Here is a 57,671-nt window from a genome sequence, read left to right as displayed (position 1 = left end):
GTTTACCTCGCTCATTGTTAGTTTTCTAACGGACAATTAAGCAAAATAACTGAGTCTAAATCAGTCTTATTGCCTTCAGTAATTAGCTTTCGTATCAGTTCAATATAATTAAAATTACTCTCGAATAAAACAAAACGTCTATCTAAAGAAGCGGCCGCTAGTCCCACGGTTCCTGAACCAGCAAAGGGATCTAAAACCACATCACCTTTAAAAGAGTAATAGGTAATCACTTTTTCTGCCAATTCTACGGGAAAAGCGGCGGGATGTTTTGAGTTAGTGACTGGGTTAATTTTCCAGACATTAGTGCGTTCATAACCATCGGCAATTTTTGAGGCTTTTACTACTTCTTGATCTGGATGATTACGAATATGCCAATCGATGAGTAAATCCGTGTGTTTACGATAGACTAAAACGTATTCAGTCACCGGCACAGTTTTGTATTGGAGAGGATTGCGATCGGCGGCAAATCTGCGCCCTCTACCAGTTGCCCACCCTGCTCCCTCTGGTTTTAGCCAAATAATATCATCAATAAAATCGTAACCTTCCTCAACAAAAATTCGATGCAAATCAAAGGGGACAGCAATACGTTTAGAAGCTTGATTACGGGAAGCACGACGCAACAGCACGGGAGAAATATTAATGACAAAAAAACGTCCTTCACTCAAAACTCGATGGCATTTTCTGATCACCTGTCGCAGCTTCAATAGATAGGTTTCGTATTCTTCAAATTCCGAATATTCCGGGCGAGCATTAAAATAGGGTGGTGAGGTAAAGATTAAATCAACACTTTCTGCGGGCATTTCCTCCAAAAGTTCACTACAATCACCAAATCCGATCGTATTTCTCAGAGAAGAAAGCTTGTATTCTTTTTTGGTTTTCTTGCGGTTTTCTAATTTAGATTCATCCTGTTTTAACAGACGAGCGATAATAATTTCAGTGCGGGTTGTCCTATCGGCTAAAATTTCGGTGGTGTAGGCATCTATCACCACTTCCCCAACGGTTTTTTTCTGTTCATTACATAGAGGAATTCGCCAAATATGATATCTGTCATCCACTTCTGGTAAACCTAATTTAATCGCATTAACTAAATTTATTTCTCGCAACCAATTAAGGACAATTTCTTTAGCTTCTGCCACCGTGCGAAGCAGATAACCGCGCTTTTCCGATACCAGTTCTTTTTCCATGTCATTACTCTAGTTTTCTCTAGAATTCTAGCTGATCATTATCCAAAAAACTAGGAGAGTCTCAAGATAGAAATTGGCCACCCTTTAAAAATTCCACATTTCTAAGACTTTTCCCGTAATTGTTTGATTTAACCAGAAAGTATTGTGACTGAGGGAGTGAAGATTATTTGCTGTTACTTTCCAGCTTGCTTGGGGATGAAAAAGAATTGCTTCTGCGGGATTACCGGGGTTGAGAGATGCCGGTTTTTGTTGTAAACAATGACAGGGATTGAGACTAAGCGCTTGCCACAATTGTAAAGCTGATAATTGCCCAGTTATTACTAATTTTTCCCAGAGTAGCGGTAAAGCTAATTCTAACCCGATCGCGCCGGGGGGTGCTTCTGCAAAAGAGACGGTTTTTTCTTCGTAGGTATAGGGACGATGATCGATCGCGATTGCATCGATAATTCCCTCCTTAATTGCCGCAATTAACGCCTTGCGATCGCTTTCGTTGCCCAAGGGTGGAGCGAGGTGTAAACTGGGATGATAGCTGGCGATCGATCCTGTATTTAAGAGCAGATGCAACCACGTCACACTAGCGGTTATCGGCAATCCCCGCATTTTTGCCTCGCGAATTAATTCCACTCCTCGACGGGTAGAAATTCGCATTAGGTGAACAGGTGTATTAATTTCGCCGACGATTTCTAAAATTGTGGCTAAAGCAGTGGTTTCGGAAATAGCAGGATCCCCCGGTAAACCGAAGCGAATCGAGGTTTCTCCCTCACGCATGACTCCATTACCCTTTAATTGCTGATTTACGGGGGAAAGGGCGATATTTTTACCGAAGGGTTTTAGGTATTCCAATAAGCGCCGCAACAGTCCCAAATCTTCCAGACTGCGATTATCGGTAAAACCCACCGCTACAGGCATTAAATCGGCTAATTCCGTCATTTTTTGCCCTTGCCTTCCTAGGGTGAGACTTGCCCAAAAATGCAGACGAGTCGATTTTGAGTCAAAAAACCCTTGACTTTTTTGCTGTAATGTGCTAATAAGTGCGGGGTGATCGAGGGGGGGGAGAGTATTGGGGAGAATTGCCAACCGGGTGCAGCCTCCGGCCGTGGCAGCTTGGATCAGAGATGCAAGGGTTTCTCTGTCCTCGTGGCCGGGTTCCCCAGAATGACTGTAGAGATCGACTAATCCGGGAGCAAAAATACAGTTTTGACCGGAAATATAGTTACTATTTTCTCTTGGGGGAAGCTGAGATTCGATCGCTTTAATTACCCCCTCCTCAATCCAGACATCGGCAATGCGATCGGTTTGTGTCAGGGGGTCAAGGACTCTAACCTGTTCTATGATCGTCGAGGATTGGCTATTCACGCAGACTAATTAAAACGTCATTTTTTCCTCTGGCAGTATATCACGTTAAGTAAAAAGTAAAAAGTAAAAAGTAAAAAAGTTGAGTTCTCGGTTAGGTTAAGGGACGATAAGTTAGAATATTGATCAGCTACGGTTTTAATCTTTATTTTAATTGGCTGGCCTACCCTAGGAAGAATTGATAGCCGAATCATGCAGTTAGAACTTTTCGATTTTAATAATTTAGAAGAATTTAATCGGGGAACCCCGCGATTAGTTTCTTTTCGAGATTTAGTACCAGAAATCACCAGCACCAGTTATCTAACCCATGGCATCTATTATTATCCTGCCAAATTTATTCCCCAAGTGGTGAGATTTTGTCTTGATAATTACACCAAAAAGGATGATTGGATTATCGATCCTTTTGCTGGTTCTGGTACGGTGGGTTTAGAGGCTAAACTTTGTCAAAGAAATGCAGTTTTAACTGACCTGAATTATCTTTTAAACCATATTATACCGATTAAGATCACAGAACACCAAGAACAATTGAGTTACTCAGAGTTAGATAAAAAAATCTTAGAAGTTTTTGCCAGCAAGGATAAATTTATCCCTCAGTGGTCAAATTTAAACTATTGGTATCCAGAGGATATTTTAGCAGTTTTACAGAAACTTTGGGCAGGTCAAAAAAATCTAGAACCTGATTTATATTCCCAGATCATTCAAGCGGTTTTAGTGAAAGTTAGTAAACAGTTTTCCTATGCAGAACATACCAAACCTAAATTATTTCAATCGAAATACAAAAAATCAGATATACAAGAACTATTACAAAGAGATTGGCAAGAGGAATTAAAACGAACGATTAAAGAGATGAGTTTTGAAACTTTAACCAGCGTTAATCAATATATTGCCGTCACTTGGCATAATTGTAATCAGGTGCTTTTTTATGGGGGAGTAGATAGTGCCACTTTTGAGATCGATCAAAATCTAGAGTTAGATTGTTTAATTAGTTCCCCCCCCTATCTGCAAGCACAGGAATATATCAGAACAGCAAAACTAGATTTATATTGGTTAGGATATACAGAAAAAGAAGTGCAAAAAATCTCTAAGCTAGAAATTCCCTACCGACAGGCTACCAGATTAATCGAAACCGAAACCTTAAATCAAGTGAGATCGAGTTTAGAGAAAGAGAATTTACATAAAATACTCGATTCCTATTTTTGTCACACTATCAATGCTTTAGAAAATGCCACCAGAAAATTAAAACAAGCTGGGAAAGCTTGCATTTTTGTGGGTAATCCGAAAGTGGATGGGGTGGAAGTAGAAACTTGGCGAATATTACAGGAATATTTTCAGGAAAATGGCTTTATTTTTGATAGCGTCTTTGAGGATAGAATTAAAACCAGACAATTATTCAAATCTCGCAAGAATAAAAATCCTGATGGCATGAAATCCGAATATTTACTAATTTTAGAGAAAAGGTAACTTTCTATTGCTTATGTAGCCCAAACATCCCCTATTTCATAAATATTTGACCTGTCTGGAATCCTTACCTAATTTTCAGGAAACTATTCAAGATGAAACCTATATATCTGGTCAATTATTGGCTGAAGTAAAGTTAATTATTAAGACAGATCATGCTACCGTTAATTATGTTTGTGAACTTAAAACAAGATTAAATCATGATCTATCTTAATCGGTGATATAATATTTCGTAAGCTTGGGTCAAAGATTACCATGAAATCAAAGACTTTTACTAATGATCGGGGGTTTATTTAGCTTAATTGTTTAGGAATTGATAGCAAGTAATCTTGAATTTATTGATGTGGATGGTAGTAATTACAAAGGCAGAACGCTCGCAATGTTTGATAATATTTGTAAATTTATTGCCGAAAACTTCTCCGATGATCTAGCCACTTGGTTATTGGGTACTCCCCTCTCCTTAACCGTCCTCGACAAACAGGTGCAAATCAATCTCGCTGCCGCCACCAGTATTCTCGCCAGGTTAGCATTAAATCGAGAGACGATTAAAAACATCCTTCGGAGTGAGATTATGAGAGAATCCGTCATCTATCAAGATATTTTAGAGGAAGGAGCATTAACCGCTAAATTAAACTCTATTCCCCGTTTATTGGCTTTAGGGTGAAGTGTAGAACAAATTGCCCAAACTTTAGACTTAGATATTGAACAAGTACCACAAGTCATTGAGGGACAAAATTGAGTGAAAACGGACAGTATTTTCTATCGTCTCTTTGAGACTTTTCCTGAAAGTTTCTTTGATTTGCTCAATCTTCCCCCAGAAACCGTCAATCATTATCAATTTTCCTCCCTAGAAGTTAAACAACTCGCTTTTCGTTTAGATGGGGTCTTTCTTCCTGATAACCTTAATGAACCGATTTACTTTGTTGAGGTACAATTTCAAAAAGATGAACGGTTTTACTCGCGCTTTTTTAGTGAAATATTTCTCTATTTTCATCAAAGTGAGAGTAATAACAATTGGCAAGGGGTGATCATTCATCCTCATCCTGGAATTGAAAATAGTCCCAAATCTCGTTATCAAGAATTCTTTGAGTCAGGACGGGTTAACTGTTATTATCTGAATCAATTAGATGAGGGGGATTCTCTGGGGGTAAAAGTGTTACAATTAATTGTGGAATCGGAACCAAACACCGGGAGCATCTCACCTTTGCAATGAGCATAAATACTTAGTGGAAAAATAGGCTTTTCGAGGGTAATTCTTGTTTTAATTCTCCATGTACGCAGTCTTTAAAAGCCTCTATTTCGTTCCAAGACACGATTAAGAGTGGCTTTTAGGCTAAGTATAATTACTTATCGCGTAAGTGAGATGCTCCCCAAACACCTTAGCCCAAGGAAAAGAACTGATTCAACAAGTTAGACAACAATTTCAGGAGTCTTTAAAAAGAGAGGACATTCTAGAATTAATTGAGACAATTCTCATTTATAAATTACCGAAATTAAACCGTAAGGAGATAGAAGCTATGTTTAGTTTAAGTGATTTAAGAGAAACTAAGGTTTATCAAGAAGCTTTAGAGGAAGGCAAAGAGGAAGGCAAAGAGGAGGGAAAAGAAGAAAAAGCTCGACAAATTGCCCTAAAAATGCTATCTGCTGGCTTTCCTATCCCAGAAATCGCCCAATTTACCGATTTATCCCCCGACGCGATCGAGGAATTACAAAGGCAGAACGCTCGCGATGTTTGATAATATTTGTAAATTTATCGCCGAAAACTTCTCCGATGATCTAGCCACTTGGTTATTGGGTTCTCCCCTCCCCTTAACCGTCCTCGACCCGACGGAATTACAATTAGACCCCATTCGCGCCGATTCTCTGATTTTTTTGCAGTCAGAGGAATTGATTCTCCATACTGAATTTCAAACCGACCCCGACTCCAAGATTCCTTTCCGAATGCTCGATTATCGCATTCGCGTCTATCGTCGTCATCCCCAAAAACCAATGCGTCAAGTGGTAATTTATCTGCGACGTAGTGATTCCCCGCTAGTACAAGAAAATACTTTCCGTCTGGGGGAAACTTTTCATTCTTTTCAAGTCATCCGTCTTTGGGAAGAAAATACGCCGCAATTTTTCCATCATCCCGGTTTATTACCCTTTGCCGTCCTCAGCAATACCGATGATCCCGAACAGGTGTTAAGTCAGGTATCCCGTTCTCTAGAAACTATAGTTATTTCAAATAAGAACGAGACACTAGGCGACACAATAAGTACGAATAATTTCATCAAGGGGTGTCCCCACAGGAGCATACATTCTTGCCCTCTTTAATGCACTAAAATCATGTTCGATATCATTTAAATCAGGAGAGTATTTTGGCAAAAACACGACCTGATGACCTGCTTCCTCTACCAGTTGTTTAATGACTGTCTTCCGATGAATTGGTGCATTATCCATAATTAATACTGATGTTATGGTTAGAGAGGGCAACAAATATAAAGATAACCACCCTTCAAAACCTTCGGCATTCAGGCTTCTCGTAAATACCATCGGTGCAATAAAGTCTTTTTTTCCCTTTCTTCTACCAGCGACAAGGTTCTCTCTTTTTCCTCGTTTTCCTTGTCTATCTCCAAAGACTTTCTTCCCTTTTTTTGACCAAGCATAAAAACAGGCTTGAAATTCTTCAAACCCTGACTCATCAATAAATACAAGGCTTTCACTTCCATATATTTTAATCAATTCTCTCAGCACTCTGTAGTATTTCATTCTTTCTTCTCGGTTTCTTTCTCTATAACGAAGTTCCTTCTTTTTTCTGGTAACTTTCATGTTTTTTAAGGCATAGCAAATGGCACTTGGTCTCACTCCAAATTTCTCGGCTCTGTCTCTTAATCTTGCCTCGGGATTTTCTTGGACATCTTTTGACAGTGCTTTCCAGTCCAGCTTTCTCTGACGGTGTTTTACCTTTGTTGCTTCCAGTTTTTCCCTACCTAGCCATCTATATATCGTCGCTCTTCCTATATTAAATAGAGCGGCGGCTTTGGTTATGCTTCCCCCATTCTCTACATAATCGATTACTTTTTTTCTCAAGTCTAGGCTATAAGACATTTTTCTGTATGGGTTGCTCGTTTCTCTTGATTTTACCTTATTTTTCCCTCGTCTCACACTTATTTGAAATGACTATATCTCCCAAAAACAGGTGCAAAGCAATCTCGCCGCCGCCACCAGTATTCTCGCTGGGTTAGTATTAAATCGAGAGACGATTAAAAAAATCCTTCGGAGTGACATTATGAGAGAATCCGTCATCTATCAAGATATTTTAGAGGAAGGCGAGGAAAAGGGACTACAAAAAGGACGACAAGAAGGATTGCAAGAAGGCAAAGAGGAAAAAGCTCGACAAATTGCTCTAAAAATGCTATCTGCTGGCTTTCCTATCCCAGAAATTGCCCGATTTACTGATTTATCCCCCGACGCGATCGAGGAATTACAAAGGCAGCAGGACAATTAAAGCTTTTAACCGCAAAGGGTGGGGAATTAGGAAAATTTTAACCGTCTCCCCACTCCACACCGATTAACCACGTTTAGCGAGGCGACGCACCACTAAACCCCCCCCTAGTATGCCTAATCCGATAATACTAGAAGGTTCGGGCGTTCTGAATACCTGTACGCGATTGTTGGCCGTATCGGCTACATAGATATTACCACGGCTACCGACAGCGATACCGTAGGGCAGACTGAACTCACCGTTCCCCGTACCGAAGCTACCGAAAGTGGACTGGAAGACACCACTGGGGTTGAATACCTGTACGCGATCGTTGAACGTATCGGTTACATAGATATAACCGCTGCTATCGACAGCGATACCGAAGGGGCTATTGAACTCACCGTTCCCCAAACCTTGGCTACCGAAAGCGAACTGGAAGACACCAGTGGAGTTGAATACCTGTATGCGATTGTTGAACGTATCGGCTACATAGATATTACCACTGCTACCGACAGCGATACCGTAGGGGCTGGAGCTACCAAAAGCGAACTGGAAGACACCAGTGGAGTTGAATACCTGTATGCGATTGTTGAACGTATCGGCTACATAGACATTACCACTGCTACCGACCGCGATAGCGTAGGGGCCTTGGAACTGACCGGTCCCCGTACCATTGGTACCGAAAGCGGACTGGAAGACACCACTAGAGTCGAATACCTGTACCCGATTGTTGTCCGTATCGGCTACATAGACATTACCACCTCTACTGACGGCGATACCGTAGGGGCTTCGGAACTGACCGGTCCCCGTACCGAAGCTACCGAAAGCGGACTGGAAGACACCACTAGAGTTGAATACCTGTACCCGATTGTTATCCGTATCGGCTACATAGATATCACCACTTCTACTGACGGCGATACCACGGGGGCTTTCGAACTCACCGTTCCCCGTACCTTGGCTACCGAAAGCGAAGGAAAAACTGGCCGCAGTGGCACTGGTGGCGACACTAATACATCCGATCGCAGTGGCCGTGACTAGGGAAAAGGATTTCAGCAGAGCCTTTGATAAGCTACGCTTCTCCCGCCCCCCATGATTAATAACTTTAGATAGGGACATAAAACTTCAGAAAATCTGCCCCTAATATACCCTTTCCTCTAGCAATTGTCAAGAAATTTCTGGGAAGATGTGACAAATTTGCCGATATCCATACAATTTAGTCGATGAGTAGAATTGAATTTTGCCTATAATGTATTCTGCGCTACGATTCTCCTCGGCAACAGTTACGGCGAATACAGGATGTGAACACCGGCGACCGAGGGTATCCTAGGAGAAACGGAAAGTAATCCCTGACGATGTTTGATAATATTTGTAAATTTATTGCCGAAAACTTCTCCGATGATCTAGCCACTTGGTTATTGGGTTCTCCCCTCCCCTTAACCGTCCTCGACCCGACGGAATGACAATTAGACCCCATTCGTGCCGATTCTCTGATTTTTTTGCAGTCAGAGCAATTAATTCTCCATACCGAGTTTCAAACCGACCCCGACTCCAAGATTCCTTTCCGAATGCTCGATTATCGCATTCGCGTCTATCGTCGTCATCCCCAAAAACCAATGCGTCAAGTGGTAATTTATCTGCGACGTAGTGATTCCCCGCTAGTGCAAGAAAATACTTTCCGTCTGGGGGAAACCTTTCATTCCTTCCAAGTCATCCGTCTTTGGGAAGAAAATACGCCACAATTTTTCCATCAACCCGGTTTATTACCCTTTGCCGTCCTCAGCAATACCGATGATCCCGAACAGGTGTTAAGTCAGGTGTCCCGTTCTCTAGAAACTAAGCTAAACGGCTTTTACTTCGGATCACCGATATAGACTCCAAAAGGGTTATAGCTGTTGGATCATGCAGGTTAAGCGCCGTTTAGCTTATCTCTCAAAAACAGGTGCAAAGCAATCTCGCCGCCGCTACCAGTATTCTCGCTGGGTTAGTATTAAATCGAGAGACGATTAAAAAAATCCTTCGGAGTGACATTATGAGAGAATCCGTCATCTATCAAGATATTTTAGAGGAAGGCAGAGAGGAAGGCAAAGAGGAAGGTAAAGAAGAAAAAGCCCGACAAATTGCTCTAAAAATGCTATCTGCTGGTTTTCCTATCTCAGAAATTGCCCGATTTACTGATTTATCCCCCGACGCGATCGAAGAATTACAATCGAGAGACGATAAAAAAAATCCTTCGGAGTGACATTATGAGAGAATCAGTCATCTATCAAGATATTTTAGAGGAAGGCAGAGAGGAAGGAGCATTAACCGCTAAATTAAACTCTATTCCCCGTTTATTGGCTTTAGGGTGAAGTGTAGAACAAATTGCCCAAACTTTAGACTTAGATATTGAACAAGTACCACAAGTCATTGAGGGACAAAATTGAGTGAAAACGGACAGTATTTTCTATCGTCTCTTTCAGACTTTTCCTGAAAGTTTCTTTGATTTGCTGAATCTTCCCCCTGAAACCGTCAATCATTATCAATTTTCCTCCCTAGAAGTTAAACAACTCGCTTTTCGTTTAGATGGGGTCTTTCTTCCTGATAACCTTAATGAACCGATTTACTTTGTTGAGGTACAATTTCAAAAAGATGAACGGTTTTACTCGCGCTTTTTTAGTGAAATATTTCTCTATTTTCATCAAAGTGAGAGTAATAACAATTGGCAAGGGGTGATCATTCATCCTCATCCTGGAATTGAAAATAGTCCCAAATCTCGTTATCAAGAATTCTTTGAGTCAGGACGGGTTAACTGTTATTATCTGAATCAATTAGATGAGGGGGATTCTCTGGGGGTAAAAGTGTTACAATTAATTGTGGAATCGGAACCAAACACCTTAGCCCAAGGAAAAGAACTGATTCAACAAGTTAGACAACAATTTCAGGAGTCTTTAAAAAGACAGGACATTCTAGAATTAATTGAGACAATTCTCATTTATAAATTACCGAAATTAAACCGTAAGGAGATAGAAGCTATGTTTAGTTTAAGTGATTTAAGAGAAACTAAGGTTTATCAAGAAGCTTTAGAGGAAGGCAGAGAGGAAGGCAGAGAGGAAGGCAGAGAGGAAGGCAGAGAGGAAGGAGAATTATCGGCTAAAAAAAGCCTAATTTTGCGTCAGCTAAACTTAAAACTAGGTTCTATTCCTTTAAAGGTAGAACAAAAAATTAAACAGTTAAATCCTAATCAATTGGATAATTTAGCTCTTGCTTTATTGGATTTTTCGGATTTAGAAGATTTGCACCAATGGTTAAATTAATAGGATGAAGTACAGTCGTCAACCCAACATATAAGATTAGCTTACTGCTACCCAGTGCCTTCGGCATCGCACTAATAATTTTTGATCATTAATTCTCTACCAGATGCCGCCGCTCCTTGTTTATAATTATTCATGCCATACTGAAGATTCCACTCGATAATATGGGCAAAATCAAAGAGTTTTCGTATCTCTGGACAATCATCGTAGGTAATTAACCATTTAGCCTGACATTGACGCATATTATCGGCAAAACGTTGATGATCGAAGCTGGTATGTAAATTCCCTCTTACGCCGTATAAACGGGATTTTGTGGCACTATAGTAGGGGGGATCGAGGAAGATAAAAACTTCTTTTCCCTCAGCAAATAATAATTCTTCGTAGTCTTGGTTAGTAATTTTTACCGATGATAATAACGGCGCAATTTGCGTTAATCTGGCAATTGATGAATCAGTAAATCTACTGTTAAAAGCCGCTTGGGAATAACCCCCGGAATCGACTGTTCCCGAAAAAGTCATCCGATTTAAGATAAAAAAACGCACCGCTTTCTCAAAGTCGGTTAACTTTAAATCTTCCCTTGTCAAATCTTGAAATAATTCTCGTCCCTTATCATATTTCTGTTTAATTTCTGTTATTTTTGCTACCAAAAACTCAATATTTTCTTGAGCGCATTGCCAGAAACAATATAAATCATAATTTAAGTCATTAATCCAATAGGTTTTTATTTGTTGTCCAAAGAGTTGCTTAACAGCAAAAAATACAGAACCCCCACAAAAAAAAGGTTCTCGATATTCCCTAATATTGACAGGAATTTGCGGCATAATTTGCTTAATTGCCCGGGATTTCCCCCCTGGATAACGCAGAGGACTTTTAATTTTTGACATTTTATTGACTAATTTACTGTCCGCAGTTTGGTTTGGGTGTTGAGGCTATCCGCCGCAAGACCTATTTAGACACTAGAGATGCTCAATAAACTCCTCAACTGTAACTTGGGATTGCTTAAGAATTCCATTTAATTCCACATTTAGGACTCGTATCCTAAGGTTAGCAAAACCACTTCTTCCAATTGGGCAATTATTTCGGGACTCAGTTGTCCCAGTGTGCGGATCAAACGAGTTTTATCCAGCACTCTCATCTGAAAACATAGGGCAACAGAATCTTGGCCGAGTCCACCATTACCTTGTTCTATCAGTAAGCATATAGGCAAAGCAGCGCGACGTTGGTTGGTGGTGAGCGGAATAGCAATGATCGTAGTTGAGAACTGGGAAACAAGGTCATTCTGGAAAATGATGACGGGACGAATGCCCGCTTCTTCAGAACCTTGAGTTGGATTGAGGTCGGCTAACCAGACTTCACCCCGTTTCAGAGGATTAGTGATCATTGGTCTTCTTGATGGAGTATTACTGCATAGTCATTCATACCTTCTTCAGCAAAGGCGCGATCTTCATTAGCAAACTCCGCAAACAGATCGGCCAGTTGCATTGGATCGAGGACAGCCTGATGACGCTGACTGCGAAACTTTAAGAAGGCAATAAAATCAGCTACTTGCTGAAGCTGATTATCAGTCAGTCGATCCAAGTCTTGCTTAAGAGCTTCAGCGCTTACTGGCATAGGAAGAAAAAACATTCCGACTTCCCCATTATAAGAGATCCTGGCCAACAGCCGTCTTCAACAAACCCCCATGAGTCCCTGAGTGCGTAGCGGGGTAGGGAGGACGTTCAGACGTTCGGACGTTATCAGTTACTACTGTCTGATTCACCCGCGCTGCTAGACCCATTACCACCTGAAGTTGCCGAGGGATTTGTTAGATTAGGACTAGGTTTAGGGGTTGTCTGGGAAGCCTTTGGAGGTTGGGGACGTAGCTTGACCACTCCATTCCAACTATGCTTCACAGTTACAGATTGACGATGAGTATCAGAGGATTTTTCTTGGCTCATCGAAAATTTGGGTCTGAAACCCCGTCGTTCTACGACGGCTTTACCGTTAAATATTAGAACATTTACGAAATATATGCTAGAATGTGAGACATGGAAAAAGCCTACTCGTTCCGATTTTACCCCACACCCGAACAAGAGTCGCTATTGCGGCGCACGTTGGGCTGTGTAAGATTAGTTTACAACAAAGCTCTCCACGAACGAACACAAGCATGGTACGAAAGACAAGAAAGAGTAGGCTACGCTCAAACTTCTTCAATGCTAACCGATTGGAAAAAGCAAGAAGAATTAGACTTTCTCAATGAAGTAAGCTGTGTACCTTTACAACAAGGGTTAAGACATTTACAAACAGCTTTTACTAACTTCTTTGCTGGTCGTACTAAGTATCCTAACTTTAAGAAAAAACATCAAGGAGGAAGTGCTGAATTTACTAAATCTGCTTTTAAGTTCAAAGACAAACAAATCTATTTAGCCAAATGCACAGAACCTTTACCTATTCGATGGTCAAGACAAATACCAGAAAGCTGTGAACCAAGCACAGTAACAGTCAGATTACATCCATCTGGACGTTGGCATATCTCAATAAGATTTGATGACCCAACGATTAAGCCATTACCAGTAACAGATAAAGCCATTGGAATTGACTTAGGAATTAGTAGCCTTGTCATTACCAGCGATGGTGACAAAGTATCTAATCCTGAGCATTTTAACAAGCATTATCGGAGACTGCGAAGAGCATCTAAAAGTCTTTCTCGAAAACAGAAAGGGTCAAAAAATCGGGAAAAAGCGAGAATCAAAGTAGCCAAGATTCACGCTCGAATCACCGATAACAGAAAAGACCATTTACACAAGCTAACCACTCAATTAGTTCGTGAAAACCAAACGATTGTTGTTGAGAATTTAGCCGTCAAGAATATGGTCAAAAACCCGAAATTATCTCAGGCAATATCTGATGTAAGCTGGGGAGAAATCACCCGACAATTAGCCTATAAATGCCGTTGGTATGGGAGAAATTACATCGAAATAGATAGATGGTTTCCTAGCTCTAAAAGGTGTAGTAATTGCGGGTATATTGCCCTTGAAAATGCCGTTAAATGTTCGACAGTGGGACTGTCCAATCTGTGGAACACACCATGACCGAGATATTAACGCTAGTAAAAATATTTTGGCCGCAGGGCTTGCGGTGTCAGTCTGTAGAGCGACCATAAGACCAGAACAGAGTAAATCTGTTAAGGCAGGTGCGGAACCCCGCAAGGGAAAGAAGCAGAAACCTAAATCGTGAGGTTTTGGAATCACCGTCCGTTTACGGCGGTGAGGATGTCAAGCTTGTTCCTTTTTTAGTTAAGTTAACTACCGGCGAGGCTCTTCTTGACTGTGTGTGATAATTTTTGATTATGGCATCGTGAAATGCTTATTGGGCAAGACTTTTAGGACTATTTTGCACAATAAACTATCACTATAGACATCGTTTCCACACAGAAACTGGAAAAACCCCGCCGAATCCATCCCAATTATAACGATTAGCACCATACCTACGACGAAACTGATCCCGGCAGTTTTATCTAGACACATCAATTTTCTGCTTTCAATTTCAGAACCTCCTAATATTTGGCTCTTCGTTACCCTTTATGCTAAATCAACATACAAGATGCCAAGATAACATACTTCTAACCCAAAAATTCCGAAAGTTTCTCAAGCCATAGCCTCTCCGTTTTATTAGTTTAAGTTTATTGTTGATTCCCTCGACCACCCCATTCGTTGTCCTTCGCTCGAAATAACTAATTATTTCTCCAAACCAGTTTCGGATTGTTTGACAACTCTTGGTAAAAACACTGGAGGATTTTGCCAACCATTCCGAGATGGATAGCATTCCCTCTGTCGGATTCTCTGAGGTTTCATAAATCTTTCTAAATTCTTCCTTTAATTCCTGCATCTTTTTCAAATTTGTCAAATTTTCTTTGATAGCTTCTAGTTTAATTTTTTGGGGTTCCGTTAAATCTTCTTCATTTTTTAACAGGCTATATTTACTTCGCTTTAAAACTTCTAGCTTGGCTTCTTTTTCTGCTTTCTGTTTTTTATTTTTCTGCGCTTCTACGGCTCTTTTTTCTGCTCTTCTCTGTTCGTCTAACTCTTGATTAATTTGTTTCATGACATGGAATCTATCGGCGACTACCTCGGCCGATGGCATCAATTCTTTCACCAAATTTTTATAGGGCAACCAAAGGTCTATGCTCACTTCTTCAATTTGCTCTAACACCTCTTTTCCCCACCCAGTAAGCGTTTCCCTCAACTCTTCTTGTGTTCGCTTCTCTAGAATAGCTATTAGTTTTCCCGTATCTAAATTTACTAAAACCGCACAGTAATTTTTTTGTCCTTTGACTAGAGCGATTTCATCAATTCCTAGTCTTTTTAATTCCGATAGGTCTGGCTCTGTAATTTCTTCGGCGATGTCCTCTATCATTCTTTGAATCTCTTCTTCCGTTACGTCATTTATTCGACTAACATTTAAAATATCTCCTTCTTTTAATTGTTCGAGTATATTTGCGGCTAGTCTTTTCGTATAGGTTCGTTTCTTGGCGACAAAATCTAACTCTTCGCTAAAGGGTCTCTGACAATTATCGCACTTAAATTGACGACGATTAATTTGTAGGTATACTGGTTGACCTGAGATTGGTAAATCTTTGACTAAATGTCGATGATTTTGGTGGAGTTTATCGCTCTCTAACCCACAACGAGGACAGGTTGCTTTTTGATTTTTCGATTCGATTCGGCAAACTATACCGATATTTTCTAGGTGTAGATAGCCTTGAATACAGGTTCCTTTTAGGTTCAAAAATTTGTCAAGTATCATAAGTAAAATAATCTCGTTTTTGGCTATTATATCAAATCTTAACTCAATTGTCTATCTTTTGGTATTAACCTGTTTGTGCCTTAAGTCTTTCCCTGTATGAATTTCAGCTACTTTTGAGCGTAGGTGCTCTCATCGAATTTTATTTTAAGTTAATTATTTGCATAACAATTCCCGAAGAGCCCCATATCTTTAGGATTCAGGTAGAGGCGATTGATTGACATCCTCACCGCCGTGAACGGACGGTGATTCCCAAACCTCACGATTTAGGTTTCTGTTTCTTTCCCGAAGGATTTTTCGCACCTGCCTTAACAGATTTACTCTGTTCTGGTCTTATAGTCGCGACCCGGACTGACACCGCAAGCCCTGCGGCCAAAATATTTTTACTGGCGTTAATATCTCGGTCATGGTGAGTCCCACAGTCTGGACAGTCCCACTCTCGAACATTTAACGGCATTTTCAAGGGCAATATACCCGCAATTACTACACCTTTTAGAGCTAGGAAACCATCTATCTATTTCGATGTAATTTCTCCCATACCAACGGCATTTATAGGCTAATTGTCGGGTAATTTCTCCCCAGCTTACATCAGATATTGCCTGAGATAATTTCGGGTTTTTGACCATATTCTTGACGGCTAAATTCTCAACAACAATCGTTTGGTTTTCACGAACTAATTGAGTGGTTAGCTTGTGTAAATGGTCTTTTCTGTTATCGGTGATTCGAGCGTGAATCTTGGCTACTTTGATTCTCGCTTTTTCCCGATTTTTTGACCCTTTCTGTTTTCGAGAAAGACTTTTAGATGCTCTTCGCAGTCTCCGATAATGCTTGTTAAAATGCTCAGGATTAGATACTTTGTCACCATCGCTGGTAATGACAAGGCTACTAATTCCTAAGTCAATTCCAATGGCTTTATCTGTTACTGGTAATGGCTTAATCGTTGGGTCATCAAATCTTATTGAGATATGCCAACGTCCAGATGGATGTAATCTGACTGTTACTGTGCTTGGTTCACATCCGTCTGGTATTTGTCTTGACCATCGAATAGGTAAAGGTTCTGTGCATTTAGCTAAATAGATTTGTCTGTCTTTAAATTTAAAAGCAGATTTGGTAAATTCGGCACTTCCTCCCTGATGTTTTTTCTTAAAGTTAGGATACTTAGTACGACCAGCAAAGAAGTTAGTAAAAGCTGTTTGTAAATGTCTTAACCCTTGTTGTAAAGGTACACAGCTTACTTCATTGAGAAAGTCTAATTCTTCTTGCTTTTTCCAATCGGTTAGCATTGAAGAAGTTTGAGCGTAGCCTACTCTTTCTTGTCTTTCGTACCATGCTTGTGTTCGTTCGTGGAGAGCTTTGTTGTAAACTAATCTTACACAGCCCAACGTGCGCCGCAATAGCGACTCTTGTTCGGGTGTGGGGTAAAATCGGAACGAGTAGGCTTTTTCCATGTCTCACATTCTAGCATATATTTCGTAAATGTTCTAATATTTAACAGTAAAGCCGTCGTAGAACGACGGGGTTTCAGACCCAAATTTTCGATGATCAATGCCTCGATATTAGCACCCAGGCCTCTCCGGTATCAATAACGGTTTTGATGACTTCTCTTTGCCCGATTGAGTTAGCAACTACCAGAGGGAGTGTGGCTTCGCGCCGCCAATTTACGACTCCGTATATCATACTAAATCCGGTTATTAAAAACTGATTATTTATTCTCCCCTTTGCATGAGTGCCTCTTGCATGAGTGCCTCTCCTCATAACTAGCCTATGCTCAACGGATTTAGTCTCAAGTATAACTCCCAATCCAACTTGAAAAACCCGCTCCCTTATCTCCACTTCCCGCCCTCCTATACCTTGATTCTTCAACCTCAGCGATCGCCCACCCCCCTTGATTGTAAAGATTTGTTTAGCTTGACCAGAGGTTGATAGTGCATAGGCTAGGATGAATTTTAAATGGATTCAAAATGAATTTAAAATGAATTCAAGATGAGCCAATCTGGTGAACTGTCGTATTTTAATCATGGAGTTGCCATTTTGTGAGTAAGAAATGGTTCGCAGATAACAGTTTGTCGATCGGGCGGACTCCTCTAGTGCGCCTTAATCGAGTCGTTGGCAACACTCACGCCACGGTTCTGGCCAAGATTGAAGGTCGCAATCCGGCCTATTCGGTCAAATGTCGTATTGGTGCGGCCATGATCTGGGATGCGGAACAACGGGGACTATTGGGGCCGGGCAAAGAACTGGTGGAACCCACCAGTGGCAATACAGGCATTGCCCTAGCCTTTGTAGCCGCCGCTAAGGGGATTCCCCTCACCCTGACCATGCCTGAAACCATGAGCTTGGAGCGGCGCAAACTGTTGCTCGCCTATGGAGCCAATCTGGTGTTAACAGAAGGGACTAAGGGAATGACCGGAGCAGTGGCAAAGGCAGAAGAAATTGCCGCGTCTAATCCCGATCGCTATGTGTTGTTGCAACAGTTCCGCAATGCTGCCAATCCCCGCATCCATGAGGAAACCACCGGCCCTGAAATTTGGCAGGACACAGACGGGGCGATCGATATTCTCGTGTCGGGTGTGGGAACGGGCGGAACCATTACGGGAGTTTCGCGCTATGTCAAAAAGACCCGGGGAAAACCGATTTTATCGGTAGCAGTGGAGCCAGAAGCCAGCCCCATACTATCCCAAGCCCGGGCAGGTCAGCCCTTAAAGTCTGGCCCTCACAAAATTCAGGGCATTGGGGCGGGGTTTGTTCCCGAAGTTCTGGATTTATCCCTCGTGGATGGGATTGAAACCGTTTCCAACGAAGAGGCCATTCTTTATGCCCAACGGTTGGCCAAGGAAGAAGGGATTATCTCCGGCATTTCCTGCGGTGCCGCCGTCGCCGTCGCCGCTCGCTTGGCACAACAACCCGAACACCAAGGCAAAACCATTGTCGTGATTTTGCCAGATTCCGGAGAACGGTATTTGAGTTCCATCCTGTTCCAGGGGGTATTTAATGAGCAAGGGTTAGTGGCATGACGAGCGAGCATCCGAGCAGTTCCAGCGCTCTCTCCCAATCGACCCTGTCCTTGGATCTCGATGAGATTATCACTCAATTGTCTAAACCTCGTGGCGAGTCGTTCCACAGTTGGTCTCAATCACGAAGCCATTTCCCCTTGCCCTCCCGTGAGGCCTTATTTCGGATTGTTGATCGACTGCGTGCCGTTCTTTTTCCCTATCACTTTGGCAATCCCGATTTAGGCGAAACATCCAGCCGCTATTTTATCGGTCATACCCTCAATGAAGTCTTGCAACTGCTGCATCACCAGGTTTGTCGCGAACAGTGGTTGCTGGGGTCACAGTTGCACTGGTCGTCAGACCAGATTGAGAAACACGCCCAAGGGACGGTACAAGCCTTTGCCACCCAATTACCCCATCTGAAAGCTCTACTGGAAACCGATATCACCGCGGCCTATCGAGGTGATCCGGCGGCCAGAAATTTAGATGAAGTATTGTTTTGTTACCCCGGGGTAACGGCAATCACTTATCACCGCATTGCCCATGCCCTGTATCGTTTGGACTCGCCCCTGTTGGCGCGGATTATCAGTGAAATTGGCCATTCCTTAACGGGGATTGACATTCACCCCGGCGCCTCGATCGGCAATAGCTTCTTTATCGATCATGGGACGGGGGTGGTGATTGGGGCAACCACGGTGATTGGCGACCGCGTGCGCCTTTACCAAGCGGTCACGCTCGGGGCGAAAAGTTTTCCCCGGGACGAATCGGGCAGTTTAATCAAAGGTCAAGCCCGTCATCCGATTATTGAAGATGATGTGGTGATTTACTCAGGTGCAACGATTCTCGGTCGGGTAACTATCGGTCGGGGCGCAACCATTGGTGGAAATGTTTGGTTAACCCGCAGTGTGCCGCCGGGGGGTTTTGTCTCCCAGGCGCAACTACGACAGGAAATGTTTGATGACGGCTCTGGAATTTGAGGGGCTGTCCTGACTGTGAATGTTCGGCCATAACAGTCGCTTTGTTACTTTTTTTTGAATTGGAGGATTTAACTCAATGACCTATACCCAAGATCATGAATTGCAACTGGCTTTGGGAGATGCTGCCGCTCGGCAGTTAGCCAATGCCACAAAGACCGTTCCTCAGTTATTGACCATTTCACCCCGGTGGTTCGTTCGCCTCTTGCATTGGCTACCCGTTGAAGCGGGGATTTATCGTCTCAATAAAGTCAGGGATGCCTCCCGGGTTGAGGTGGCCTGCTCTGAACGAGATGAGCGGGAGCTGCCCGAAACCTTTGTGGATTACGAAGAGACCCCCCGGGAGTATTTCTTGAGTGCGGTGAATACGGTACTGGATGTTCACACTCGCGTGTCCGATCTCTACAGCAGTCCCCACGATCAGATCCATGAACAATTGCGCCTGACGATCGAAACCCTGAAGGAACGTCAAGAAAATGAGTTGATCAACAACCATGAGTACGGATTGCTCAACAATATTGTTGATTCCCAGAAAGTGCAACCTCGCAATGGTGCGCCCACGCCGGACGATTTGGATGAGTTGCTGGTGAAGGTGTGGAAAGAACCGGCATTTTTCCTCGCCCATCCTAAAGCGATCGCGGCCTTTGGCCGAGAAGCAACCCGACGGGGTGTACCCCCTGCCACGGTGTCATTATTCGGGTCTCAGTTTATTACCTGGCGGGGCGTGCCTTTGATTCCTTCCGATAAGTTGGCTGTGAATGAACAAGGCAAAACCAATATTTTGTTATTGCGGGTAGGAGAAAGCCGTCAAGGGGTGGTCGGTCTCTATCAGCCCAATTTACCCGGTCAACAGGGAGTTGGCTTGTCGGTGCGATTTATGGGGATTAGTCGCAAGGCGATCGCCTCTTACCTGGTCTCCCTCTACTGTTCGTTGGCAGTGTTGACCGACGACGCGGCGGCCGTACTGGAGAACGTTGATGTCAACCAATACCACATCTACGACTATGACTAACCCTGAACTGATCCCTGAAAAGGCGGGGGGGAATCTACCCGCTCTATCCCCGCCCACCACTGCCCCAACTGAGGTCGAGAACATTTCTCTTAACCCCTTATTTCAACCTGACCTTCTTGAGCATCTCGCCCAGACGATAATTCAAGAACTACAACGGCACGACCTTAAGGCCGAGGTGGCGAAGGGGTTGAGTACAGATCGGGATTATCTGGTGCCATCCGCCGCGGCGATTCCCCCAACCCTGGACTTGCCGGCTACCCCCGCAACCTCCCCAGCTGCTGTGGGCGAACGGCCCACAGTTCCCTTGGCTGTACCCTTAGCAACCCCCTCTTTCTACTTCATTGAGGAGTTAGAAACAAAAATCCCCGACCTTCCGGCGGTAGTGGCCAAACCGGGCCAGCTTGTTCAAGTCCCGGGTATCGATCCCCTTTTTGTCCCCCATGCCAGCGGGCGAAGCGTTCAAAGACCTAGCTTCTTTGATGTTCATACCATCCGCCTGGATTTTCCCATCCTGCAAGAACGGGTGAATGGCAAACCACTGATCTGGTTCGACAACGCCGCAACAACTCAAAAGCCCCAAGCAGTCATCGATCGCCTCGTTCATTTCTACAGCCATGAAAATTCCAATGTGCATCGTGCCGCCCATGAATTAGCGGCTCGCTCCACAGATGCTTACGAAGCGGCCAGAGAAACGGTACGCCGTTTTCTCAATGCCTCATCTGCCAACGAAATCATTTTCGTGCGGGGAACAACGGAAGGCATTAATCTGGTGGCAAAAAGCTGGGGACAACAAACCCTACAAGCGGGGGATGAGATTGTCCTCACCCATCTAGAACACCATGCCAATATTGTGCCTTGGCAGCAACTAGCCGCCCAAACGGGAGCAAAGTTGCGGGTTGTCCCCGTGGATGACCACGGGCAGATTTTACTGGCAGAGTACCAACAATTACTCAACTCCCGCACAAAACTGGTGGCCTTTTCCCATGTTTCCAATGCCTTGGGAACCATTACTCCCGCCAAACAAATCATTGACTTAGCCCATCGGGTCGGGGCCAAAGTCTTGTTAGATGGCGCTCAATCGGTTTCCCACATTCCGATCGATGTTCAACAATTAGGGTGTGATTGGTTCGTCTTTTCCGGACATAAAGTCTTTGGTCCCACAGGAATCGGGGTACTTTATGGTCAAGAAGACCTGTTGAATGCCACGGTTCCCTGGCAAAGCGGCGGCAACATGATCGTGGATGTGACGTTTGAGCGTACCGTGTATCAGGCGGCTCCCACTCGCTTCGAGGCCGGAACGGGCAATATTGCCGATGCCGTTGGCTTAGGGACGGCCTTGGATTATGTTCAGCAGATTGGTTTGACCACCATTGCCAATTACGAGCATGAACTTCTGGAGTACGCCACTGCGGGACTGACAACCATTCCGGGCCTGCGTTTGATTGGGACGGCAGCCGATAAGGCTGCCGTGCTTTCCTTTGTGCTGGAGGGATTTGATGTGGAAGTCATTGGACAGGCCCTGAACCGGGAAGGGATTGCCGTGCGGGCAGGCCATCACTGCGCTCAACCCATTCTGCGACGCTTTGGTCTAGAGGCAACGGTGCGCCCTTCCTTGGCTTTCTACAATACTAAAGCCGAGGTGGATGCGCTGGTGGCCGCGTTGGAACGTTTGCAACACGAATAAACTGACTGGAATAGGTGCGGCAGCTTGTACACCTATTCCAGTTCCCCCTGAACTGCCACATATTTAAAACCGACATTCCGCACATCTTCATATACCTTTATATATTTTTACATTCCCCAAGATGTTTTGACGAAAAAGCTTCATTGTAGAAACTACTATTGAGAACATTTTCAATAATTGATTTTTTCTGAGAAAACAAATTACAATTCTTCACCTTGATGAAAATCGATCCTTGTAGCTACAATCTTTACTGGCAAAGGGTTGTAAGCAATGTATTAGTAAAAATTATCAATTGAATGTTAAGAAGTGCGGAAAGTGGGTTAAAAAGTATAGGAGAGTGGGGAGCGGGTTTTTAAAGTTGGATTGGGAGTTAATCATCCTATTAAAAACGGATTTGGTATGACTTTCCTAAGTACCTAGGCAAAATTAATTACATACTCGCCTCCAAAATTGTCCAGCACTTTTTTAACGTAAGCGAGGAGGCTCTTTCGGTCTTTATAGGCGCTAAATTCAATCCATTCATATTTTAAAAATCTCCATAATATTTCAATTAAATTTAAATGAGGTGAATAAGTGGGCAACCAAAATATTTTCAAGTTTTTCTTTTCCCATTCCTCAAGTTTCTCCATAAATGCCTCGCTGGTATGAATGGAAGCTTGGTCAATTATTATGACAGTTTTTTTCTGTATATTTTGGCAATATTTATCCAGAAAATTAATAACTATCTCGCTAGTAACCGTTCCGACCTGTGTCTCATAAAATAATTGATTATCTCGTTTCATTATTCCTAAAATATTTAGTCTTTTACCTTCAATTGGTGGTAACTTTATCGTGGTTTTTTCTTCTTGCCAAGCGTCAGGAATACAAGGCTTTGAATCCCCTCCCATTTCATCCAAATATCCTATCTCAATCTCTCCTCTTTTTTCCTGTTTTTTTAGTTCTTCTAAAATAGGTAGTTTGACCTCAAGCTCCCACTCATCAGGGGTTTTGGCGACCCCTCTTCTCACCCTTTTCCACCTCATGTTGATTTTTTTTATGAGTCTTTTTATCTTGTCTTTGCTTACGGTTAATTTCCCTTCTTCTACAATTTTTATCTGGATTTTTTTTAAGCTTTTCGGTTCTTCTTTTACCCAGTCAATAACTTGTTGACCTTGTGCTTCTGTCAATTTAGGTTTTCTCCCTCTTCCTCGACGATTATAAAAACCAATTAGTTTTCTATCTTCCCAGGCCGTCAACCAATTATAGAGGGAGCATCTCACCTTTGCAATGAGCATAAATACTTAGTGGAAAAATAGGCTTTTCGAGGGTAATTCTTGTTTTAATTCTCCATGTACGCAGTCTTTAAAAGCCTCTATTTCGTTCCAAGACACGATTAAGAGTGGCTTTTAGGCTAAGTATAATTACTTATCGCGTAAGTGAGATGCTCCCATTATAGATGGTCTTTCTCGTAACTCCAAATATTCCGCTCAATTCTTCTATCGTGGTTCCCTGAAAACTTAAGAGTATACATTTCGCTCGCTCTCTTACTTGATGATGTTTACTAGCTCGATAAATTCTCTCTAGCATTTTCTGGCTCTCGGGGTTTAGGTCTCTAATCAATCTCATTGTATTTTCCTGCTGCTTCGTTTTTTTATGTATTATACTTCTTAATTTTTTATTTGGGTAATTAATTTTGCATGACTACTTAGCAAGGCTGCTGAGGATTTTTCCAAATCTTCATCAATAATGCCGGCTAAATTATGGTAGATAAATACTCCACTACAATCTGGCACTAATAATTTTTGATCATTAATTCTCTGCCGGATGCCGCCGCTCCTTGTTTATAATTATTCATGCCATACTGAAGATTCCACTCGATAATATGGGCAAAATCAAAGAGTTTTCGTATCTCTGGACAATCATCGTAGGTAATTAACCATTTAGCCTGACATTGACGCATATTATCGGCAAAACGTTGATGATCGAAGCTGGTATGTAAATTCCCTCTTACGCCGTATAAACGGGATTTTGTGGCACTATAGTAGGGGGGATCGAGGAAGATAAAAACTTCTTTTCCCTCAGCAAATAATAATTCTTCGTAGTCTTGGTTAGTAATTTTGACCGATGCTAATAACGGCGCAATTTGAGTTAATCTGGCAATTGATGAATCAGTAAATCTACTGGTAAAAGCCGCTTGGGAATAGCCACCAGAATCCACTGTTCCCGAAAAAGTAATCCGATTTAAAATAAAAAAACGCACCGCTTTCTCAAAGTCGGTTAACTTTAAATCTTCCCTTGTCAAATCTTGAAATAATTCTCGTCCATTATCATATTCCTGTTTAATTTCTGTTATTTTTGCTACCAATAACTCAATATTTTCTTGAGCGCATTGCCAGAAACAATATAAATCATAATTTAAGTCATTAATCCAATAGGTTTTTATTTGTTGATCAAAGAGTTGCTTAACAGCAAAAAATACAGAACCCCCACCAAAAAAAGGTTCTCGATATGGTTCTTCGTTACTTAGTATGGTTCGATATGGGGGCATAAATCGACTGAATCCTTATCTGGCAAGAGACTTAATTGATTAGTTCGCTCTAGATCGAAAACAATTGGCAAAAATCGCAGCAATGTCTTTCTATATAAGGGTTTCATCCCTTATAACCCCCGTCCATTGCATAACACAAACCGAAGAGCCCTCGATATTCCCTAATATTCACAGGAATTTGCGGCAGAATTTGCTTAATTGCCCGGGATTTCCCCCCTGGATAGCGCAGAGGACTTTTAATTTTTGAGGTTCTTCGTTACTTGGTATGGTTCAATAGGGTGGCATAAATCGACTAAATCCTTATCTGGCAAGAGTTCTATTGATTAGTTCGTTCTAGATCGAAAACAATTGACAAAAATCGCATCAATGTCCTTCTCTATAAAGGTTTCATCCCTTATAACTCCGTCCATCGCATAGCACCAACCGAAGAACCATTTTTGACATTTTATTTACTAATTTACTGGCCGCAGTTTAGTTTGGGTATGGATGAATCCCCTTCACCCCAAGAGAAGTCATCAACGGCCATGAGCTTACGGGCGGACGCGATCCCTCTCGTTCAACACCGGCAGCGATCATTCGTCCGTCCAAGTACAGCGAATAGTTAGACAAAGCCTCACCACGAATCATAGCTCTTCAATTTTAACAATACCGCCCTCAATATTATCGACTTGTAAGCGATAGCCATAGAGCATAGCCAATCCTAGCAGTGGTTCTGTCTCCGATTCTGCAATATCAATCGTGCGGTACTGCCCATCCCAAATAACAGTGCCAGCATAAAAGTCAAATAATACTTGACTACCATCCCCCAGGGTTGCTAGATTCGAGATAGTCCAGGGTAGTTCAAGACGAGCAATGATTTCTGATGGTAAAGATAAAAACCCATCGAATCCCGTATCAATAACGGTTTTTATGACTTCTCTTTGCCCGATTGAGTTAGCAACTACCAAAGGGAGTGTGGCTTCACGCCGCCAATTTACGACTCCGTATATCATTAGTTCTTTTTCAGGCTTCTCGAACCAAAATGATAAACGGCGGGATACCCAATCCGAATTCCCCAAGGCTGGGCATCCGGCCGGCGCTCAAATAGGCGCTCGGTTGCACCCATAACGGTTTCATCAACCTCAAAATCCCCGGTTTCGATGTCAATTGCCACAATTTTGCCCTCGTTGCCCGCTTCCACTTGCTGGCGAATACCAGACTCATAAAGCTGCTGCCCGCGCCGGGCTAGTTCTTCTTTGGGATAACGTCGTTGTCGTACTGTCATTAGCTTGCCCTGATTTCAAGATTGCCCCTATATTTTAGCTTCGGCTAGTTGGTGACACTTGACTTCATCTTTGCCTTGGCAAAACTTTACCGAAAAATTGGGTTTAAAGCCTCGCCCTAAAAGGGCGACTTGATCTGATGTATTAGTCTGTCAAGTTTGAATTGAGGGATAGAGTTTTTTTAATTTAATACGAGCATCAGCAGTAGTAAATCTCCAGTCAACTGAATTTGACTTTTCATTTCGATTTTCTTCCCATGCCTTAATTTCTTGTTTTAAACTATCCATGTCTGGGATACGACGCTCGAGACATTGACGATTCAAAACGCTCAACTCAATTTCTGCCATATTTAACCAGCTGCCATGTTTGGGAGTGTAATGAAATTCGAGTTTATCTAAAATTCTCTTGGCCTCTTCCGGTTCAAAGGCTTTATATAATGAGGCTTTTACATGAGTATTTAAGTTGTCTTGAATTACTCTAATTTTCTGGGCATCCGGATAACGCTCATCAACCAAATATTTCATTTGGTGTGCATAATCGCTCGCCGTCCTTTGTTGTGTAACTTCTACATGTCGCCAACCTTGTAATGGTTCAAAAAACATAAACATATTGGCTACACCATTACGCTCATATTGATAGTCATACCTTTCTGGTTCTCTCGGTTCGGCTGGTATTTTCTCTTTTGTTTCTTTGACTAATTGTTGACAACTCTCATCAAAACACAGCCAGGGATTTTGCTGGTCATACTCACTATGATAAATATCCAAGACATCTTCCATGGCACAGACAAACTCCGCTGATTCTTTTGGGGGAATGACCCATGATTGATTCAGCCATGGTTTCAATTCATTTTTTTTAAGGTTTTTCTGATGGTTTCTCGTGATATTTTTTCCACATATTCAAGTTCGACCATTTTATCTGCCAGCATTTGAAGTGTCCATTTTGCTCGTCCCGTTGGTGTTTCACTACAAGCGATGGCAATCAGATCTGCTTCCTTTTCCCCATCGATAATTTTGGCACGGCGATGTTCTTGCTTTTTTCGAGTTAATGATGATTCAATTCCTGACTCGACAAATCTTTGTCGTACTCTCTCAATGGTGGCTTGAGCAACATTTAAGGCTTCACTAATTTTCGAGTCAGTCCAACCACCTGGGAGCATCTCACCTTTGCAATGAGCATAAATACTTAGTGGAAAAATAGGCTTTTCGAGGGTAATTCTTGTTTTAATTCTCCATGTACGCAGTCTTTAAAAGCCTCTATTTCGTTCCAAGACACGATTAAGAGTGGCTTTTAGGCTAAGTATAATTACTTATCGCGTAAGTGAGATGCTCCCAACCACCTTCCTGTTGATTGACGTCTGCTAAAAGTAGTATTCTGGCATGGTTCATTTTGTAAGCTGCTATTTTTCCTTTCTTGGTTAGCTGCTCGAGTTCAGTTCTTTCGGAGTCTGTTAGCTCTACAATATATTTTTTCTTCGGCATTTTTTTGTCTGAAGTTGGATAACTTCTTCCAGATTAGCTCTTTTTTTATCCCTCAAAACAAAATTGATGCTCTAGTATGCTATTAAGAATAGGGGGCAGGGTAAGCAACCGCTTAAAAAACCCAGTCATCAACCGATGAACGCACCTTGAAAACTAGAGTTATGGGGTTCTCTAGGGGAGTGCTCCTATAGGTAAAAGCTCTCAGCGTCAAGTACCAGAGAAACCAATTATTTTAGAGGTTTTGAACTGTATCGTAGGGGACCCCGAAAACAGGCTTCTGTAAGGTCGCGAAAGTCTGAGGAGAGAACCACCTCTGGGTGGGATTTCGCCAGGAATCTAATTCAAGTGGACTCGTTGAGCCAGAAATTCACAGCAGTGATGCGAGAAGAATCCACGTCGTAAACGGCGTGGGGTATGTCAACTTCCGCTATTTCCTGCCGCACCATTGCTGCCATCGTCTCCCCTTGCTCGTCTGTTGTGGCAGCAAAACGGGTTTCCCACTTTTCCTCATCCCGCAACTCTGCCAAAAATCGAGCGGCGATCGCATCTTGCTGATCGGGTGGGAGTTCTGGGATTTTAGCGATCGCCTGTTGGAGCAGTTCAGTCATAATTCAATAGGGAAAAATCCCAATGCCGATAATTTCCTATCCCACTTGTTAGACAAGCTAATCTACAAGGTAGTCGGCAAGAAATCGGCTAACATCTTTAATCATGTCAGAAACATCTTGAACTGTAAATTCATTCTGTTTTCCATGGGCAGCACTATTACGAATATCTGCGATCGCTGTTATTCGCTTTTGATTAAGTTTGTTATATACACCAGCTTTTGCCAAGTCGGAATTCATTTTATCTAAAGGACCTGCGTAGGAATAATATCCCAGCCAGACAGTCGCTCTGTAGAAGAATCAGACAAGCCATAAATGGTACATTATCAAAGCGCAAGTCCCTAACTTCCCATGCGGAATCCCACTTCTATCACATAACTCTCGCAATGCCGTCTCTAACACAACTCCTGCAATCACAGCCGCAGCGGTATAATAACCACTAGAAAAAAGCTCATTTGCTTGTTCAAGCTGAGAATCAAAAACTTCGGCTTGAACCAGTGTTTTAATAGACGAGAGATAACCACCCTCAAAATCTTCTTTTGCTGCCAAAAATACCGCTTTAAATGCCTTAAACATCCCATAAGTTGTATGCCCGTTCTCTTTCCGCTCAAATTGTTTAAAGTACTGAGAATCTTCACCACAAAGTTTAGACAATAAGTTTCTTACTTTTACCTTCCAGCTTAAAAGTAAGTAGCTATCGATAAATTCACCAGTGCCAATTATCTCTCTTTGGAGAACTTTTTTAGAAGATTCTAATTGGGATGCTTGCTCATCTAGTTCTTCAAATCGCCGCTTAAAAAATTCTTTCAACGTCATAAGTAGGTAGGTGTTAAAAATTATCATATACCACCCTTATCAAGGAGGCAGGGGGGATCAAAGACAAAATCTATCTTCAATTTAATTATAACCACTTACTTAACCTTAAAAGCATTGAATTCCGTCTAACGACCAAGTTAGTCCTCGTGCTTCTCCCCCGACTTCTACTTACTCTGTCTAGCTTGACTAACTTTTAGCCAGGCAAAGATTTGTTGTGGAGTCAGTGTCAACTGAACCCCTGCAATTACCTTAAGTTGGTGATCCCCTCTGCAAACTTCCGGCTCTTGTTGGGGAGTAAACATTAAAACAGAATAATCATCTGGATCAAGCATCCATCCTAATTTACTGCCGTGTTTTAAACAATGTAAAATGTTGTCAATTACACGGTTTACCTTTTGATCCGGTGAAAGAATTTCGATAGTCCAATCAGGTGCTTCCCTAAAGTCGTCCTCTGGTTCACCTGCTTCATTTAGGTTAATTCGATTCCAGGCAATTACCGCCACATCAGGAACGATCGAACGCCCGCCGAAGGTACATCGCAACTCAGGTAAGGCTGTATAATCAGCAGTGTGGCTGTCAACCTCAGCTAAAAGACGTTTTTGCAGGATAGAGTGTCGAGTCTTAGGCATGGGTTTCTGAATTGCGACTCCATGCAAGTATTCCCATGCTGGAGAATCCTCCAAATATGGCAATTTGAGGAAATCTTCAAGGGTGAGACTCTCAGTCAAGGAAGTCGTCATCGGTTCAAGCAAAGGTTTTATTTTGCGACTTCATTATAGCGGTAGAGACATATTCAGGCTCTTCGGGAATTGTTATGCAAATAATTAACTTAAAATAAAATTCGATGAGAGCGCCTACGCTCAAAAGTAGCTGAAATCCATACAGGGAAGGACTTAAGGCACAAACAGGTTAATACCAAAAGATAGACAATTGAGTTAAGATTTGATATAATAGCCAAAAACGAGATTATTTTACTTATGATACTTGACAAATTTTTGAACCTAAAAGGAACCTGTATTCAAGGCTATCTACACCTAGAAAATATCGGTATAGTTTGCCGAATCGAATCGAAAAATCAAAAAGCAACCTGTCCTCGTTGTGGGTTAGAGAGCGATAAACTCCACCAAAATCATCGACATTTAGTCAAAGATTTACCAATCTCAGGTCAACCAGTATACCTACAAGTTAATCGTCGTCAATTTAAGTGCGATAATTGTCAGAAACCCTTGAGCGAAGAGTTAGATTTTGTCGCCAAGAAACGAACCTATACGAAAAGACTAGCCGCAAATATACTCGAACAATTAAAAGAAGGAGATATTTTAAATGTTAGTCGAATAAATGACGTAACGGAAGAAGAGATTCAAAGAATGATAGAGGACATCGCCGAAGAAATTACAGAGCCAGACCTATCGGAATTAAAAAGACTAGGAATTGATGAAATCGCTCTAGTCAAAGGACAAAAAAATTACTGTGCGGTTTTAGTAAATTTAGATACGGGAAAACTAATAGCTATTCTAGAGAAGCGAACACAAGAAGAGTTGAGGGAAACGCTTACTGGGTGGGGAAAAGAGGTGTTAGAGCAAATTGAAGAAGTGAGCATAGACCTTTGGTTGCCCTATAAAAATTTGGTGAAAGAATTGATGCCATCGGCCGAGGTAGTCGCCGATAGATTCCATGTCATGAAACAAATTAATCAAGAGTTAGACGAACAGAGAAGAGCGGAAAAAAGAGCCGTAGAAGCGCAGAAAAATAAAAAACAGAAAGCGGAAAAAGAAGCGAAGCTAGAAGTTTTAAAGCGAAGTAAATATAGCCTGTTAAAAAATGAAGAAGATTTAACGGAACCCCAAAAAATTAAACTAGAAGCTATCAAAGAAAAATTCCCAAATTTGAAAAAGATGCAGGAATTAAAGGAAGAATTCAGAAAGATTTATGAAACCTCAAAGAATCCGACAGAGGGACTGCTATCCATCTCGGAATGGTTGGCAAAATCCTCCATTGTTTTTACCAAGAGTTGTCAAACAATCCGAAACTGGTTTGGAGAAATCATTAGTTATTTTGAGCGAAGGACAACGAATGGGGTGGTCGAGGGAATCAACAATAAACTTAAACTAATAAAACGGAGAGGCTATGGCTTGAGAAACTTTCGGAATTTTTGGGTTAGAAGTATGTTATCTTGGCATCTTGTATGTTGATTTAGCATAAAGGGTAACGAAGAGCCTTTTTATGTATGTTGGCTTATTATGTGGAATGGCATTTAAAACAGTCTTTGGCTCCTTTGTTATTTGAGGATGAAGAAATTGATGATGGTTCTCTGAATGTGATTAAAGCGAGTCGCAGTGAATCGGTGCAATCTAAGGAAAGAAAAAAACGGAATCAAGAGAACTTTCCTGTGCATAGTTTTCGGACTTTGTTGGAAGACCTGGGGACAATTTGCTTGAATACAGTGGAATGTACGATTAGAGAGGGAAGTTATCGTTTTTCTAAGATAACTCGACCGACTCAACTGCAACAAAAAGCGTTAGATTTATTGGGAGTTTCCCTGATTTGTACCCAGTAACGGGGTGCTGGAAATTCTCTTAATCCCTCCTACAGCATAGGTTATGGCTTTTTGTCAACGGGGAAGTCCAGTTATTAGAAAAGTCATGATCAAGCTAGAGGTTTAAAGACTGAGCGGGTTGCAATTATTTTTATTAATAAATATTTTACACAATTCATACCAGGTAAGCAAGAGGGCTACGCCACTACTACCGAATCATTACCAACTTTTTTTCCCGTCGTAGAGATGGGTAGTGACGGTGACTATTCCCTTGTCTGTGGGAGCCAATTTCTCCCAGGTACTGCCTCCCAACTCCGGCGGTCAGATTGCCGCTTTTTCGATGTCCTGAGTCATCGACAATCAGCGCAAATCCTCGGGGGATTCCCGTCTGGCGGCATTGGTTCATCACTTGCAACCGACATTCATTTACCTTACGGTCTGACCAAGTCGATTCGGTCAAAAAGTGATGTAATCGGTTATAAACTACTCCGACGGCATTATTGGCCATTTGAGTGAGGTTTTTCCTCTCACTTTCCCCTAATAATCCTCCTAAATATTGTCTGAAGCCGTTTTTTTGCGCTTCGTTTTTGAAGCAATTGTCAAACCGCCGACACCATCGGTCAAAGCATGGGGGCATTGCGGCTGGGGTTGTCTCTTTCATCGCTGCTCTCTCAACGTCAAGTGCTTACTCTGTAACGATTATACTCTATTATACTCTTGTTGATCGTTTAAGTCCCACTAGGATAAATTGATCTCTAATAACCCCGGTGGTGGCGCAATCTCGATGCGTGCCGCTTTCAGATCCACCAGTGGAACAATTTCTTTGACGAAGGGGACCAAGGCCCTGGCCTCTGAGTCGGAGGATGGACTTTTTTTCTTGACAGAGGCGAGATTTGCTTCTAGTTGCACTGCTAAAATGTCATTACCCGCCCAGAAAATATCTACCACAACCCCGATTTTTTCTCCTGTAAGGTGATGATAAACCTCTAAGTTCACTAGCTCGCTAACATGATATTCATCCGCTTTTAGGCGCGGTTTTTCTAGTTTATTCGCCCATAATTTATATCCGCGCAAAGCTTCGGCTTGTTCCCGATTTTCAACCCCCTCTAACTTGATAACATAAACATTTTTGCCCGGTAGCTCACGTCCCCTGAGCAGAGTAATTTCTCGGATTTCTCCCCCCTGGGGTCCTTGTATTCCCCTCATCCCTCGCTTCTGAAAACGTTCGGGAAAATCTGATACCGATAAAACTCGCAATTCTCCCTCCAGTCCCTGGGGTGCTACTATTGTCCCAATTTCTAGCCAATTTTCTTCCATTGTCTCGATATTTTTTGCTATAGCTTTCCCTAGTATATAGCCTTTTTTGTCTCGCTCCTAGATTTTAAAAGTCTTGGTAAGGTAAAATTTTTAGTTGACCTCTACTCCTGACCATTTTTTGACTTTTTACTGGTGACTTTTTACTGAATTATGACTATTTGGCAAGCGGATTTTTATAAATCTTCATCTTCTTCCCCTCTTGGCACAGTCTGGCAATTGTTAATTTCCGATCCTCTCGGTCATCTTATCTATGAAAATTCCTGTCCCCAATCCCAAGCTAATAGCGACTGGTTAACCCAACAGTTACAGCAAGCTTGTCAAGTCTCCCCCCCAGAAATTATCCAAGTTTTTCGCCCCCAATGCGCCAATTTATTTCTCCTCGCTGGTCAGAATTTACAGATCAAAATCGAGTTAACCCGTCACGTTAACGCCCTGAAAAAACAGCTAGAATTGCGGCAAATCCCCATAAATATCGACTATCCTCCACCACAACCCGTACCCGACCAATTTTTAGGTCAAGAGTGGCGTTTTGCTCGTTTTCCCGCCGTTGATTTAGTTAACTTTTTTGGCGATCGCCGAATACCGATTCTTTCCCTACCAGAGGCCTTTTCTCCTTTAAAACTAGGTTTAGCCTCCACTTTAATGATCCCCAGTGTGGTTATTACCGGTGGTAAAAAATCTCTGGCGATCGCTCGTTGGTTAGAGGAAATTAACCCAGTATTTATCGATCATATTCCCACAGAAACGGGGCGATCGGGCGGTTTAGTCTTGGAATCGGGTCTAAATGAGCGTTGGATTTTCCTGACCTACGAAGATGAAGAAGTGGCCCGGGCAGCCAATGCTTATCAAGCAACCAAAGAGGAAGGCCAAGGTTTACACTTTCTCCTCATACAACCGGATGATTCTGGTCGCACTTTTACCGGCTTTTGGCTACTGAAGCAAGTTTAACCCCCAAGCTGTCCCCAAGAGGCAAAGAATGCCGGCTAAACCCGCTAAAGGTTGGTTATAGATACCTTTAACCCAAGCTAACCCAGAATCGCTGTAAGACATCAATTCGGCACTGTCTAGCAAGGCCAATCCCCATACCCAACCGCCATGAAGTCCCCAAGCTAATCCTAAACTACCATGATCGATCGCCCGCGCCCAGACCAGAACCATCCCCATCAGAAATAAACCGGGTAGTTGCGGCAGCGTTTGCTGACGTTCCCAAAGCAGGTGCAGCAGGGCAAAAATTAGGCTAGAAATGGCTCCCGCCACCCAAAAACCGTATTCTTGGCTTAATTGGCTCAAAAAGATGCCCCGAAAGATTAATTCCTCGGTAATACCCACCCAGAGGGCCACTATCAACAGGGGTGAACTCAAGAAAAAAGCGCGAGTGAGGTTTTTGGGCTGCCAATGTACCCATGTCAAAATCCCCTCTAGGAAAAAAATTATCCCTAATCCCACCACTGCTAGGATTAATCCTTTAGTTAGGGAGATAAATAGGGAAAATGACCAAATTAATCCGTAATTATGGAGGCTGCTCCCCTCTATCTTTAATAATCCCCAGATAACTAAGGGAGCCAAGACGTAAAGAGAGGCCACCAGTGGCAATTTCTGGTCAGGTTTTGTCCCTTGCAGCGGTTGCCATCCCAAACGACTCCCTAAAACAATGGCAATGGGCAGCCAGAGAATTAACCAGACTAACAGGAAAATAATAATTTTTATTAAGGCAGCAATGTCCATTGTCAATTAGGTGTTAGAGAAGTGGGGTGTGGGGTGTGGGGTGTGGGGTGTAGGGTGTGGGGTGTGGGGTGTGGGGTGTGGGGTGTGGGGTGTGGGGTGTGGGAAGAATAAACAAAAATAATCTCCTGAATACTAACTCGGAGTCTCCTGTCTCCTAACACCCATAAAACCAACCCCCTAGGCATAGGATAACTGTGGAACTTTGCTCTGGAAAAGCCTAGCTCCAACAAAAATCCATCCCTAGGGGGTTGCGAAAAAGAAGAAAAAGTGCTTAAGGAAAACCCCTCGAGTTGATGAAAGAGGCGGTCAGGGGTTAGAATTAGGGATAAGAATCTATATTGTCTTTTTGGTCGGTCTTGTCAAAACTAGCCCTTTTGACTGCCGATTTTTTTTATCCTTATCCCTACTCCGTAACCTATTTAAGCTTCTACTGGTTCTTCTGATTCCATTTGTTTGAGGTGGATGTGCTTGTAGCCAAGTTTGATTTCAAATTCATCGCCGGGCTGCAAGTTCATTTGTTCGGTATAGGTGGAACCGATGACGATTTGACCATTTTTGTGGACACTAACCCGGAAAGTGGGTTCGCGGCCGCGGCCATCTTTAGTGCCTTCGGGATCGAGAGGAACCCCTTTTGCACCCAAAACAGCATCGTAAAAGTCGGTTAAATTGACCCGAACTTGACCATCTTTACTTTGGGAGTAGTAACCACAACGTTTTGCCGTTTCGCGACGGGGTAAGTGGGCCAACTCTTTGACTTTTTGTAGTAGAGCTTTCCCGGTTAGGGGAGTAGGAGAGATATCACTCATGGTACTTTTAAATGTCCCTTGATTTTTGACTGACTGTCAATTAAGTTTACACTGACAAATTGATCATACCAAAAATCTTGCCAAAAATGTCTAGAGGGGAATAATAAATTTTTTAAAACTGATGGTTCGGTGATGACAATCGTGCTAAGAAGACCCCAGACTAGGTAGTAAGTGTAAACCTTGTGGGGGAGAGGAAATTTTTGGTTAAGACTCTCGCAATTTTTGGTCGGGTGCGAGGAAAACAGGGAGGAGAAAGTGAGGACATAAAACCGATCAAGCTATACCTAGCAAGGAATTGAGAAACTATACTTCTGGTTGGAGTTGGCAAAAAACTAATGACCCAGAGCAGTAAATCCGGGGTGATTAAACTGTTTTCCATCGACTTGCCCATCTATGATTAGGTCTAGATACCCACCCCTTGGCTCAACCGACCGGGGAAAATCTTAAGGATTAATTACCATTACTAGCTCCCCTTTGGCCCGTTAACATCGATTATCCTGAGTATTAGGAGTCCCTCATCCCCGTGCCGAGTATGGAAGTTTCTTTTAAAATTCTGCGTCAACGACCCAACGACACCCCCTACCTAGAAAATTTTACCCTAGAGGTGGAGGCGGGAAATACAATTCTCGACTGCCTTAATCGCATCAAATGGGAACTTGATGGAACTTTGGCCTTTCGTAAAAATTGCCGCAATACAATTTGTGGCAGCTGTGCGATGAAAATTAACGGCCGTTCGGCCTTGGCTTGTCAAAAAAATATCGCCAGTGAATTAAACCATTGTAGCCAAAAAGATGCCGGAGAAATTCCCGAAATCACGATCGCCCCTCTGGGTAATTTACCGATTATCCGGGATTTAATCGTCAATATGCAACCGTTTTGGGACGATTTAGAAAAGGTTGAACCTTATATCAGTAGTCAAGCACGCACCATTCCCGAACGAGAATTTCTGCAAACTCCAGAAGAAAGAGCCAATCTCAATCAGATGGGTAACTGCATTATGTGCGGCGCCTGTTATTCGGAATGTAATGCCAAGCAAGTGAATCCCGATTTTGTCGGTCCCCACGCTTTAGCAAAAGCGCAGCGCACCCTAGCAGATTCCCGCGATGGTAATCAGGAAAGTCGCCTAGAACTTTATAATCAAGGCACCGCAGGGGTTTGGGGGTGTACGCGCTGCTATTTCTGTAATGCGGTTTGTCCCATGGAAGTGGCTCCCATGGATCAGATTAGTAAAATTAAACAGGAAATACTCGCTCGCAAGTCGGACGATAGTAGTCGTCCCATTCGTCACCGGAAAGTTTTAGTGGAATTAGTCAAAGCAGGGGGATGGGTTGATGAACGCAAATTCGGCCTCTATGTGGTGGGCAATTATTGGCGCGATTTACAGGGTTTATTAAGTATTGCCCCCTTGGGATTGCGGATGATTGCTAAGGGTAAATTTCCCACTTCCTTTGAAGCTTCCGAGGGAACCGAGGAGGTGAGAGGTTTAATTACTGCCATTCAAAATTCTCGCTCTTGATCACTCTCGATAGTTAGAGCAATTTTCAGATGTATTATGATCTATATTCTATTTGACTGGAGAACCCCTTATCATGTTCGATCGAGATAGTATCCGTGGTTTTTCTGCCCTAATCACCCTTGTGGGAGTCGCTTCTAGTTTGGGTTTTAGCTTTAACGCACCGGCTTTCTCCCAAGCTATCTCTAACAATTTACCCCTACTCTTAGCCCAAAAAAGCGAAAAGGTGCGAGTAGCGGTTTTAGACTTCGATTATAGCGGTCTCAGTAATCCCCAGTGGTTAACATTTCTCAATGGTGGAGCCAGTGGTGTCAGTGATATTCTCGTCAATAGATTGGTGGAAAGTGGTCGCTATACAGTCATTGAGCGCAGTCGCATTGATGCTGTCCTCAGAGAACAGAATTTGGGGGCTTCGGGACGGGTAGATGCCGCTACCGCCGCTCAAATCGGGCAAATTTTGGGGGTAGATGTGGTGATTATCGGTTCGATTACCCAATTCGATTTACAAAAAAAACAATCCGGTGGCTCGTTTATTATTTTTAGCACCGCCAAGACAGAAACCGATGCTTTTGTCAAGTTAAATGTCCGGGCAATTAATACCACCACGGCCGAAATTATTACCACCGCTCAGGGAGATGGTACTGCCAATCAATCCGATGGTTCAACCGTGGTTTTAGGCGTTGGGGGTGGTTCCCAAACTTCCAATGAAGGGAAATTACTCAGTATTGCCACCGATAAGGCAGTGGCGCGGGTGGTGGATAATCTCAATGATAAAGCCGACCAAATCGCCGCTACACCTCGCTCGCTCCCGACTGTCACCGCTTTAGTGGCTGCCGTGGCGGGAAATCAGGTAATTCTCAATAAAGGTACGGGAGAAGGCTATCGTGTCGGTTTACGCATTTCCATCGAACGGACGACTCAAACGGTCAAGGATCCGCAAACGGGTAAGGTTATCCGTCAGATTACTCAACCGATTGGCACTCTCGAAATTGTCGAAGCTGATGGTCAATCTAGCGTCGGTCGCATCATTACCGGTAATGGTTTTAAAGTCGGTGATTTAGCTAAACCCATTCGTTAATCGGGAATTATGAATTATGAATTATGAATCGGAAAGTGGGGAAGTGGGGAAGTGAGGAAGTGGGAAGTGGGAAGATCGGTAAACTTAAATCTGATAACTGATCACTGATAACTGATCACTGATCACTGATAAGTGAACACTCACGAAAATTTGAAGTTATTTGACACTCCCGTCGCACTAAGCGCTTCGGGATTCTTAGTTCAACGAGTCCACTTAAATTAGATGCCTTGCGTTATCCAACCCAGAGGTGGTTCTCTCCCTAAGCGTTACTTTTCGTATGCCCTACGATAGTCCCCCTTGCCCCCCCCCGACGTCGGGGGGGGCAAGGGGGGGGTACAAAGTTTGCTTGAATTGAAACGTTAGCTTCAAATACTGCTTTGTCTATTTCCTGTAAAGATTTTACATCACGAGCAGGGGGAAACTAGAACTATTGAGTAGAACCCCATATCTTTAATTGTCAAGGTGCAGATAGCGTAGTGGTTAGACTACATGGGTTTTTAAAGCGGTTGATTACCCTATCCGCTCTACTTACATGGTAGCTATTTGGCCTGAGTAGGTCAAGACCCTTACAAGAAGAAGTTATTCGAGATTTTGTCAGGAGACTGGACGCTTATTTTTAATCGTGCTTCGTGTCACTGAGCCTTTACGTTGAGCCTTTACATTGAGCCTGTCGAAATGTGTCGAAGTGCTGTTTTATATTGGCGCTTGGTTTCATCCCGTCCCTAAAAGCGACGGGATGAAACCCCGACATTTGAGATAAAATTTATAATCGGAATCCTTTGGATATTCCCTAGACCAGAGCGATTAACGAAAATTATCAAAAAATGATACAAGATAAAAAACCCACGGTGATCATTACTGGGACAACTTCTGGAGTCGGTCTCTACGCCGCTAAATCCCTTGCTCAAAGAGGTTGGTTTGTGGTTATGGCCTGTCGGGATATCCCGAAAATGGAACAGGCTGCCAAGGAATTGAACATTCCCCGGGATAACTACTGTATTGAATTTATCGACCTCGGTTCCCTCGATAGCGTCCGGCGCTTCGTTAAAAATTTCCGGGCCTTGGGCCGCTCTCTAACCGCTTTAGTCTGCAATGCCGCTATCTATCTGCCTTTGCTCAAAGAACCCTTAAGAAGTCCCGACGGTTATGAATTGAGCATGGCCACCAATCATTTAGGTCATTTCCTGTTGTCAAATTTGCTCTTGGAAGATCTAAAAAATTCTCCCTCTCCCGACCGCCGTTTAGTCATTCTCGGCACTGTCACCCATAATCCCGATGAATTAGGCGGTAAAATTCCTCCTCGTCCCGATTTGGGCGATTTGGAAGGGTTTGCCAAGGGTTTCAAAGAGCCGATTACTATGGCCGACGGCAAAAAATTTGAATCGGTCAAAGCCTACAAAGATAGTAAGGTGTGTAATGTTCTCACCATGCGGGAACTGCACAAACGCTATCACCAATCGACCGGAATCACTTTTACTTCCCTCTATCCGGGTTGTGTGGCCGATACACCCCTTTTCCGCAACCATTACCCCTTTTTCCAGCAGTTTTTCCCCTGGTTCCAGAAAAATATCACCGGTGGCTATGTTTCCCAAGAATTAGCCGGGGAAAGAGTCGCTATGGTGGTTGCTGACCCCGAATACCGTCAATCCGGTGCTTACTGGAGTTGGGGCAATCGTCAGAAAAAAGAGGGTAAATCCTTTGTTCAAAGGGTTTCTCCTCAAGCTCGCGACGATGAAAGAGGCGCAAAAATGTGGGAATACAGCGCTAAATTAGTCGGATTGGCCTAATTTCCGATTTTGAGCCTGAAAAAGGACACAAGGTAACTTGTGTCCTTGTGGAAACGGGGAGTGCCGGAGCAGCAAGAAACAATCCATAACTGGGTTTTTAAAGCTTGATTGGCAGTTAATGATACTATTAAAAACGGATTTGGTATTATTCCGATTTTACTGCAAGCTTTTGCCAATCTTGACGGAAAAGATTAGTCAACTTTCCTCAAAAATTACTTGATCGATAAAAATTTTTAAGTCAGAAAATTCAAAAATTGCTGGATGATAAAAGCATTAGACAAATCGATAAAAAATGCCCCCACCAAAGGAACAATAATAAATGCCTGGGGAGAAGCCCCAAAATGTTCCGTCACCGCGGTCATATTGGCGATCGCTGTGGGAGTTGCCCCTAGAGTTAAACCCAAATAACCGGCGCAAACTACTGAAGCATGATAGTTTTTTCCCATTACGGGAAAGACCAGTAAAACAGTATAAATAATACTGAGTGAGAACTGCACTAATAACAGGATAGCAATCGGTCCGGCCAAATCGATCAATGTCCATAATTGTAAACTCATCAAGGACATAGATAGGAATAAACCGAGACTAACATCAGAAATTAAGGCTAAAGAGGGCGTATTAGCGGGCCAAGGAAAGCGTTTCAACACCAAAGGTACGGTATTAGTCAGGATAATTCCTGCCAATAAACAGGGGACAAAATCCGGTAATTTTAAACCAAGGGGAGTTACCCAGTAGTTAATCTGATTACCTAAACCGATAGTTAAACCAATCACTAAGATTGAATGGAGCATTGTATTGTAATCGATATTGACATTCCTCTGGCTTTGTTTAATTCCCACCGTTAAATCTTGGTCTTGATTATTGGCTCGCAGTCGATTTCTAGTAATTAACCATTTAGCCACCGGTCCGCCAATAATTCCCCCTAAAACTAGCCCAAAAGTAGCACTAGCTACACCGATTTCTGATGCTTTGGCGATGCCATAATTATCACGAAAAATAGAAGCCCAAGCAATGGCAGTCCCGTGACCGCCACTCAAAGAAACGGAACCAGCAATCAAACCGATGGGTAAATCTAATCCCATCACTTTTGCCACTCCTAACCCAGCTAAATTTTGTAGAATGAGATAAACCACGGCGGTTATTAATAAAATTAGCAAGGGTTTACCCCCTTGCAGCAGGGTTTTTAGTTTTGAGGACAGCCCGATAGTAGTAAAAAAAACGATTAACAGGGCATCCCGAACATTAAGGGTAAATTCAATTTGCCATTTAAAAACAGCAAAAAATAGACCGAAAAATAAGGAAGCTAAGACACCACCAGCAACGGCATCAGGAATGTTATAGTCTTGCAGAAATTTGATATTTTTGGTTAAATACTTACCGAGATAGAGGACTAGAATAGCCATAATAATTGTCTGGCGTTGGCTAAATTGGTAAATTTCCATTTTCTTAATCTTAGTTCTCCAAGATGCTCTACTTAGGGTTGGCGGCAAAAAGTACGGGCGAAGCATTCGGATAGAAAATCTACGGTTTCACCGATAGGTTATTGCCCGAATGCTTCGCCCCTACAGGACGCGGGCCGATGAAGACGCAAGGTTTTGAAGCACGATTCTCTCAAAATCCTGCACCTGTTTCGCTCGTAAAGCCACAAAATCCCTACCTTGCCTACATTTCACATTTATTCAGCAGACCCTACTTAAGTTTAGTCCTAATTTTCAGTAACAACCTTATCTGTAAGAAAGCCGCAATGAAAAAAGGACACAAAGTAAATTGTGTCCTTGCCGAAGCTAGGAACTTAATTTTTATTTAGCGTCGGAGAATTCCGCATCGATGACATCATCGCCACCACCAGCACCACCAGAGGGGCCATTGCCATCATTGCCACCGGTGGGATTACTAGGGGCCCCTTGCTGATACATACTGCTACCGATCGCGTAGAGGGCTTGTTGTAATTCCGGTAGGATGGTTTTGATCTTACCATCATCGTCTTGAGCGATCGCTTCTTCCAGTTCCTTAATCAATGCCTGGGCTTTATTTTTCTCGGATGGGGGAACCTTATCGCCCAACTCGGCTAACTGCTTCTCAGCTTGATAAACCACGTTTTCAGCTTGATTTTTGCGTTCAATGCGTTCGCGACGTTCCTTATCGACTGCGGCGTTCGATTCTGCCTCATTAACCATGCGTTCCACTTCATTTTGGGGCAAGGTAGAAGCGCCGGTGATGCTGATCGATTGTTCTTTTCCTGTACCTTTATCCTTAGCGGTGACATTTAAAATACCGTTAGCATCGATGTCGAAGACCACTTCGATTTGAGGCACACCACGAGGAGCGGGAGGGATACCATCGAGTCGGAAAGTTCCCAAACTCTTGTTATCTTTGGCCATTTCCCGTTCCCCTTGCAGGACGTGGATTTCCACGTTAGTTTGTCCATCTACTGCCGTGGAGAAAACTTCCGATTTTTTGGTGGGGATAGTGGTGTTGCGGGTAATAATCCGCGTCATCACACCGCCGAGGGTTTCCACACCCAAAGACAGGGGCGAAACATCAAGCAGAAGAATATCTTTGACTTCACCGGCGAGAACACCACCTTGAATGGCAGCACCGACGGCTACCACTTCATCGGGGTTAACGCTTTGGTTAGGATCTTTGCCCAGAACTTTTTTAACTAATTCCTGGACGGCGGGAATCCGGGTTGAACCACCGACGAGAACCACTTCATCGAGGGCAGATTTATCGATTTTGGCATCACGGATGGCATTTTCGACGGGAATCCGACAGCGATCAATTAAATCGGCGCAAATTTCCTCAAATTTAGCTCTGGTTAGGGTAGTATCTAGGTGTTTTGGCCCTTCGGCGGTAGCGGTGATGAAGGGCAGGTTAATTTCCGCTTGGGTAACGCTAGAAAGCTCAATTTTGGCTTTTTCTGCCGCTTCTGTGAGACGTTGCAGGGCCTGTTTATCTTGACGGAGATCTATTCCTTCAACTTTTTTGAATTCTCCGGCTAGATAATCAACGATTTTTTTATCGAAGTCATCACCACCGAGATGAGTATCTCCAGAGGTAGCGAGAACTTCAAAGACACCATCACCCACTTCTAGAACCGATACGTCAAAGGTTCCCCCACCCAAGTCAAAAACAAGAATGGTTTCGTTAGCTTTTTTGTCTAATCCGTAGGCAAGAGAGGCGGCAGTGGGTTCGTTGATAATGCGGAGAACTTCAATCCCAGCAATTCTACCGGCATCTTTGGTGGCCTGACGTTGGGAGTCATTAAAATAAGCGGGTACGGTGATGACTGCTTGGGTAACGGTTTCGCCGAGGTATTTACTGGCATCTTCCACCAGTTTCCGCAGTACCTGGGCGGAAATTTCTTCGGGGGAGAATTGTTTGCCCTGGGCGGGACAGTCTAATTTAACGTTGCCGTTGCCGTCTTGGAGAGTTTTGTAGGATACTTCTGTGGCTTCGTTGGTAACTTCGTTGAATTTCCTGCCGATGAAGCGTTTGACGGAATAAAAAGTATTTTGCGGGTTCATTACCGCTTGACGTTTGGCGATTTGTCCTACTAGGCGATCGCCACTTTTGGCGTAGGCGACGACTGAGGGCGTGGTTCTAAATCCTTCGGCGTTGGCGATAACGGTGGGTTTGCCCCCTTCCATAACCGCAACGCAGGAGTTAGTCGTCCCTAAGTCAATTCCAACTACTTTTCCCATAATCTTTGTGCTGCTCCGATACAACTATAGTGACTTCTAGAATCGGAACTGTACTCGGTTTTTAGGCGATACCCACCCCTATCAGTTCCTTCGTTATCTCTATAGTGCAAAATAACCCCGCTTTCTCGATAGTGTAGGTATCCGAACCTTTTTGGTAGTATTACAGTAGTCGGTAAACCTGCGGTGAAAGTCAAAAATTCTCCCGGAGGGCAGTCTGAACGAGTAATTTAGATAGTCAACAGCTTATCCTCTGGCGCTAAAACACGATCGCCGATCACAATTTATCTAATTCATCGCAGAATCTCAATTGCCTTATTGTCTTGGTTACATCGGCTTTTTACCTGATTATTTCATAAAAACTATGGCTTACGAAACTCTGGATATTTCCACACCGACACCGATTTTATCTTGGGCGGGGCATGAATTAGGACCCCAAGAAACCCAAATGGCCAAAAATGTCGCTTCCCTACCTTTTGTTTATAAACACATTTCTTTAATGCCCGATGTTCACTTGGGTAAAGGCGCTTTAGTCGGTTCGGTGATTGCCACCAAAGATGCCGTAATTCCTGCCGCCGTCGGAGTCGATATCGGTTGCGGCATGGCTGCCCTAAAAATGCCTTTTACTGGCGAACAATTGCAGGGAAAACTCAAAAAAATTCGCCTCGATGTAGAGGCGAATATTCCCGTCGGTTTTGCGGAAAATAAAGAAGTAGATCGGGAAGTGACTAAATGGCCAAAATGGGCGGAATTTAAACAGATTCATCGAGGCGTGCAGAACCTAGAGAAAAAAGCCCTTAAACAAATGGGTTCTCTGGGGGGTGGTAATCACTTTATCGAAATTTGTTTAGATACAGACAATCAAGTTTGGTTAATGCTCCATTCCGGTTCTAGAGGTATTGGTAATCAACTGGCACAATGTCATATTGATACGGCCAAAGAGTTAGCAAAACTAGCAGAAGGTAAATTACCTGACCTCGATCTGGCCTACTTTGTTGCCGGTACAGAAGAATTTACCGCCTACTGGCACGATCTACAATGGGCGCAGGAATATGCCCGTTATAATCGGGAAATTATGATGGCTAGATTTAAACGCATTGTTGAAAAACATCTAGCGGGAGGCAAACCAACTAAACCCCTCTTAGTGGTTAATTGTCATCACAATTATGCTGAAAAAGAAATTCATTTTGGGGAGGAGGTTTATGTCACCCGCAAAGGAGCAGTCCGCGCTAGAGAAACCGATTATGGTATTATCCCCGGTTCCATGGGAGCGCAATCTTATATTGTTAAGGGCAAAGGAGAACATAATAGCTTCTGTTCCTGTTCCCACGGGGCCGGGCGCTTGATGTCGAGAAATCTGGCTAAAAAAACCTTTACTCTTGATGATTTAATCGCCCAAACTCAAGGGGTTGAATGCCGCAAGGATGAGGGAGTTATTGATGAGATTCCGGGAGCTTATAAACCGATCCAACAGGTGATGAATCAACAGGCGGATCTAGTGGAAATTGTCGCCACTCTCAAGCAGGTGCTGTGTGTCAAAGGTTAACAAATCATTGCCAGAGCGATCGATTTTTGTCGTTTTTTCCCTAGCATGAAAAAGATAGGAATCGATCGAGGATTATAAGCGATGAGTCTGACTATTGCTGCCCAATTAGCACAAATTCCCGCCCATCATCTCAATATCATGGGCTATGTGGATGAATCCGCCGTTAACGGCCCTGGCTGTCGGGCCGTGGTCTGGGTACAGGGTTGTTCTCGCGAGTGTCGGGGTTGTTTTAATCCAGCTTCCTGGTCCTTTAAGATCAATCAATTAATTACTGTTGAGTCTCTAGCTGCCAAAATTTTGGCTAATCCCCGCAATAGTGGCCTAACTTTCTCCGGAGGTGAACCTTTTTGGCAAGCAAAAGCCTTGACAGAATTAGCTAAATATGTTAAAGAAAAAGGCTTAAATGTGATGTCCTTCACGGGATTTACGATCGAACAATTGCGCTCAACCCAAGCACCGCCTCACTCTCAAGAATTATTGGCCCAGTTAGATATTTTGGTGGATGGGGCCTATGTGGAATCCCTCGCTATTCATTCCCCCGATTCTCCCGTTTCTTCTAGCAATCAACGGATTCATGTCCTCAATCCCGCTCTGGAAGATCAGATTAATTGGGCATCGGATCAAGTGGAAATTCATATTCTCAAAGACGGAACCCGAATTTTGGCTCTTCGGTTTGTGTTATGCAATGGACGGGGGTTATAAGGGATGGAACCCTTATATAGAAAGGCATTTAGCGATTTTTGTCAATTGTTTTTGCTCTAGAGCGAACTAATCAATTAAATCTATTGCCAGATAAGGATTCAGTCGATTTATGCCCCCATATCGAACCATACCAAGTCCCGAAGAGCCCGAATTTTTACGGGATTTTGGGGACAGATTATCTCTTGATCAGGCCCAGAATCAGTAATCAGTGATCAGTAAACAGTAATCAGTGATCAGTAATCAAGATTGTCCCACTACTTACTCTCACTTCATACCGCGCACTGAAAAATCAAATCTGATCAGTGATCACTGCCTAGGAATTTAGGATCACAGATCCAGTAACATCAATTCCTCGACTAAATCAAAATTAGCCGTTACCGATTGCACATGATCGAGGGATTCTAGGGTGTCGATTAACTTCAATAAAAAACGGGCCTGTTCTCGATCGCTCACTTCTAGGGTATTAGTGGGAATCCAGCGTAATTCTGCTTCTTTGACCTTAAATCCCGCTGCTTGCAGAACCTTATTCAATCTCTCCAGGTTAGACACCTCAGTAAATACTTCTGCTCCTTGACCTTCCTCCTCACTGTCAAAAAACTCGTAGGATTGGGCCTGGCCCTCTAGGGAAGCTTCTAAAAGCTTATCCTCATCAATAGTTCCCTCAAGGCGAATTACCCCCTTATGGTCAAACATCCAGCCCACACAGCCCGTTTCACCTAAATTACCGCCATTTTTGCTAAAAGCCGCCCGCAGAGCCGCCGCTGTGCGATTGCGATTATCGGTCAGTGCTTCGATCAGGATCGCCACACCCCCCGGACCATAACCCTCGTAGCGAATTTCCTCAAAAGCCGAGTCATTTTCCCAAGTTCCCGCCCCTTTAGCGATCGCTCTTTCGATATTGTCATTGGGAATACCGGCCGCCTTGGCTTTTTCGATCGCCGTGCGTAGCTGAAAATTGCCCGCCGGATCGGGAACACCGTTACGGGTAGCCACAATAATGGCCCGGGATAACTGGGTGAAAGTTTGCCCTTTTTTGGCATCAACTCGGGCTTTTTGTCGTTTAATATTTGCCCATTTACTATGACCAGCCATATCTGTCTAAGATATCCAACATCAAAAATCTAGCAGATCGATCGCCCTTGGTAAATCCGGGGATAATTGTCAACGAGTGCCGGGTAATAGACCTCTTGTGAAAACTAAAAATTGTTGTTAGGGTTAGGAGTCAGTAGCCGGTCGTCAGGAGAATTAAGAATGAATAATAATTAACTAAATGGTCTATTTACAGATTTTAGGCAGTTTAATTCTTATTTTTGCCGTTTTTGAACCATCAAAAATTAATTATCCAAGAGGTCTAATGATCATAAATCCTGTTTGGAAGCTATAGGGGGGCGGCTAGTTCGAGCATTTGTACTAAAATTCCCGATATGCGGTTTAAATCCAGTACAGCTTATTATAGAAAAGGTTGATTGATCAGGTGGCAATATGGCGCAATTTTCTCGCAAAACTCTACTAACCTTGGTTGCTAGTATATTAGTATTATTATCCTCTTTAGCTCCGGCCCAGGCGCTAAGTTATAATAACCGTAATTTGACCGATAATGACTTTGCGGGGCAGGATTTGCGCGATTCCACCTTCGATCACTCTAATCTGCGCGGTAGTAACTTCAGTCGTGCCAACCTGGAAGGAGTACGCTTTTTTTCTGCCAACTTGGAGGGGGCCAACTTTAGCGATGCCAATATGAGAAATGTGGATTTAGAATCGGCCCGTTTAACCAAAGCCAACTTTACCAATGCCGTTCTCGAAGGAGCTTTTGCCACTAACATTTTAATCAAAGGTGCAATTATCGACGGGGCCGATTTTACCGATGCAATTATTCGCTCCGATGTGGAAAAATATCTTTGTGAGAGAGCGACGGGAACTAACCCAGTAACTGGCAGAAATACCCGCGATACCCTATTTTGTCGCTGATACCTAACTATGCTGCCCCGAATCGCGCTGTCATGACCGATCAAACTAGAGCCAGATCGGCCATAATTGCTGTAAGCTAGTATTCAATTTTTTAACACAACCTTTAGAATAGACTTTCAAGTCAGTTCGATCGATCAGTCCCCTCTTGGAAAAAGGAAATTGTAACCATCGTGTCCACCAGTACCCTCGGCAATCAAGACAAAGAGCAGAAACCTAGTAGTGACTCGGATAGCTTTTTCCAAGGAGTCTCCAGAGTCGCAGGGGGAACTGTTCTCGGCCTGTTGATGGTATCCACGGCCGTGGTGACTGGGGCTGTGGTAGGATTAGCGATTAGTTACCGCAATCTACCCGATGTGAGGATTTTACGGGGTTACGTCCCCACGGAAACCAGTTATATCTACGATGTTAAAGGCAGACCCCTGACCAGCTTACACGGGGAAGCGAATCGGGAGGTGGTGGAACTCGATCAAATTTCTCCCAATCTAAAACGCGCCGTGATGGCGATCGAAGATAGCCATTTTTATCACCATCGTGGTATTAATCCTAATAGTATCGGCAGGGCAGTAGTCGCTAACTGGAAAAGTGGCGGTGTGGTGGAAGGTGCATCTACTATCACCATGCAGTTAGTCAAAAATATTTTTCTCTCCCATCAGCGCACCGTTAGCCGTAAATTAGCCGAGGCGGTCCTGGCAGTACGAGTGGAACAGGTTTTTAGCAAAAATGACATTCTGGAAATGTACCTCAATAATATCTATTGGGGTCATAATAATTACGGAGTGCAAACCGCCGCTAAAAGTTATTTTAATAAACCCGCTGCCCAGTTAAATTTAGCAGAATCGGCGATGATGGCTGGTTTAATCCAAGCGCCGGAAGTTTATAGTCCTTTTAATAATTATAAAACCGCCAAGGAAAGACAGGCACTGGTTCTCAGTCGGATGCGTACTTTAGGTTGGATTACCCCCGCACAGGAAGAGGCCGCTTTAAAGGAACCTCTGAAACTGGGTAAACCCACCGCTTGGCAAGAAAGTAAATTACCCTACGTTACCGATGCAGTGGTGGCAGAATTGCGGCAAAAATTTGGCAAAGAAACCCTAACTAAAGGGGGAATGCGGATTCAAACCACGATCGATCTCGACTTTCAAAACATGGCCGAGTCCACCATCCAACGGGCCTATAATAGCTTGCGTCGTCGCGGTATTCGCACCAAAGACCTACAAATTTCTCTAGTCGCAGTGGATCCCCGCACCCATTTCGTCAAGGCGCTCGTCGGTGGCGTTGATTACAATAAAAGTCAATTAAACCGCGCCATCCAATCCCGTCGTCAACCGGGGTCAGCTTTTAAACCTTTCGTTTACTATACTGCCTTCGCTAGTGGTCGTTTTACCCCCGAAACGGTAGTTAATGATGCTCCCATTCGTTTTCGCGAGGCCGGCGGCTTCTATAGCCCAAAAAACTACGGTGGCGGCTATTCTGGTCAAGTTTCCCTGCGTAGCGCTCTGATGCAGTCTCTGAATATTCCCGCAGTTGTTCTCGGTCGTCGTGTCGGGATAAATAAAGTCATTGAAGTCTGTCGTCTGTTGGGTTTCGAGAGTCCTTTAATTGCCGTGACCTCTTTACCTTTGGGTTCCGTGGATGTTACCCCTCTGGAAATGGCGGGGGCCTACGCTACTTTTGCCAGTAATGGCTGGCATTCCGATCCTACCTTTATCATGCGTGTTACCGATAGTCGCGGTAACGTCATGCTCGATAATACACCCAAACCGAAGCTAGTTTTAGACCCCTGGGCCACCGCTTCTCTTAACTCTGTCCTACAGGGAGTTATTCAGGGAGGAACAGCAACCTCGGCCCAAATCGGTCGTCCAGCAGCGGGAAAAACCGGTACTACCGATAACGAGAAAAATGTCTGGTTTGTCGGTTATGTTCCCCAATTAGCCACCGCAGTGTGGATTGGAGATGACCGAAACCGCACTTTAGGCAAAGGTATCACCGGTGGTGGTTTTGCCGCTCCCATTTGGCGCGATTTTATGGCACAAGCTCTTAAAAATGAACGGGTAGAATATTTTCCTTCTCCTTCCAAATTCCGCAAACCAACAGTTAAGTAGATAGTTAATCTAATTGGTTTGATCGTAATTTATCGATCGAGTAAAGGTGGCTAGGTTTTTGTAAGAGCGCCAATTCAAAAATGAAACCCACGCTATTTTTGTTCTGTGATGATAAAGTTAAGATGTAACTGTACCAATAATCATCGTTGCCCAGTTGCGAATGTCGTTACCTCAGATTGTTATTGATACCAATGTCATTATTGCTGGATTAAGATCTAGGCGTGGAAGTGCGTTTCAACTTCTTAGCCTTATAGGTACAGGAAAATTTGATATGCACTTATCTGTTCCTCTCGTCTTGGAATATACAGATGTCCTATTGCGGGAGTTGCCCAATCTCTATTTAAGTCGAGAAGAAGTAGATGACTTAATTGATTTCTATTGCTCGGTGGGGATACCTCATAAAATTTTCTTCCTGTGGCGACCATTTCTGCGTGATCCCAAAGACGATATGGTATTGGAGCTTGCAGTTAAAGCAGGATGTCAGAGTATAATCACATATAACACCCGTGACTTTGCTGGTGTTGAGCAATTTGGTTTATGTCTGCTTGAGCCTTCAGGTTTCCTACGATTAATAGGTAAGTTACCATGAGTACCATCCAAGTTCAAATTCCCGACTCATTACAGAAAAGTTTAGATGATCTAGCGGCTCGTGATGGAATTTCGATCGATCAATTTATCTCTACTGCGATCGCTGAGAAACTTTCAGCGTTGATGACAGAAAATTACCTAATAGAAAAGTCCAAAAAGGGAAGTCGAGAAAAGTATCAGGCAATCTTAACAAAAGTTCCCGATGTTGAGCCAGAAGCCTATGACCGGCTGCCGACTGTCTGACATATCACTGCACCCGACTTTCTGCTAGACTTTGACAAGGCGGGTGAGTTCAACCGTTAGATCGATAGCGATATACCCATTAAGTTTGTCTATTTCTCGAAGGGATTAGACGAGCAAAAATGGTTAGCTTCGTTGCTGAGTTCCGAGAAATTATCGATGATCGCAAAGGTTAAGAATCGATAAGCGGGAGCGGTCACGAAGTGTTCTAAGCCATGATGCAAGCAGATCGAGGTATCACCAATCATTGCACCCGACTCAATCAAATTGACTAGCTGAGAGACTGTATGTCTGGGAAAAAGTTAGGTATTCATACTACTATCGAAATTGTAGCTTTTCTATCAGCTTTGGCTACAATTATGGGTTTTGTCTATTTTTTCTATGATCGCCACTTTGTAACTTGTAAACCTATGGAGGGATTTTCGTCAAACAGAGATGCTTATTATTCATGTCTTCGTAAACTGCTTAAAGAAAATAGGTGGGAGGACGCTAATAGAGAGACTCTAAGACTAATGTTGCAAACGGTCAATAGAGAAGGAGAAGGATTTATAGATACAAAAACTATGAAAGAATTTCCTTGCAAAGATTTGTTGATTATTGAAGATTTGTGGTCAAAAGCAAGTCAAGGCAGATTTGGCTTTGATACTCAGCAAAAAATATGGAAAAGTGAAGGCGGTGAACCCTATTTAACTGATGAGAATTCAGAGGCTTACCATAGGTTTCGCAGTGCAGTGGGATGGAAAAAAGGAAAAGATCCTAACTTTTCTCTGAATGCTCCACATGGCCATTTACCAATATTAGGATCTCATGGAAAAATAGGAGGAATTGCAAACACATATCGAATTGCAGAGTGTCTAGAAAAGAAAGAGTGGGAAGCGCCATAACCAAGGTGAGAGCATCTGAAAAGCTATTGACAATTGGCCAATTTTGTGATCCCCGTGGGCATTTCCAGTGATACCGGTCAGTTAGAATAGTTAAGAAATCGACCCATTTGATTGAGAGGGCAAATTCTCCTCAAATATACCTGAATCGTCGGTAAGCAACCCAGATAAAGTTCATTTATAATAAAGTCACAAAAAAACCTTTGCTTGAACCGATGACGACTTCCTTGACTGAGGGTATCACCCTTGAAGATTTCCTCGAATTGCCATATTTGGAAGATTCTCCAGCATGGGAATACTTGCATGGAGTCGCAATTCAGAAACCCATGCCTAAGACTCGACACTCTATCCTGCAAAAACGTCTTTTAGCTGCGGTTGACAGCCACACTGTTGATTATACAGCCTTACCTGAGTTGCGATGTACCTTCGGCGGGCGTTCGATCGTTCCTGATGTTGCCGTAATTGCATGGAATCGAATTAACCTCAATCAAGCAGGTGAACCAGAGGACGACTTTAGGGAAGCACCTGATTGGACTATCGAAATTCTTTCACCGGATCAAAAGGTAAACCGTGTAATTGACAACATTTTACATTGTTTAAAACATGGCAGTAAATTAGGATGGATGCTTGATCCAGATGATTATTCTGTTTTAATGTTTACTCCCCAACAAGAGCCGGAAGTTTGCAGAGGGGATCACCAGCTTAAGGTAATTGCAGGGGTTCAGTTGACACTGACTCCACAACAAATCTTTGCATGGCTAAAAGTTGGTCAAGCTAGACAAAGTAAGTAGAAGTCTGGGGAGAAGCACGAGGACTAACTTGGTCGTTAGACGAAATTCAATAATAAACGGATTTAGTATAAAATGTCAAAAATTAAAAGTCCCTTGCGCTATCCGGGGGGGAAATCCCGGGCAATTAAGCAAATTCTGCCGCAAATTTCTGTCAATATTAGGGAATATAGAGAACCTTTTTTTGGTGGTGGTTCTGTGTTTTTTGCTGTTAAGCAACTCTTTGGACAACAAATAAAAACCTATTGGATTAATGACTTAAATTATGATTTATATTGTTTCTGGCAATGCGCTCAAGAAAATATTGAGTTATTGGTAGCAAAAATAACAGAAATTAAACAGAAATATGATAGCGGACGAGAATTATTTCAAGATTTGACAAGGGAAGATTTAAAGTTAACCAACTTTGAGAAAGCGGTGCGTTTTTTTATCTTAAATCGGATTACTTTTTCGGGAACAGTGGATTCGGGGGGGTATTCCCAAGCAGCTTTTACCAGTAGATTTACTGATTCATCGATAGCCAGATTAACTCAAATTGCGCCGTTATTAGCATCGGTCAAAATTACTAACCAAGACTACGAAGAATTATTATTTGCTGAGGGAAAAGAAGTTTTTATCTTTCTCGATCCCCCCTACTATAGTGCCACAAAATCCCGTTTGTACGGTGTAAGAGGTAATTTACATACCAGCTTCGATCATCAACGTTTTGCCGATAATATGCGTCAATGTCAGGCTAAATGGTTAATTACCTACGATGATTGTCCAGAGATACGAAAACTCTTTGATTTTGCCCATATTATCGAGTGGAATCTTCAGTATGGCATGAATAATTATAAACAAGGAGCGGCGGCATCTGGCAGAGAATTAATGATCAAAAATTATTAGTGCCAGATTGTAGTGGAGTATTTAGGGCTTGCTGAATAAATCTAAAAACCTTGTTGGGTAAGACTTTTAGACCTTTTGTCAATCAAAAAGTACTGGAGCTGGGAGTGATCGGGGGGAAATTTAGGCACTTTTTCCCTGAAAATTAGGTAATTGGCCACCTCAAAACTGGTAAAACCCCACACCCCACACCCCACACCCTGCCCCCAGGAAAAACTTTTTGCCGCAAACCCTATTTATCTACCATAATTTAGCTGGCATTATCGATAAAGATTTGTAAAAATCATCAAAAGCCTTGCTAGGAAAGTCATACTAAATCTGGTTATTAAAGAATGATTATTTATTCCCCCTTTTGCCTATTGCCTATTGCATGAGTGCCTGTCCTCATAAGTAGCCTATACTCAACGGATTTAGTATAAATATGTCTCTACCGCTATAATGAAGTCGGCCAATTCAAGTCTGAATTGCATCACCGTCTGATCTACCTTCATAGAATACCTCATTCGGGGTACGATAGTCAAGACATTTTCGAGGACGATTGTTAATCAAGTTTACGGCTCTTTCTACCTGCTCTGGCTTAACAATTTTGAAATTCGTTCCCTTGGAAAAAAATTGTCTTAAGTACCTAAGCAAAATTAATTACACATATCTAACCACCTCTTGCCTCTTGCCTCTTGCCTATCTTCACTAGGAAATTAATTTTGCACGACTACTTAACAGTCCATTGGTATGCTCGTTTAATCCCCTCTCCCAAGAATGATAAGGAGTAGCAAAATAAAAATCTGCTCCTAGTTTCTGACTCAACTCTTGATGTCCACAAAATTCTTTGCCGTTGTCACAAGTAAAGGTTTTTCTTTTGTCAGGGTGAATCTCTTGGAAAAGTTTTTCTGTGACAAGGGTTGATTTCCGATGCGGTTTTGTTTTTGGCTAATCCTGCTACTAGAAATTTCGAGGCCTTGTCCACATGAGTAACGAGAACTCCTAGATGATTGACTCCAATCATTGTGTCACTTTCCCAATGACCGATTTCGGTTTTCTGGTCAGCAATTGCTGGTCGCTCGCTGATATCTACAGGCCCTGGAATCCCTCCACGCTTACTTTTTGCTCCATTTCGACTCTTTCTTTTTCCTCGTCCTTGACGTAGGCATTCTTGATACTTTCCACAGTCAAGGGTAGTTCTGATAGATCATTTGATAGATGGTTTCATGACTGAGCGATTCTTGACCAGCTTTTTTCAGACGACCTGCTATTTGTTCGGGACTATGATAATCTTTCAATCCTTTTTTCACCAACTCTAAGGCCGACTCGCTGACATTTTTAAAGGGTTGTTTGGCATTTTTTCGGCGCGTCTCGCTTTGAGCTTGTGCTGTGTCAGGTAGATAGCACCCCAGGGAACTTTGATTCCTTCTTAATTCTCGTGATATCGTGCTTTGATGACATCCGAGCCAGACGGCCATTTGCCGTTGAGATAAATTTCCCTCTTGACTAAGTTGGTAGAGTAAGTTTCTTTGTTCTATGTTAAGATGTTTTCGGCTCATTTTTGGGTCTGATTTGTTTTTGTTAATGCTCAGACAGTACCTGATGAGCCTTTTTCTGTCAACTCTTGAGGTTGATGCGTTTCATTTTTGAATTGGCGATTTCCTCCTCGAATAAACCAAGTAATTGTGGCACTGGTAAAAGCAGTGATAGCGACAATAGCTATTTGTTTCCAGTTTTTTAATTCCCCAACTTTCTCGATTAAATCGGGAATTTTTGGGGTTAATACTGCTTGGGATTGAATTGTTCCTTCAATTTTAGCTGTGATAATTTTGACTTCCGTAATTTCTTGGTGTAGGTTAATAAATTGCTTGTTATTTTCTTCTCTCAGGGTTTCTAGTTGTTTGCGATTATCTTCCTTTAGCGTATCAATTTGCTTGCGGGTTTCTTCTCGCAGGGAAATCATTTGCTTGCGGTTTTCCTGTCGCATTGCCGAGAGTAAGTCTTTCAATTCTTGAATATCATTGCTGGTGACAGTAGTCATAGAATTAACCCCAAGAGAATCTATTTAACCGGCACTCTTTGATTTTATTAGACTTCACCTACGCTAAAAAGGGAAAATTCATCAAATTTAATTACCTCGGAGTCAGGATAACGGGTATCAAAACGATAACTGCTCACGGTTCCTTTTTCTGTATCTAAAATGCTAAAAACCGTCAGATCATTACTGGCAATATAGGGTAAAGGTTGATTAACCCAATCCACTAGAGGAGCAATGTTCGGGATAATTGCTTCTAATCCATTAGGATTACCGATGGCTGCATAATTTCTATCGAGGGGTACAGGACGTTTTTTATCTCCTAAATGAGCGCCATAACTATTGCCAACGTTAGAAGATTCGAGAAAATTCATACCCTTAGGACTAAGAAAACGATTCCATAAATGAGAATGACCATAAAAAACCAAATTAACCTTGGCTGATTCTAATAAAGGAATTAGATCACGAATAATATAATCATTTTCTCGGGGATAATCATAACGTACCGATGTAACTTTTCCCGTGGTATCCCGTTGAATTGTCGGCACGGGATTGGTGTAAGGTGGAACGATATTTCCTCCTAGGGTATGGGGAGGATGATGAAACATAACTACTTTATATTTAGCCTCTTGAAATTCTCGACTATTTAACTCTTTTTCTAACCATTGATATTGAGGACTACCCTGAGCAATTGGCTCAAAAATATGCTGACCGTAACCCCAGCGGTCGGGTCTATCTAAATCTCTTTGATTTTCGTAATATCTTCCCCTTGCACTGGGTTCTAAATTGGGATTTCTCCAGATATTAGTAACATATAAAACCACTAAACGAATATCGCCAAAGGTTAGAGAATAATATTTATTTTGAGGCAAAGAAAAAATTTCTTCGTAGGTTTCTGTGTTGAAAGCATTATTTTTTAACCAGGTTTCATTAATTGCTGCTGTATCCTCTGCTAGTTGTTTAGCAGTAAACTGAGGAATAGCATCTTCAAACTGTTCATTTAAACCTCTGGAAGTAGAAAATCTGCCCATAACTTCATGATTACCAATAGCAGGAAATAAGGGCGCATTTTGAATAATTTCTCCCCCTTTATAAATAGTCTGAATACCATTCTTTGTCAGAGTATAATTGGCACGACCTTGTAAACAGGGAAAGAATGCCCCACCGCGAATATCATCAAACCATTCGGAAGCTCGATCGGGTATATTAACTAAATCTCCTGCTAAAAAAACTGCATCTACCTGTCCAATAGTTTCGCTAACTTTTTGTAAATTAGCGGCAGTCATGGGCATTAATTGATGATCGGAAGTGAGCAAAATTTTGAGATTAGTTCCTTTTTTGGGTCTTGGGGTAAGGGTATAAATATCACTTATAATCGCTGTATTTTCCTGAAAACTGGTGACTTGATAGGGAATCCTTTCCCCGGGATTTAAATCAGTAATTTCGGCCTGATGTCGCCAGATTTCTCGAGCGGTTAAAGATTGATAAGCTTCAACGGTTCTCGATTTTGCATCTTCTCTAACTCTAGTTAATTTGCTAGTGCGAGCGAGGGCAATTTTCTCTAGTTTTTCCCCGTAGCGCACCTGATGACGAGCGCCAAAAAATTCCGTAAACCAAATCACTTGTACTGATGTTTCGGTGGGTAATTGTAAAAAAGGTTCGGTTAAAAGTTGATTCTTGTTCATTGTCGCTAAAAGATAACTGCTGTGCTGCATTTAAACGGTCTTAAGGAGTAATTGAGATAGTCCACAGCTTAACCGGCAATAACTGGCAGATTCCCTATTTTATCGGCTAATGTAAAACCTTAGACTCTAACTGCTGCTGTTGCCAGAGATTTTGATAGACTCCGGGGACTGCGATTAACTCCTCGTGGGTTCCTATCTGGACAATTTCTCCGCGATCCATGACAAAAATGCGATCAGCAGTGGCAGCGGCCGATAATTGATGGGAGATAAAAATCACGGTTTTTTGGCTTTCTTGGCTGATATTTTCCAAAATAGCTGTAGCCGTTTGATTATCGACGCTAGATAGGGCATCATCAAGGATTAAAATCGGTGCTTGGATGGCTAAAGCGCGCGCTAAAGAGGCCCGTTGACGTTGACCACCGGAAAGAGTAATCCCACGTTCTCCCACTAAAGTTCCGTATTTTTGCGGGAAATTCTCGATTTCCTCCTGAATTCTCGCTTGTTTGGCCGCCGATTCCACTGCCGAAAAATTCAGCAGCGGATCGCCATAACGGATATTATCTTCAATGGTGGTACTAAATAAAAAACTTTCTTGGGGAACATAAGCGATCGCTTTTCGCAGCTCTTCCAGGGCAATTTGAGTGACATCTTGATCATCAATAAATAACTGTCCCTCAGCAATATTCAAAAGACGGGGAATAGCGTTAGCAAGGGTAGATTTTCCCGATCTGATCGCACCGACGACGGCTACCGTTTCCCCCGGATTAATGGTAAAAGAAAGAGATTTTAAGGCGGGTTCCTTAGCATCAGGATAGAAAAAAGTCAAGGCTTTGGCGGTAATTTTTCCTTGAATATTTTTTAAGTGAATACAATCGGCATTGTCTTTAATTTTAGCCTCGGCTAATAGGATAGTTTCCAGGCGATCTAT

49 protein-coding genes and 12 pseudogenes (1 of these 61 running past the window's edge) are annotated in these 57,671 nt (G+C 42.8%); 30 read left to right on the top strand and 31 right to left on the bottom strand.

What is annotated here, in order from left to right; all coding sequences use genetic code 11:
- Positions 1–17: 17 nt before the first annotated feature.
- Positions 18–1,184: a DNA-methyltransferase gene (locus MAE_RS06245; RefSeq protein WP_012264830.1), complete on the bottom strand. Its 1,167-nt coding sequence runs from the start codon at positions 1,182–1,184 to the stop codon at positions 18–20.
- Positions 1,185–1,268: 84 nt separating this feature from the next.
- The gene (locus tag MAE_RS06240; protein WP_012264829.1) at positions 1,269–2,540 is read right to left on the bottom strand and encodes a dihydroorotase; all 1,272 of its coding nucleotides are present in this window, start codon (positions 2,538–2,540) and stop codon (positions 1,269–1,271) included.
- Between the two features lie 189 nt (positions 2,541–2,729).
- Here MAE_RS06240 and MAE_RS06235 point away from each other — a divergent pair, with 189 nt between their 5' ends.
- From MAE_RS06235 to MAE_RS06210, 6 genes and pseudogenes are all read left to right on the top strand, one after another.
- Entirely contained in the window at positions 2,730–3,998 is a 1,269-nt protein-coding gene (locus MAE_RS06235) for a DNA methyltransferase (protein ID WP_012264828.1), read from the top strand.
- Between the two features lie 46 nt (positions 3,999–4,044).
- Positions 4,045–4,209 (top strand): hypothetical protein, encoded by a 165-nt coding sequence (locus MAE_RS06230; RefSeq protein ID WP_012264827.1) that lies wholly within the window; start codon positions 4,045–4,047, stop codon positions 4,207–4,209.
- Positions 4,210–4,374: 165 nt separating this feature from the next.
- Positions 4,375–4,608, top strand: a pseudogene (locus MAE_RS31745) (hypothetical protein); the annotation flags it as partial.
- A gap of 126 nt (positions 4,609–4,734) precedes the next feature.
- Positions 4,735–5,175 (top strand): annotated as a pseudogene (locus tag MAE_RS06220) (Rpn family recombination-promoting nuclease/putative transposase); the annotation flags it as partial.
- Between the two features lie 190 nt (positions 5,176–5,365).
- A pseudogene (locus MAE_RS06215) lies at positions 5,366–5,731 on the top strand (DUF2887 domain-containing protein); the annotation flags it as partial.
- Positions 5,724–6,209, top strand: a pseudogene (locus MAE_RS06210) (Rpn family recombination-promoting nuclease/putative transposase); the annotation flags it as partial. The pseudogenes MAE_RS06215 and MAE_RS06210, both read left to right, overlap by 8 nt.
- A 24-nt stretch (positions 6,210–6,233) precedes the next feature.
- Here the strand turns inward: MAE_RS06210 and MAE_RS28680 are convergent.
- Entirely contained in the window at positions 6,234–7,082 is an 849-nt protein-coding gene (locus MAE_RS28680) for an IS630-like element ISMae21 family transposase (RefSeq protein WP_012264307.1), read from the bottom strand.
- 91 nt (positions 7,083–7,173) lie between these two features.
- Here MAE_RS28680 and MAE_RS06200 point away from each other — a divergent pair, with 91 nt between their 5' ends.
- Entirely contained in the window at positions 7,174–7,482 is a 309-nt protein-coding gene (locus tag MAE_RS06200) for a hypothetical protein (protein WP_231859732.1), read from the top strand.
- 63 nt (positions 7,483–7,545) lie between these two features.
- Here the strand turns inward: MAE_RS06200 and MAE_RS06195 are convergent, their stop codons facing one another.
- Complete coding sequence (locus tag MAE_RS06195; RefSeq protein WP_012264821.1) at positions 7,546–8,574, bottom strand: 6-bladed beta-propeller; 1,029 nt, start codon at positions 8,572–8,574, stop codon at positions 7,546–7,548.
- 356 nt (positions 8,575–8,930) lie between these two features.
- Between MAE_RS06195 and MAE_RS34760 the strand changes: the two are divergent.
- Positions 8,931–9,697: pseudogene (locus tag MAE_RS34760) on the top strand (Rpn family recombination-promoting nuclease/putative transposase).
- A 184-nt stretch (positions 9,698–9,881) separates the two neighbouring features.
- A complete protein-coding gene (locus MAE_RS06180; RefSeq protein ID WP_041803873.1) occupies positions 9,882–10,751 on the top strand; it encodes an Rpn family recombination-promoting nuclease/putative transposase in 870 nt (289 codons plus the stop codon).
- A 71-nt stretch (positions 10,752–10,822) separates the two neighbouring features.
- On the opposite strand, the gene MAE_RS06175 is transcribed toward MAE_RS06180, so the two are convergent.
- The 3 genes from MAE_RS06175 to MAE_RS06165 form a co-directional block, all read right to left on the bottom strand.
- Positions 10,823–11,632, bottom strand: a complete 810-nt coding sequence (locus MAE_RS06175) for a DNA adenine methylase (RefSeq protein ID WP_012264815.1) — start codon at positions 11,630–11,632, stop codon at positions 10,823–10,825.
- Positions 11,633–11,772: 140 nt separating this feature from the next.
- Positions 11,773–12,129, bottom strand: a complete 357-nt coding sequence (locus MAE_RS06170) for a type II toxin-antitoxin system PemK/MazF family toxin (protein ID WP_012264814.1) — start codon at positions 12,127–12,129, stop codon at positions 11,773–11,775.
- Positions 12,126–12,374, bottom strand: coding sequence for a hypothetical protein (locus MAE_RS06165; RefSeq protein ID WP_012264813.1), 249 nt, complete (start codon positions 12,372–12,374; stop codon positions 12,126–12,128). The genes MAE_RS06170 and MAE_RS06165 overlap by 4 nt, the downstream gene beginning before the upstream one ends.
- Before the next feature lie 401 nt (positions 12,375–12,775).
- On the opposite strand from MAE_RS06165, the pseudogene MAE_RS06160 reads away from it, so the two are divergent.
- Positions 12,776–13,964: pseudogene (locus tag MAE_RS06160) on the top strand (RNA-guided endonuclease InsQ/TnpB family protein).
- Between the two features lie 354 nt (positions 13,965–14,318).
- On the opposite strand, the gene MAE_RS06150 reads toward MAE_RS06160, so the two are convergent.
- Together MAE_RS06150 and MAE_RS06145 are read right to left on the bottom strand one after the other, a co-directional pair.
- Positions 14,319–15,533: an ISL3-like element ISMae36 family transposase gene (locus tag MAE_RS06150; protein ID WP_012264809.1), complete on the bottom strand. Its 1,215-nt coding sequence runs from the start codon at positions 15,531–15,533 to the stop codon at positions 14,319–14,321.
- A gap of 256 nt (positions 15,534–15,789) precedes the next feature.
- Positions 15,790–16,978 (bottom strand): annotated as a pseudogene (locus MAE_RS06145) (RNA-guided endonuclease InsQ/TnpB family protein).
- A gap of 585 nt (positions 16,979–17,563) precedes the next feature.
- On the opposite strand from MAE_RS06145, the gene cysK reads away from it, so the two are divergent.
- From cysK to MAE_RS06120, 4 genes are all read left to right on the top strand, one after another.
- Entirely contained in the window at positions 17,564–18,544 is a 981-nt protein-coding gene (gene cysK / locus MAE_RS06135) for a cysteine synthase A (RefSeq protein WP_012264805.1), read from the top strand.
- The gene (epsC, locus tag MAE_RS06130; RefSeq protein ID WP_002795853.1) at positions 18,541–19,500 is read left to right on the top strand and encodes a serine O-acetyltransferase EpsC; all 960 of its coding nucleotides are present in this window, start codon (positions 18,541–18,543) and stop codon (positions 19,498–19,500) included. The genes cysK and epsC overlap by 4 nt, the downstream gene beginning before the upstream one ends.
- Before the next feature lie 76 nt (positions 19,501–19,576).
- Positions 19,577–20,509: a family 2A encapsulin nanocompartment shell protein gene (locus MAE_RS06125; protein ID WP_002750434.1), complete on the top strand. Its 933-nt coding sequence runs from the start codon at positions 19,577–19,579 to the stop codon at positions 20,507–20,509.
- On the top strand, positions 20,475–22,193 hold the full coding sequence (locus MAE_RS06120) for a family 2A encapsulin nanocompartment cargo protein cysteine desulfurase (protein ID WP_197533164.1): 1,719 nt from the start codon (positions 20,475–20,477) through the stop codon (positions 22,191–22,193). Before MAE_RS06125 ends, MAE_RS06120 begins: the two co-directional genes overlap by 35 nt.
- 416 nt (positions 22,194–22,609) lie before the next feature.
- Here the strand turns inward: MAE_RS06120 and MAE_RS06115 are convergent.
- The 11 genes and pseudogenes from MAE_RS06115 to MAE_RS06070 form a co-directional block, all read right to left on the bottom strand.
- Positions 22,610–23,449 (bottom strand): annotated as a pseudogene (locus MAE_RS06115) (IS630-like element ISMae24 family transposase); the annotation flags it as partial.
- Between the two features lie 148 nt (positions 23,450–23,597).
- The gene (locus tag MAE_RS31725; RefSeq protein ID WP_422730592.1) at positions 23,598–23,759 is read right to left on the bottom strand and encodes a hypothetical protein; all 162 of its coding nucleotides are present in this window, start codon (positions 23,757–23,759) and stop codon (positions 23,598–23,600) included.
- A gap of 205 nt (positions 23,760–23,964) precedes the next feature.
- The gene (locus MAE_RS06110; RefSeq protein ID WP_012264801.1) at positions 23,965–24,720 is read right to left on the bottom strand and encodes a DNA adenine methylase; all 756 of its coding nucleotides are present in this window, start codon (positions 24,718–24,720) and stop codon (positions 23,965–23,967) included.
- A 623-nt stretch (positions 24,721–25,343) separates the two neighbouring features.
- Positions 25,344–25,712, bottom strand: a complete 369-nt coding sequence (locus MAE_RS06105) for a hypothetical protein (protein WP_012264798.1) — start codon at positions 25,710–25,712, stop codon at positions 25,344–25,346.
- The gene (locus MAE_RS06100; protein WP_041803869.1) at positions 25,712–25,984 is read right to left on the bottom strand and encodes a hypothetical protein; all 273 of its coding nucleotides are present in this window, start codon (positions 25,982–25,984) and stop codon (positions 25,712–25,714) included. The genes MAE_RS06105 and MAE_RS06100 overlap by 1 nt, the downstream gene beginning before the upstream one ends.
- Before the next feature lie 150 nt (positions 25,985–26,134).
- Positions 26,135–27,132, bottom strand: a pseudogene (locus tag MAE_RS31715) (IS630-like element ISMae29 family transposase); the annotation flags it as partial.
- Between the two features lie 145 nt (positions 27,133–27,277).
- On the bottom strand, positions 27,278–27,463 hold the full coding sequence (locus tag MAE_RS06085; RefSeq protein ID WP_012264794.1) for a hypothetical protein: 186 nt from the start codon (positions 27,461–27,463) through the stop codon (positions 27,278–27,280).
- Positions 27,464–27,804: 341 nt separating this feature from the next.
- Positions 27,805–28,071, bottom strand: coding sequence for a hypothetical protein (locus tag MAE_RS06080; RefSeq protein WP_012264793.1), 267 nt, complete (start codon positions 28,069–28,071; stop codon positions 27,805–27,807).
- A 57-nt stretch (positions 28,072–28,128) separates the two neighbouring features.
- Positions 28,129–28,308, bottom strand: coding sequence for a hypothetical protein (locus MAE_RS34475; protein ID WP_050766277.1), 180 nt, complete (start codon positions 28,306–28,308; stop codon positions 28,129–28,131).
- 60 nt (positions 28,309–28,368) lie between these two features.
- The gene (locus MAE_RS31705; RefSeq protein WP_012264792.1) at positions 28,369–28,884 is read right to left on the bottom strand and encodes a hypothetical protein; all 516 of its coding nucleotides are present in this window, start codon (positions 28,882–28,884) and stop codon (positions 28,369–28,371) included.
- 164 nt (positions 28,885–29,048) lie between these two features.
- Positions 29,049–29,624 carry a Uma2 family endonuclease gene (locus MAE_RS06070; RefSeq protein WP_012264791.1) on the bottom strand — a complete coding sequence of 192 codons (576 nt, stop codon included), beginning with the start codon at positions 29,622–29,624 and terminating at the stop codon, positions 29,049–29,051.
- A gap of 237 nt (positions 29,625–29,861) precedes the next feature.
- On the opposite strand from MAE_RS06070, the gene MAE_RS06065 reads away from it, so the two are divergent.
- A complete protein-coding gene (locus tag MAE_RS06065) occupies positions 29,862–31,076 on the top strand; it encodes an ISL3-like element ISMae36 family transposase (protein WP_012264790.1) in 1,215 nt (404 codons plus the stop codon).
- 26 nt (positions 31,077–31,102) lie between these two features.
- Positions 31,103–31,441, top strand: a pseudogene (locus MAE_RS06060) (tail length tape measure protein); the annotation flags it as partial.
- A 204-nt stretch (positions 31,442–31,645) separates the two neighbouring features.
- Here MAE_RS06060 and MAE_RS06055 read toward each other — a convergent pair.
- Together MAE_RS06055 and rimM are read right to left on the bottom strand one after the other, a co-directional pair.
- Positions 31,646–32,081, bottom strand: a pseudogene (locus MAE_RS06055) (transposase); the annotation flags it as partial.
- A gap of 77 nt (positions 32,082–32,158) precedes the next feature.
- Positions 32,159–32,737 carry a ribosome maturation factor RimM gene (gene rimM / locus MAE_RS06050; RefSeq protein ID WP_002795455.1) on the bottom strand — a complete coding sequence of 193 codons (579 nt, stop codon included), beginning with the start codon at positions 32,735–32,737 and terminating at the stop codon, positions 32,159–32,161.
- A 150-nt stretch (positions 32,738–32,887) separates the two neighbouring features.
- On the opposite strand from rimM, the gene MAE_RS06045 reads away from it, so the two are divergent.
- Positions 32,888–33,685: a Tab2/Atab2 family RNA-binding protein gene (locus MAE_RS06045; RefSeq protein WP_012264787.1), complete on the top strand. Its 798-nt coding sequence runs from the start codon at positions 32,888–32,890 to the stop codon at positions 33,683–33,685.
- Here the strand turns inward: MAE_RS06045 and MAE_RS06040 are convergent.
- Together MAE_RS06040 and MAE_RS06035 are read right to left on the bottom strand one after the other, a co-directional pair.
- Positions 33,668–34,462 (bottom strand): CPBP family intramembrane glutamic endopeptidase, encoded by a 795-nt coding sequence (locus tag MAE_RS06040; protein ID WP_012264786.1) that lies wholly within the window; start codon positions 34,460–34,462, stop codon positions 33,668–33,670. The two genes, MAE_RS06045 and MAE_RS06040, sit on opposite strands and share 18 nt — an antisense overlap.
- A gap of 419 nt (positions 34,463–34,881) precedes the next feature.
- Positions 34,882–35,268 carry an AbrB family transcriptional regulator gene (locus MAE_RS06035; protein WP_002795460.1) on the bottom strand — a complete coding sequence of 129 codons (387 nt, stop codon included), beginning with the start codon at positions 35,266–35,268 and terminating at the stop codon, positions 34,882–34,884.
- Positions 35,269–35,800: 532 nt separating this feature from the next.
- Between MAE_RS06035 and MAE_RS06030 the strand changes: the two genes are divergently transcribed.
- The 3 genes from MAE_RS06030 to MAE_RS06020 all read left to right on the top strand — a co-directional run bounded on the left by MAE_RS06030 (position 35,801) and on the right by MAE_RS06020 (position 39,646).
- Positions 35,801–36,784, top strand: coding sequence for a succinate dehydrogenase/fumarate reductase iron-sulfur subunit (locus MAE_RS06030; protein ID WP_002795461.1), 984 nt, complete (start codon positions 35,801–35,803; stop codon positions 36,782–36,784).
- Between the two features lie 73 nt (positions 36,785–36,857).
- Positions 36,858–37,859, top strand: coding sequence for a CsgG/HfaB family protein (locus MAE_RS06025; protein WP_012264783.1), 1,002 nt, complete (start codon positions 36,858–36,860; stop codon positions 37,857–37,859).
- A gap of 824 nt (positions 37,860–38,683) precedes the next feature.
- Positions 38,684–39,646 (top strand): protochlorophyllide reductase, encoded by a 963-nt coding sequence (locus MAE_RS06020; protein WP_002795465.1) that lies wholly within the window; start codon positions 38,684–38,686, stop codon positions 39,644–39,646.
- Positions 39,647–39,879: 233 nt separating this feature from the next.
- Here MAE_RS06020 and gltS read toward each other — a convergent pair whose 3' ends face one another.
- Both gltS and dnaK read right to left on the bottom strand, forming a co-directional pair.
- Positions 39,880–41,088 carry a sodium/glutamate symporter gene (gene gltS, locus MAE_RS06015; protein ID WP_002795469.1) on the bottom strand — a complete coding sequence of 403 codons (1,209 nt, stop codon included), beginning with the start codon at positions 41,086–41,088 and terminating at the stop codon, positions 39,880–39,882.
- Positions 41,089–41,445: 357 nt separating this feature from the next.
- Entirely contained in the window at positions 41,446–43,350 is a 1,905-nt protein-coding gene (dnaK, locus tag MAE_RS06010) for a molecular chaperone DnaK (protein ID WP_012264781.1), read from the bottom strand.
- 361 nt (positions 43,351–43,711) lie between these two features.
- Between dnaK and MAE_RS06005 the strand changes: the two genes are divergently transcribed.
- The 3 genes from MAE_RS06005 (at position 43,712) to MAE_RS33995 (ending at position 45,807) form a co-directional block, all read left to right on the top strand.
- On the top strand, positions 43,712–44,893 hold the full coding sequence (locus MAE_RS06005) for an RtcB family protein (protein ID WP_012264780.1): 1,182 nt from the start codon (positions 43,712–43,714) through the stop codon (positions 44,891–44,893).
- A gap of 81 nt (positions 44,894–44,974) precedes the next feature.
- Positions 44,975–45,595 (top strand): 4Fe-4S single cluster domain-containing protein, encoded by a 621-nt coding sequence (locus MAE_RS06000; protein ID WP_012264779.1) that lies wholly within the window; start codon positions 44,975–44,977, stop codon positions 45,593–45,595.
- Positions 45,596–45,633: 38 nt separating this feature from the next.
- Positions 45,634–45,807 (top strand): hypothetical protein, encoded by a 174-nt coding sequence (locus MAE_RS33995; protein ID WP_012264778.1) that lies wholly within the window; start codon positions 45,634–45,636, stop codon positions 45,805–45,807.
- Positions 45,808–45,922: 115 nt separating this feature from the next.
- On the opposite strand, the gene MAE_RS05995 is transcribed toward MAE_RS33995, so the two are convergent.
- Positions 45,923–46,687 (bottom strand): YebC/PmpR family DNA-binding transcriptional regulator, encoded by a 765-nt coding sequence (locus tag MAE_RS05995; RefSeq protein ID WP_012264777.1) that lies wholly within the window; start codon positions 46,685–46,687, stop codon positions 45,923–45,925.
- A gap of 390 nt (positions 46,688–47,077) precedes the next feature.
- On the opposite strand from MAE_RS05995, the gene MAE_RS05990 reads away from it, so the two are divergent.
- The 7 genes from MAE_RS05990 (at position 47,078) to MAE_RS05960 (ending at position 53,047) form a co-directional block, all read left to right on the top strand.
- Positions 47,078–47,563 carry a pentapeptide repeat-containing protein gene (locus MAE_RS05990; RefSeq protein WP_012264776.1) on the top strand — a complete coding sequence of 162 codons (486 nt, stop codon included), beginning with the start codon at positions 47,078–47,080 and terminating at the stop codon, positions 47,561–47,563.
- Positions 47,564–47,733: 170 nt separating this feature from the next.
- Positions 47,734–49,665, top strand: a complete 1,932-nt coding sequence (locus MAE_RS05985) for a transglycosylase domain-containing protein (RefSeq protein WP_012264775.1) — start codon at positions 47,734–47,736, stop codon at positions 49,663–49,665.
- 160 nt (positions 49,666–49,825) lie between these two features.
- On the top strand, positions 49,826–50,254 hold the full coding sequence (locus MAE_RS05980; RefSeq protein WP_012264774.1) for a putative toxin-antitoxin system toxin component, PIN family: 429 nt from the start codon (positions 49,826–49,828) through the stop codon (positions 50,252–50,254).
- Positions 50,251–50,496, top strand: coding sequence for a CopG family transcriptional regulator (locus MAE_RS05975; RefSeq protein WP_012264773.1), 246 nt, complete (start codon positions 50,251–50,253; stop codon positions 50,494–50,496). Before MAE_RS05980 ends, MAE_RS05975 begins: the two co-directional genes overlap by 4 nt.
- 284 nt (positions 50,497–50,780) lie before the next feature.
- Entirely contained in the window at positions 50,781–51,377 is a 597-nt protein-coding gene (locus tag MAE_RS05970; protein ID WP_012264772.1) for a GUN4 domain-containing protein, read from the top strand.
- A gap of 212 nt (positions 51,378–51,589) precedes the next feature.
- Positions 51,590–52,165, top strand: a complete 576-nt coding sequence (locus tag MAE_RS05965; RefSeq protein WP_012264771.1) for a Uma2 family endonuclease — start codon at positions 51,590–51,592, stop codon at positions 52,163–52,165.
- A 72-nt stretch (positions 52,166–52,237) separates the two neighbouring features.
- Positions 52,238–53,047 (top strand): DNA adenine methylase, encoded by an 810-nt coding sequence (locus tag MAE_RS05960; RefSeq protein WP_012264770.1) that lies wholly within the window; start codon positions 52,238–52,240, stop codon positions 53,045–53,047.
- A 450-nt stretch (positions 53,048–53,497) separates the two neighbouring features.
- On the opposite strand, the pseudogene MAE_RS28655 reads toward MAE_RS05960, so the two are convergent.
- From MAE_RS28655 to MAE_RS05940, 4 genes and pseudogenes are all read right to left on the bottom strand, one after another.
- A pseudogene (locus MAE_RS28655) lies at positions 53,498–54,582 on the bottom strand (IS30 family transposase).
- Between the two features lie 29 nt (positions 54,583–54,611).
- The gene (locus MAE_RS34750; RefSeq protein ID WP_125732089.1) at positions 54,612–55,064 is read right to left on the bottom strand and encodes a hypothetical protein; all 453 of its coding nucleotides are present in this window, start codon (positions 55,062–55,064) and stop codon (positions 54,612–54,614) included.
- A gap of 47 nt (positions 55,065–55,111) precedes the next feature.
- On the bottom strand, positions 55,112–56,773 hold the full coding sequence (locus tag MAE_RS05945) for a purple acid phosphatase family protein (protein ID WP_002795484.1): 1,662 nt from the start codon (positions 56,771–56,773) through the stop codon (positions 55,112–55,114).
- 76 nt (positions 56,774–56,849) lie between these two features.
- Positions 56,850–57,671, bottom strand: the final stretch of a protein-coding gene (locus MAE_RS05940; protein WP_002795485.1) for an ABC transporter ATP-binding protein. Its footprint extends 921 nt past the window's final position; 822 of the gene's 1,743 nt are visible here — the last part of the coding sequence; its start codon lies off the right edge, out of view — the gene reads right to left on this strand; its stop codon occupies positions 56,850–56,852.

The sequence above is a fragment of the Microcystis aeruginosa NIES-843 genome (assembly GCF_000010625.1).
Classification (GTDB): domain Bacteria; phylum Cyanobacteriota; class Cyanobacteriia; order Cyanobacteriales; family Microcystaceae; genus Microcystis; species Microcystis aeruginosa.
This window is presented reverse-complemented; position numbering and strand designations above follow the sequence as displayed.

Excerpts from the sequence above, each read along its gene's own strand:
- epsC (WP_002795853.1), top strand. The coding sequence starts at position 18,541 with ATGACGAGCGAGCATCCGAGCAGTTCCAGCGCTCTCTCCCAATCGACC.
- MAE_RS06070 (WP_012264791.1), bottom strand. The coding sequence starts at position 29,624 with ATGACGACTTCCTTGACTGAGAGTCTCACCCTTGAAGATTTCCTCAAA.
- MAE_RS06150 (WP_012264809.1), bottom strand. The coding sequence starts at position 15,533 with ATGATACTTGACAAATTTTTGAACCTAAAAGGAACCTGTATTCAAGGC.
- MAE_RS06045 (WP_012264787.1), top strand. The coding sequence starts at position 32,888 with ATGACTATTTGGCAAGCGGATTTTTATAAATCTTCATCTTCTTCCCCT.
- MAE_RS06105 (WP_012264798.1), bottom strand. The coding sequence starts at position 25,712 with ATGATATACGGAGTCGTAAATTGGCGGCGTGAAGCCACACTCCCTTTG.
- MAE_RS34475 (WP_050766277.1), bottom strand. The coding sequence starts at position 28,308 with ATGAATTCCGACTTGGCAAAAGCTGGTGTATATAACAAACTTAATCAA.
- MAE_RS06040 (WP_012264786.1), bottom strand. The coding sequence starts at position 34,462 with ATGGACATTGCTGCCTTAATAAAAATTATTATTTTCCTGTTAGTCTGG.
- rimM (WP_002795455.1), bottom strand. The coding sequence starts at position 32,737 with ATGGAAGAAAATTGGCTAGAAATTGGGACAATAGTAGCACCCCAGGGA.
- MAE_RS06035 (WP_002795460.1), bottom strand. The coding sequence starts at position 35,268 with ATGAGTGATATCTCTCCTACTCCCCTAACCGGGAAAGCTCTACTACAA.
- MAE_RS06065 (WP_012264790.1), top strand. The coding sequence starts at position 29,862 with ATGATACTTGACAAATTTTTGAACCTAAAAGGAACCTGTATTCAAGGC.
- MAE_RS06120 (WP_197533164.1), top strand. The coding sequence starts at position 20,475 with ATGTCAACCAATACCACATCTACGACTATGACTAACCCTGAACTGATC.
- MAE_RS06170 (WP_012264814.1), bottom strand. The coding sequence starts at position 12,129 with ATGATCACTAATCCTCTGAAACGGGGTGAAGTCTGGTTAGCCGACCTC.
- MAE_RS34750 (WP_125732089.1), bottom strand. The coding sequence starts at position 55,064 with ATGACTACTGTCACCAGCAATGATATTCAAGAATTGAAAGACTTACTC.
- MAE_RS05975 (WP_012264773.1), top strand. The coding sequence starts at position 50,251 with ATGAGTACCATCCAAGTTCAAATTCCCGACTCATTACAGAAAAGTTTA.
- MAE_RS05965 (WP_012264771.1), top strand. The coding sequence starts at position 51,590 with ATGACGACTTCCTTGACTGAGGGTATCACCCTTGAAGATTTCCTCGAA.
- MAE_RS06000 (WP_012264779.1), top strand. The coding sequence starts at position 44,975 with ATGAGTCTGACTATTGCTGCCCAATTAGCACAAATTCCCGCCCATCAT.
- MAE_RS05980 (WP_012264774.1), top strand. The coding sequence starts at position 49,826 with ATGTCGTTACCTCAGATTGTTATTGATACCAATGTCATTATTGCTGGA.
- MAE_RS06245 (WP_012264830.1), bottom strand. The coding sequence starts at position 1,184 with ATGGAAAAAGAACTGGTATCGGAAAAGCGCGGTTATCTGCTTCGCACG.
- dnaK (WP_012264781.1), bottom strand. The coding sequence starts at position 43,350 with ATGGGAAAAGTAGTTGGAATTGACTTAGGGACGACTAACTCCTGCGTT.
- MAE_RS05945 (WP_002795484.1), bottom strand. The coding sequence starts at position 56,773 with ATGCAGCACAGCAGTTATCTTTTAGCGACAATGAACAAGAATCAACTT.
- MAE_RS06005 (WP_012264780.1), top strand. The coding sequence starts at position 43,712 with ATGGCTTACGAAACTCTGGATATTTCCACACCGACACCGATTTTATCT.
- gltS (WP_002795469.1), bottom strand. The coding sequence starts at position 41,088 with ATGGAAATTTACCAATTTAGCCAACGCCAGACAATTATTATGGCTATT.
- MAE_RS06195 (WP_012264821.1), bottom strand. The coding sequence starts at position 8,574 with ATGTCCCTATCTAAAGTTATTAATCATGGGGGGCGGGAGAAGCGTAGC.
- MAE_RS06165 (WP_012264813.1), bottom strand. The coding sequence starts at position 12,374 with ATGTTTTTTCTTCCTATGCCAGTAAGCGCTGAAGCTCTTAAGCAAGAC.
- MAE_RS06085 (WP_012264794.1), bottom strand. The coding sequence starts at position 27,463 with ATGCCGAAGAAAAAATATATTGTAGAGCTAACAGACTCCGAAAGAACT.
- MAE_RS28680 (WP_012264307.1), bottom strand. The coding sequence starts at position 7,082 with ATGTCTTATAGCCTAGACTTGAGAAAAAAAGTAATCGATTATGTAGAG.
- MAE_RS05960 (WP_012264770.1), top strand. The coding sequence starts at position 52,238 with ATGTCAAAAATTAAAAGTCCCTTGCGCTATCCGGGGGGGAAATCCCGG.
- MAE_RS06100 (WP_041803869.1), bottom strand. The coding sequence starts at position 25,984 with ATGACAGTACGACAACGACGTTATCCCAAAGAAGAACTAGCCCGGCGC.
- MAE_RS05970 (WP_012264772.1), top strand. The coding sequence starts at position 50,781 with ATGTCTGGGAAAAAGTTAGGTATTCATACTACTATCGAAATTGTAGCT.
- MAE_RS06110 (WP_012264801.1), bottom strand. The coding sequence starts at position 24,720 with ATGCCCCCATATCGAACCATACTAAGTAACGAAGAACCATATCGAGAA.
- MAE_RS06030 (WP_002795461.1), top strand. The coding sequence starts at position 35,801 with ATGGAAGTTTCTTTTAAAATTCTGCGTCAACGACCCAACGACACCCCC.
- MAE_RS05990 (WP_012264776.1), top strand. The coding sequence starts at position 47,078 with ATGGCGCAATTTTCTCGCAAAACTCTACTAACCTTGGTTGCTAGTATA.
- MAE_RS06080 (WP_012264793.1), bottom strand. The coding sequence starts at position 28,071 with ATGACTGAACTGCTCCAACAGGCGATCGCTAAAATCCCAGAACTCCCA.
- MAE_RS06020 (WP_002795465.1), top strand. The coding sequence starts at position 38,684 with ATGATACAAGATAAAAAACCCACGGTGATCATTACTGGGACAACTTCT.
- MAE_RS06175 (WP_012264815.1), bottom strand. The coding sequence starts at position 11,632 with ATGTCAAAAATTAAAAGTCCTCTGCGTTATCCAGGGGGGAAATCCCGG.
- MAE_RS31705 (WP_012264792.1), bottom strand. The coding sequence starts at position 28,884 with ATGACGTTGAAAGAATTTTTTAAGCGGCGATTTGAAGAACTAGATGAG.
- MAE_RS06025 (WP_012264783.1), top strand. The coding sequence starts at position 36,858 with ATGTTCGATCGAGATAGTATCCGTGGTTTTTCTGCCCTAATCACCCTT.
- MAE_RS05995 (WP_012264777.1), bottom strand. The coding sequence starts at position 46,687 with ATGGCTGGTCATAGTAAATGGGCAAATATTAAACGACAAAAAGCCCGA.
- MAE_RS31725 (WP_422730592.1), bottom strand. The coding sequence starts at position 23,759 with ATGCTAGAGAGAATTTATCGAGCTAGTAAACATCATCAAGTAAGAGAG.
- MAE_RS06125 (WP_002750434.1), top strand. The coding sequence starts at position 19,577 with ATGACCTATACCCAAGATCATGAATTGCAACTGGCTTTGGGAGATGCT.
- MAE_RS06235 (WP_012264828.1), top strand. The coding sequence starts at position 2,730 with ATGCAGTTAGAACTTTTCGATTTTAATAATTTAGAAGAATTTAATCGG.